This is a genomic window from Alkalitalea saponilacus, from assembly GCF_900168165.1.
In the GTDB taxonomy this organism is placed as follows: Bacteria; Bacteroidota; Bacteroidia; order Bacteroidales; family Marinilabiliaceae; genus Natronoflexus; species Natronoflexus saponilacus.
Map to the genome: position 1 here is coordinate 57,158 of NZ_FUYV01000016.1, position 57,671 is coordinate 114,828.

General features: G+C 40.9%; 45 protein-coding genes and 1 tRNA gene (2 of these 46 running past the window's edge). 28 read left to right on the top strand and 18 right to left on the bottom strand.

Annotation, left to right across the window (positions count from 1 at the left end):
* Positions 1-173 carry the final stretch of a redox-regulated ATPase YchF gene (gene ychF / locus B5X70_RS12930; protein ID WP_079558327.1) on the top strand. It extends 928 nt beyond the left edge of the window, so the window shows 173 of its 1,101 coding nt (coding positions 929-1,101); its start codon lies beyond the left edge, outside the window; its stop codon occupies positions 171-173.
* A gap of 367 nt (positions 174-540) precedes the next feature.
* On the opposite strand, the gene B5X70_RS12935 is transcribed toward ychF, so the two are convergent.
* The 8 genes from B5X70_RS12935 to amrB form a co-directional block, all read right to left on the bottom strand.
* Positions 541-939 (bottom strand): DUF3859 domain-containing protein, encoded by a 399-nt coding sequence (locus B5X70_RS12935; protein WP_079558328.1) that lies wholly within the window; start codon positions 937-939, stop codon positions 541-543.
* A 93-nt stretch (positions 940-1,032) separates the two neighbouring features.
* Positions 1,033-3,243, bottom strand: coding sequence for a tetratricopeptide repeat protein (locus tag B5X70_RS12940; RefSeq protein ID WP_079558329.1), 2,211 nt, complete (start codon positions 3,241-3,243; stop codon positions 1,033-1,035).
* 4 nt (positions 3,244-3,247) lie between these two features.
* Positions 3,248-7,108 (bottom strand): translocation/assembly module TamB domain-containing protein, encoded by a 3,861-nt coding sequence (locus B5X70_RS12945; protein WP_079558330.1) that lies wholly within the window; start codon positions 7,106-7,108, stop codon positions 3,248-3,250.
* 4 nt (positions 7,109-7,112) lie between these two features.
* Positions 7,113-8,939, bottom strand: coding sequence for an outer membrane protein assembly factor BamA (bamA, locus tag B5X70_RS12950; protein WP_157666467.1), 1,827 nt, complete (start codon positions 8,937-8,939; stop codon positions 7,113-7,115).
* Between the two features lie 108 nt (positions 8,940-9,047).
* Complete coding sequence (locus B5X70_RS12955; RefSeq protein WP_079558332.1) at positions 9,048-9,932, bottom strand: hypothetical protein; 885 nt, start codon at positions 9,930-9,932, stop codon at positions 9,048-9,050.
* Between the two features lie 55 nt (positions 9,933-9,987).
* The gene (locus B5X70_RS12960; RefSeq protein WP_079558333.1) at positions 9,988-10,824 is read right to left on the bottom strand and encodes a hypothetical protein; all 837 of its coding nucleotides are present in this window, start codon (positions 10,822-10,824) and stop codon (positions 9,988-9,990) included.
* A 193-nt stretch (positions 10,825-11,017) separates the two neighbouring features.
* A complete protein-coding gene (gene amrS / locus B5X70_RS12965; RefSeq protein ID WP_079558334.1) occupies positions 11,018-12,052 on the bottom strand; it encodes an AmmeMemoRadiSam system radical SAM enzyme in 1,035 nt (344 codons plus the stop codon).
* Between the two features lie 23 nt (positions 12,053-12,075).
* The gene (gene amrB, locus B5X70_RS12970; RefSeq protein WP_079558335.1) at positions 12,076-13,488 is read right to left on the bottom strand and encodes an AmmeMemoRadiSam system protein B; all 1,413 of its coding nucleotides are present in this window, start codon (positions 13,486-13,488) and stop codon (positions 12,076-12,078) included.
* A gap of 218 nt (positions 13,489-13,706) precedes the next feature.
* On the opposite strand from amrB, the gene B5X70_RS12975 reads away from it, so the two are divergent.
* From B5X70_RS12975 to B5X70_RS13000, 6 genes are all read left to right on the top strand, one after another.
* Positions 13,707-13,782: transfer RNA gene (locus B5X70_RS12975), tRNA-Lys, on the top strand.
* A 560-nt stretch (positions 13,783-14,342) separates the two neighbouring features.
* On the top strand, positions 14,343-16,262 hold the full coding sequence (locus B5X70_RS12980; RefSeq protein ID WP_079558336.1) for an AMP-dependent synthetase/ligase: 1,920 nt from the start codon (positions 14,343-14,345) through the stop codon (positions 16,260-16,262).
* Between the two features lie 12 nt (positions 16,263-16,274).
* Complete coding sequence (locus B5X70_RS12985; RefSeq protein ID WP_079558337.1) at positions 16,275-17,336, top strand: bile acid:sodium symporter family protein; 1,062 nt, start codon at positions 16,275-16,277, stop codon at positions 17,334-17,336.
* A gap of 312 nt (positions 17,337-17,648) precedes the next feature.
* Positions 17,649-17,885 (top strand): putative signal transducing protein, encoded by a 237-nt coding sequence (locus B5X70_RS12990; protein ID WP_157666466.1) that lies wholly within the window; start codon positions 17,649-17,651, stop codon positions 17,883-17,885.
* 13 nt (positions 17,886-17,898) lie between these two features.
* A complete protein-coding gene (locus B5X70_RS12995) occupies positions 17,899-19,164 on the top strand; it encodes an APC family permease (RefSeq protein ID WP_198314228.1) in 1,266 nt (421 codons plus the stop codon).
* A gap of 134 nt (positions 19,165-19,298) precedes the next feature.
* Positions 19,299-20,708, top strand: a complete 1,410-nt coding sequence (locus B5X70_RS13000) for a 4Fe-4S binding protein (protein WP_079558340.1) — start codon at positions 19,299-19,301, stop codon at positions 20,706-20,708.
* Position 20,709: 1 nt separating this feature from the next.
* On the opposite strand, the gene B5X70_RS18535 is transcribed toward B5X70_RS13000, so the two are convergent.
* Both B5X70_RS18535 and B5X70_RS13010 read right to left on the bottom strand, forming a co-directional pair.
* The gene (locus tag B5X70_RS18535; RefSeq protein WP_079558341.1) at positions 20,710-23,172 is read right to left on the bottom strand and encodes an HRDC domain-containing protein; all 2,463 of its coding nucleotides are present in this window, start codon (positions 23,170-23,172) and stop codon (positions 20,710-20,712) included.
* 62 nt (positions 23,173-23,234) lie between these two features.
* Positions 23,235-23,681, bottom strand: a complete 447-nt coding sequence (locus B5X70_RS13010; protein ID WP_079558342.1) for a nucleoside deaminase — start codon at positions 23,679-23,681, stop codon at positions 23,235-23,237.
* 216 nt (positions 23,682-23,897) lie between these two features.
* Here B5X70_RS13010 and aspS point away from each other — a divergent pair, with 216 nt between their 5' ends.
* The 4 genes from aspS (at position 23,898) to B5X70_RS13030 (ending at position 27,787) form a co-directional block, all read left to right on the top strand.
* Entirely contained in the window at positions 23,898-25,652 is a 1,755-nt protein-coding gene (aspS, locus tag B5X70_RS13015) for an aspartate--tRNA ligase (RefSeq protein WP_079558381.1), read from the top strand.
* Between the two features lie 48 nt (positions 25,653-25,700).
* On the top strand, positions 25,701-26,009 hold the full coding sequence (locus B5X70_RS13020) for a nucleotidyltransferase family protein (protein WP_079558343.1): 309 nt from the start codon (positions 25,701-25,703) through the stop codon (positions 26,007-26,009).
* Positions 25,999-26,352, top strand: coding sequence for a HepT-like ribonuclease domain-containing protein (locus tag B5X70_RS13025; protein ID WP_079558344.1), 354 nt, complete (start codon positions 25,999-26,001; stop codon positions 26,350-26,352). The genes B5X70_RS13020 and B5X70_RS13025 overlap by 11 nt, the downstream gene beginning before the upstream one ends.
* A 151-nt stretch (positions 26,353-26,503) precedes the next feature.
* Positions 26,504-27,787: a BaiN/RdsA family NAD(P)/FAD-dependent oxidoreductase gene (locus B5X70_RS13030; protein WP_079558345.1), complete on the top strand. Its 1,284-nt coding sequence runs from the start codon at positions 26,504-26,506 to the stop codon at positions 27,785-27,787.
* Here the strand turns inward: B5X70_RS13030 and B5X70_RS13035 are convergent.
* Together B5X70_RS13035 and B5X70_RS13040 are read right to left on the bottom strand one after the other, a co-directional pair.
* Positions 27,763-28,926 carry a 1-acyl-sn-glycerol-3-phosphate acyltransferase gene (locus tag B5X70_RS13035; RefSeq protein ID WP_079558346.1) on the bottom strand — a complete coding sequence of 388 codons (1,164 nt, stop codon included), beginning with the start codon at positions 28,924-28,926 and terminating at the stop codon, positions 27,763-27,765. The genes B5X70_RS13030 and B5X70_RS13035 overlap by 25 nt on opposite strands.
* A 102-nt stretch (positions 28,927-29,028) precedes the next feature.
* Complete coding sequence (locus B5X70_RS13040; protein WP_079558347.1) at positions 29,029-29,388, bottom strand: carboxymuconolactone decarboxylase family protein; 360 nt, start codon at positions 29,386-29,388, stop codon at positions 29,029-29,031.
* Positions 29,389-29,726: 338 nt separating this feature from the next.
* On the opposite strand from B5X70_RS13040, the gene B5X70_RS13045 reads away from it, so the two are divergent.
* From B5X70_RS13045 to B5X70_RS13055, 3 genes are all read left to right on the top strand, one after another.
* Positions 29,727-30,566 (top strand): universal stress protein, encoded by an 840-nt coding sequence (locus B5X70_RS13045; protein ID WP_079558348.1) that lies wholly within the window; start codon positions 29,727-29,729, stop codon positions 30,564-30,566.
* Positions 30,567-30,656: 90 nt separating this feature from the next.
* The gene (locus B5X70_RS13050) at positions 30,657-31,127 is read left to right on the top strand and encodes an SPOR domain-containing protein (protein WP_079558349.1); all 471 of its coding nucleotides are present in this window, start codon (positions 30,657-30,659) and stop codon (positions 31,125-31,127) included.
* A gap of 136 nt (positions 31,128-31,263) precedes the next feature.
* Entirely contained in the window at positions 31,264-33,177 is a 1,914-nt protein-coding gene (locus B5X70_RS13055) for an amidophosphoribosyltransferase (protein ID WP_079558350.1), read from the top strand.
* A 21-nt stretch (positions 33,178-33,198) separates the two neighbouring features.
* On the opposite strand, the gene B5X70_RS13060 is transcribed toward B5X70_RS13055, so the two are convergent.
* The 4 genes from B5X70_RS13060 to B5X70_RS13075 all read right to left on the bottom strand — a co-directional run bounded on the left by B5X70_RS13060 (position 33,199) and on the right by B5X70_RS13075 (position 38,037).
* Positions 33,199-34,368: a serine hydrolase domain-containing protein gene (locus tag B5X70_RS13060; protein ID WP_198314227.1), complete on the bottom strand. Its 1,170-nt coding sequence runs from the start codon at positions 34,366-34,368 to the stop codon at positions 33,199-33,201.
* A 56-nt stretch (positions 34,369-34,424) separates the two neighbouring features.
* Positions 34,425-35,924, bottom strand: coding sequence for a dihydrolipoyl dehydrogenase family protein (locus tag B5X70_RS13065; protein ID WP_079558351.1), 1,500 nt, complete (start codon positions 35,922-35,924; stop codon positions 34,425-34,427).
* Between the two features lie 282 nt (positions 35,925-36,206).
* Entirely contained in the window at positions 36,207-37,157 is a 951-nt protein-coding gene (locus B5X70_RS13070; protein WP_079558352.1) for a glycine N(alpha)-acyltransferase GlsB, read from the bottom strand.
* 31 nt (positions 37,158-37,188) lie between these two features.
* Positions 37,189-38,037 (bottom strand): lyso-glycine lipid O-acyltransferase GlsA, encoded by an 849-nt coding sequence (locus B5X70_RS13075; protein ID WP_079558353.1) that lies wholly within the window; start codon positions 38,035-38,037, stop codon positions 37,189-37,191.
* 180 nt (positions 38,038-38,217) lie between these two features.
* Between B5X70_RS13075 and B5X70_RS13080 the strand changes: the two genes are divergently transcribed.
* From B5X70_RS13080 to B5X70_RS13150, 14 genes are all read left to right on the top strand, one after another.
* Positions 38,218-38,769, top strand: a complete 552-nt coding sequence (locus B5X70_RS13080) for a division/cell wall cluster transcriptional repressor MraZ (protein WP_232468393.1) — start codon at positions 38,218-38,220, stop codon at positions 38,767-38,769.
* Positions 38,770-38,773: 4 nt separating this feature from the next.
* Positions 38,774-39,688 (top strand): 16S rRNA (cytosine(1402)-N(4))-methyltransferase RsmH, encoded by a 915-nt coding sequence (gene rsmH, locus B5X70_RS13085; RefSeq protein WP_079558354.1) that lies wholly within the window; start codon positions 38,774-38,776, stop codon positions 39,686-39,688.
* A gap of 20 nt (positions 39,689-39,708) precedes the next feature.
* Positions 39,709-40,092 carry an FtsL-like putative cell division protein gene (locus tag B5X70_RS13090; RefSeq protein WP_079558355.1) on the top strand — a complete coding sequence of 128 codons (384 nt, stop codon included), beginning with the start codon at positions 39,709-39,711 and terminating at the stop codon, positions 40,090-40,092.
* A 15-nt stretch (positions 40,093-40,107) separates the two neighbouring features.
* Complete coding sequence (locus B5X70_RS13095; protein ID WP_079558356.1) at positions 40,108-42,219, top strand: penicillin-binding protein; 2,112 nt, start codon at positions 40,108-40,110, stop codon at positions 42,217-42,219.
* A gap of 18 nt (positions 42,220-42,237) precedes the next feature.
* Entirely contained in the window at positions 42,238-43,704 is a 1,467-nt protein-coding gene (locus B5X70_RS13100) for a UDP-N-acetylmuramoyl-L-alanyl-D-glutamate--2,6-diaminopimelate ligase (protein ID WP_079558357.1), read from the top strand.
* Between the two features lie 124 nt (positions 43,705-43,828).
* Positions 43,829-45,061 (top strand): phospho-N-acetylmuramoyl-pentapeptide-transferase, encoded by a 1,233-nt coding sequence (gene mraY, locus B5X70_RS13105; RefSeq protein ID WP_079558358.1) that lies wholly within the window; start codon positions 43,829-43,831, stop codon positions 45,059-45,061.
* A gap of 1 nt (position 45,062) precedes the next feature.
* The gene (gene murD / locus B5X70_RS13110) at positions 45,063-46,397 is read left to right on the top strand and encodes a UDP-N-acetylmuramoyl-L-alanine--D-glutamate ligase (RefSeq protein ID WP_079558359.1); all 1,335 of its coding nucleotides are present in this window, start codon (positions 45,063-45,065) and stop codon (positions 46,395-46,397) included.
* 3 nt (positions 46,398-46,400) lie between these two features.
* Positions 46,401-47,588, top strand: a complete 1,188-nt coding sequence (locus tag B5X70_RS13115) for an FtsW/RodA/SpoVE family cell cycle protein (protein WP_079558360.1) — start codon at positions 46,401-46,403, stop codon at positions 47,586-47,588.
* A 17-nt stretch (positions 47,589-47,605) separates the two neighbouring features.
* On the top strand, positions 47,606-48,709 hold the full coding sequence (murG, locus tag B5X70_RS13120) for an undecaprenyldiphospho-muramoylpentapeptide beta-N-acetylglucosaminyltransferase (protein ID WP_079558361.1): 1,104 nt from the start codon (positions 47,606-47,608) through the stop codon (positions 48,707-48,709).
* Positions 48,710-48,729: 20 nt separating this feature from the next.
* Positions 48,730-50,121: a UDP-N-acetylmuramate--L-alanine ligase gene (gene murC / locus B5X70_RS13125; RefSeq protein ID WP_079558362.1), complete on the top strand. Its 1,392-nt coding sequence runs from the start codon at positions 48,730-48,732 to the stop codon at positions 50,119-50,121.
* 113 nt (positions 50,122-50,234) lie between these two features.
* A complete protein-coding gene (locus tag B5X70_RS13135; protein ID WP_088328552.1) occupies positions 50,235-50,966 on the top strand; it encodes a cell division protein FtsQ/DivIB in 732 nt (243 codons plus the stop codon).
* Between the two features lie 57 nt (positions 50,967-51,023).
* Positions 51,024-52,382: a cell division protein FtsA gene (gene ftsA, locus B5X70_RS13140; RefSeq protein WP_232468392.1), complete on the top strand. Its 1,359-nt coding sequence runs from the start codon at positions 51,024-51,026 to the stop codon at positions 52,380-52,382.
* Between the two features lie 38 nt (positions 52,383-52,420).
* Entirely contained in the window at positions 52,421-53,923 is a 1,503-nt protein-coding gene (gene ftsZ / locus B5X70_RS13145; RefSeq protein WP_079558365.1) for a cell division protein FtsZ, read from the top strand.
* 12 nt (positions 53,924-53,935) lie between these two features.
* A complete protein-coding gene (locus B5X70_RS13150; RefSeq protein ID WP_079558366.1) occupies positions 53,936-54,385 on the top strand; it encodes a GatB/YqeY domain-containing protein in 450 nt (149 codons plus the stop codon).
* Positions 54,386-54,485: 100 nt separating this feature from the next.
* Here B5X70_RS13150 and B5X70_RS13155 read toward each other — a convergent pair whose 3' ends face one another.
* Together B5X70_RS13155 and B5X70_RS13160 are read right to left on the bottom strand one after the other, a co-directional pair.
* A complete protein-coding gene (locus tag B5X70_RS13155) occupies positions 54,486-56,579 on the bottom strand; it encodes a peptidylprolyl isomerase (RefSeq protein ID WP_079558367.1) in 2,094 nt (697 codons plus the stop codon).
* A gap of 142 nt (positions 56,580-56,721) precedes the next feature.
* A protein-coding gene (locus tag B5X70_RS13160; protein WP_079558368.1) for a hemolysin family protein crosses the window boundary here: on the bottom strand, positions 56,722-57,671 show its 3' portion. Its footprint extends 313 nt past the window's final position; 950 of the gene's 1,263 nt are visible here — the last part of the coding sequence; its start codon lies off the right edge, out of view — the gene reads right to left on this strand; it ends in the stop codon at positions 56,722-56,724.

Here is a 57,671-nt window from a genome sequence, read left to right on the forward strand (position 1 = left end):
TAATCCACACTGACTTTGAGAAAGGATTTATTCGCGCAGAAGTTATTAAATACAATGACTATGTAAAATATGGTTCGGAGCATGCCTGTAAAGAAGCAGGCAAAATGAATGTTGAAGGGAAGGAGTATAAAGTTTGTGACGGAGACATCATGCATTTCCGATTTAACGTGTAAAAACAATCTTGCATCGTGTGTTTTGGGGTAAAATGTAAAAAGAACACTTTGTCTGAAAACAATTTTTAATTTTTCATCCCGGAAAAGCCTTATTTTATCAGGAAAAAGAGTTAAATTATCATAAACCTATGATGCAGTGGTTGGAAGAGTAAATTTTAATCTTTTTATTTGTAGTTAGAGAGTGTCAAATAAGAATGTTGTTTTGAAAAAAAAGAAAAGTGAAGTTTAATATTTTAAGAACAGAGGAGAAGGAGACAGAAACCATTGCTAAACTTAAACGCAAGATTTTTATTTATTCTGTTATTGAGGTGATTATAGTACTAGTACTAATCGCTTTCGGTACTTTCTTGTTTAGCATAACCCTCTCTTAATCGTTATCGCTGCTATATAAATTGAATGTTTTCCTGGCAATCTCTTCCCCGTCAAGAAAAGTAATCAATTCCCATATACCTGCTTTATCCTCGTATGGAGGCCAAACAGTATCTCCCAGGAAAAAAGACCAATCATTACTGTTCACAAATTCGCTTCCTTCAAAAGGAGGTGATACATTGCCCTCACTATCTCTGAAAGGTGGGTGATTCATTATAAAGGTAATTTTAGAACCTTTGGCTTTCCTGATTTTTAATACGTAACCAAATTCAATTTCCGGTTCAACGGGTATATAAGTTGTAATCTTCAGTAATTTTGGAATTTGCTTGGACTCTCTGTCCCAGGGTGCATAAATTCCATAACTGTATAGTTCTATAACAGCTTTCTTTTTGGGCATATTTCCTGAAATATTTATCTAGTAATATTGGAATCTTCAAAGACAAACAGTAAGCGAGTCTTTTCCACCTCTTTAATGAAATAAACAATAATATTAAGATTGCAGATAATACCTTAATTGATCTATCATAATGGGTATATCAGTTTCATCTACCCCGTGTTTAGTTAATATCTCTTTGTCGTTTTGGAGCGTATCCAGAAACTCTTTCATTGAAAACCCGGGCTGCTTTATTCCCTTTTGGTACCATTGCAGAGCTTCTTCACGGTTCTTTTCACACCACTTAACGTGTCCCATATTGATGTAATCATGGTACGAAGGCTGGTTCTGCAACAACTTATCACAGTACTTCCCGGCCTGATCAAATTTGCCGAGGGCCAAAGCACACCAAACAATAGGTCGCCATACTTTTTTATTATCAGGAGCCAGATATTCTACTTTAAAATAGTATTTCAGAGCTTGTTCAAAATCCTTCAACTCCAATAAACAGTGACCTATACTCAATTGGTTGTGGAGATCGTCAGGTTTTACTTTTTCTGCTTTCTGATAGTATTCCAGTGCTTTTTCCGGATTGTTGAGATGACGGTAACAGAGTGCAATTTTTTTTAGATTCCAAACCTGTTTATCATTAAACAGGTCGGCTTTTAAATAAAGATCTAAAGCCTGCTTATATTGTGCATTTTGCTGATGGCAAAATGCCTGCTTTTGTAAAATCTGCATGGTAGGCTTTGCCATATCTGAGGCCGCATTATAACATTCTAATGCCTCGGGGTATCGATCCTTATTAAAGAGGTATTCTCCAAGTTTCAGATAAAAATCACCATCTTTAAAAATGGTTTGTACAAACCATTTGTTATAAAAATCGAGGCTCCATGAAAATGGATCTTCAAAACCATCCTTTTTAGGATAAACCCTGAAAAACCGATACAGATCCTGTATGTATTGATTTGAGATGGAAAGAGCCTGTTTCTCGGGGCCTATTAATTGGTCGCTCTTCTCAATTTCTCGAATTGCTCCAATTTCAGCCATAAACATCTGTCCCATCATTCCCTTCTGGGCTGATGGCATTTGCGGAATGCTCAAAATCAGCGAAAACTTATCTGAATTACATAAAATTCCGGATTCTGCCATACCTTTCAACAGATCGGGATTTTGAAATGGAGCCGATTCATTTTTCAAAATATCAGCCACAATTGGGTTGGGGTATGAAAACGGGAGAAACCAATTGTCCATGCGGCTAAAAAACGGGAAATGTTTCAGCATTCTGAATGTTGAAAGAAACAGATCAGATCCCTCCATTTGAAGTTTTGAAAACTCTTCAAGTTTATTCATCAGTTCCGGAGAATCTGAAAAGATATCTTCCCAATCGGGATTTTTCCCCTCCTTAAATTTATCGCCAATGATGTTATCCAAATCAAGTCGATTTCTTAGGTTTGGATGAATGCGAGCAACTTCGGGAAGAATTTCATCTGTAAGTTTCCTCGCCAGTTTTTCGGTTTCGCGGGTGCGCATGATCTGAATAACCGCAGTCTGCAATATGGTTTCTGTAACATCAGATTCCTTCATTTGAGCAAGTCTTTCAGTTATTTCTCCATAGAGTGACAAGCGGCTGTCGTATTTGTATAAAACCAGTAATAGCCCTGCAAGCGCTCGTTGTTTTATCTCCTGATGTGGATGTTTAAGCAGATCAAACAAGAGCTGAAGTGCAGAATAATTAAAGTGCATCAGCAGGTGAATGGTGATGGCACTTACAAAAATGCACTGGCGAGGCCAGGGCATTTTTTCTCCTTTAAACAGATTTGCTACAGCGCTCTCATCTTTTAGTGCATATAACTCTTCCCGGCTGAGAAGCAACTCAAATAATTTCAGGAATTCCTGGTTGAGTTCATCACCATAAGGTTGGTCATCACCCTCCATTAGGCTGTACTTATCCAACTCGTCAATAGCATTATTAAATGTATTAATGTATATTGACTCCGGGTTATCCTTATATTTCCTTCGCAAATCGTAAAACACCCCCTGACCAAACCTTGTGTTTAAAGATAGGAAAGTGTCATCGGCCAGTTTATAGATGTCGGTAACCAGATGGTTGTATATTTTCTGGCGTTCAGGATCGGTAAATCCTTCAACAGTATATTTTAACAGGCTTTTATAAGTCATTTCAAGATTGTAGTGACTGTCAATGATCTCACTGTTATGTGTTTCACGTACCAGATCTGAAAGTAAATCAAGGGCTTCCTTAAGCCTTTTTTCGTTAATCAGGCCATTTACTTTTTGCTGGTTTTTTCGAATAACCAAATAGTCCATTCTGTTACCTTTCAAATTTTAAAATCAAGTCCACTCCAGAGTCCTTTACATCTCCCTGCATCAGCCTCAACGAAAGACGACGGCTGATTTCATATTCCAAAGTAATGGTTTCTGGCGTTATAGCATCACTTCCTGCTTCGCCAAAACTTCTTTGATAGGTTACAAAGAGGTTGTTGGTGATATATTTCCCCACCATAAAGGTCGTGTTTTGCCAATTATCGCCGGCATCAATCTCAATCATATCAAGATTAAATGTTGAACCGATGGTTCTTGTCAGCTGTGCTGAAACCAAACCGGTAAGCAATCTTGAGGGAACGGCGTTTGAAACGCCTTCCTGGTTGCCAAAACTAAGTTCATCAAAGGGTTGTCCAAACAATAAATATGCCATGGCATCCTGCTCGGTAATATCATTGCTATCTAACTCAAACCTAATTTCAGGATCGGTAGCTCTTCCCGACACAATCAAAGTCAGCACGTGCCGGACTCTGTCACGGGATCTGAATACATATTCGGCGCGAAGATTCACAATGGGATCAAAAGTATCGCCACCGGTAAAATTTAATTCACCCTGACGAATCGTCAGTCTTTTTCCATAAAGCGTATAAAACCCACGATGAATTCCCAGATTGCCAAATAGTTCAAAAATCTCACTGTTTTTAACAATGTCTAAATCTCCAAATAGCTCCATCTGCATATCAGGTGAACGAATCCAGGTGTTCCGCGGGATGTTCAATTTAATGGAACCGGTGAGCTGATCCATCAACCCAGTTCTTCTTTCGCGTACCTCCCTGATACGAATGGTGTCGGCGCCTTCTGTTTCGGCCATCTGTTCGCGCCTTACAGCTTGCACCAACAAAGGTTCATTTACTTCGGCCTCGTCATGAGCCAGTTGCATAATGGCCGGTAAATTCCAATTGGAACGCAACACCCTTATGTTTCCACCAAAGCGGGGATTGTCATCAACATCCCTGAAAAAAGCATCTGCATTAATCTGTGCTTCAAAATCACGATGGCGGGTAACGTAAAACTGACGGGCTCTCATTGACACATCAGTTGATTTAACTTTGCCCGAAAACAAGGTGGAGTCCATCACAATCTTTCCCTGGGCAAGCATCGATCCATTAAAATGCCTTACAAAAAGGGAGTCGAGGTCAATGTTGGTTCCGTCAACCAAAAGTTTTAAACGGATGTCATTGTAATTTATTCCAAATCGCGGCAAAGGCACTTCTCCATTTATAATATCAATGGATCCTTTTATGTGAGGATCATTGATGTGTCCATCGGCTTTTAAGTCGATGGTCATTAATGCTTTTGGCTGATCTATACCTGGTAAATTCTGGAAGAAACCACTTAACCTGGTTTGATTGGCCCACAAATGAGCTCTGACTGTTTGCGGCCAGGAAATCACAAGACTGTCAGTCAGATTCATGACGAGTGGGGTTTCGGCTTTTATGTTGATGGATTCATCAGATCGGTTATATATGGCAGTTTCAATCTTCACGGTGTCGCCGGGGTAATAAATATTTGTTGCGATTCTTGATACAGCAAGTGGCTCCAACTCCACATCATCCAGTAAAGAGTGCCCATCAATTCGGAAACCATTACGATTTCCTTCAACAGATATATCCAAATTGGCTAAACCTTTCATATAGGTTTGAGAAATCCCGAACCATGAGAGTAATTCCAAGTTGAAATTCTGAATTGAAGTGCTCAACCTCAATGAGTCTCCATGTTGAAACATGGCTTCGACTTTGAGATGAAAATCTTCGTTATTTTTATCAAACAATCCAAAATTTTGCAAATGAATGATTGAATCACTGTAAGTGATTCGAACCGGAGGATCCATTAGGGCAATATCCGTATAAGGCGAATCGAAATCCAACTGGTGCAGTTCAATTTCCATTACATCTCCAATGTTTCCGGAAGCATCCAGAATCAACTTCATTTTTTCAGGCAGAATGGATGTCACAAGTGCATTCCAACGGTCATCCCTGTAACTGCCGGCAAGAGTGAGTGTGTCAACCTCATTTCCGGAAGCATTGATTCCAGCTGCTAAAAGCGAAAGTTCAACGTCTGGCTTCATTTTTATTAGCTGACCTGATGCGAGAAGCTCCAGATATTTTACAGCAAGTGTTGTGTCTAGTTTCAGATGTGAAGACTCTCCTGACAAAGAGACTGTCAGACTGTCGGTATGACCATGCGCCTGTAGGTTCAACGAGAGCTTTTCCCAATCCGCAGGTTGGGAAAACCAGGCCGAAAAAGCCTCGGTATTGTAAATCTCTGCAATCAAATCAGCATGAACATATCCACTCAATGAGTAATCTGCTTTAAGTTTAACATCCACAGACTGATTTTTAATCATCAGCGTATCAAGCGTCAGCAAATCATCTGCAAACAGACCTGAAAGAAACATGGAGTCAACAGGCACTTTTTCGATTATTGAATTTTGTAGTGATACTTCAAAACGAGCTCTCAGATCCCCGGTCCCAACACCTTCGCCTTTTGCGTCCAATTGCAAGCTTACCCAAGTGCTGTCAACTACTTCAGGCAAAATCTGGTGAATTGCCAGGTTGTCTGTTTTTATATTCGCAACGAATGGCCCATTTGGATCATTGATGTTAAGCGAAGCGATGGTTGACAGACTCCCGAAATCTCCGAGAATATTAATATTGGCTCTGGTATCTCCGGCAAGATAGGTGATGTCGATATCTCCGGTTTCCAGAAAATAGTTTGCCCATCTTGTTCCGGAAATACTGCCTCTCACTCGCAAAGGCATACTGTTGGTTGTAAGTCCGTTTCCACTGATGTTTAACCGGGTGTTCAGCAACAGCGGCAAATCAGCTGTTTCAATCCAGTTCCCCGGAATGAAATTATCAACTCTCAAGTCCAGGTTGATAATAGTCTTTTCTCGTCGGCTACTGTCCGACAAAGCACTAAAGCCATCAGCATACCCTGAAACCTGAATCTCCTCTTCATGGTATTTCAATCCCAATCTGAATGTTAGCCTGTCATCCTTGAGACTGGCATTAAACAAAAAGTCAGGATTTGCCGGAATTACAATGTCCGGCAATGCAAATGCAAACTCTTCCGTTTTAACCGAAGGCCAGTTTAAGTCCGCATCAAAAGCCTCCATCCCTTCATACAAAGCATTTGCATTTATGGAGTTATGTGCAGTTTCCAGATAGAAATTACGAATATTGTATTTCTGAAAGTCAGTCTCAAATAAAAGCGTCAATGTTCTTAACTCAAGATCGGGGTTTTGGGTTTTAAATGAAATGTTGTTCAAAGAGGCTTTAAGTGTTTCCCCGCTATATGAACCATTTAAGTTGATGTCGAGATTTTCAATTCGATCGGGGATTATGGTGTCTTTCATGGCCAGATGAATATTTCCATCTGAAAGATGAAAGGAGCCAATCTTAATTGAAAAAGGAAATGGTTTAATCTGAGTTGAATCAGGAACATCCTTTGGATGTTCCTGTTGTGGCAGAAAGTGATGAAAATTCCATACTGAATCATTTTCCTGTTGGAGAAAAGCCTCAGGTCGCTCCATTAAAATGTCATCAATTTTGATGACGTTTTTAAGCAAATGCCATGGTGAATATTTTAAGCTTACTTTATCGAGAGAGAGCAATGGTTCTCCATCAGGCAATGAAGCATGTATTTCGTGAATCTCAATTTGAGTAAAGAAGTTTCCATGAATTGATCCGATGCTAACCGTGCCATTCACATTTTTATTGATGATGTTTTCAGCTTGATTTTTCACCAGGTTTCGGAACAGCGCAGTTTGGGTAAAAACAAGCAACCCCATCACCAAAAAGAAAAGTGACAGAATAGCCCAAATCAATATGTTGATTAATTTCTTCATATCATCAGAACGCGTGTCCTATATTTATGTGAAATTGCCAGCTGGAGGATGCATCCCAAATTGGACGAGCTATGTCTGCACCCACTGGCCCGATAGGGGTTGCAAAGCGGATGCCACCCCCGGCAGAAAAACGAATATCACCTATCTCCACGTCATCAAAAGTTTGCCACACATTACCTACATCCATAAAGGCAACCAGGCTAAGTGGGCCAACTATTTTTATCCTTGGTTCAACAGACATTTCAAACAAATATTTCCCACCAACGGGTACTCCATTGCTATCTGTAGGTCCGAGTTGTTGCCGTGCCCACCCGCGAACAGAGCGACTACCACCTGAAAAGAAACGTTCCTCAACCGGGATAGCTGTATTGTTTCCTACTGAGTGAACAGTACCTGCCTTTATTTTTGTGGCCAAAGTAGCAATTTCAAAAAATGGTTGATATTTTTTAACTTCTATCTGATATTTTAAAAACGGATAGTCGCCGGTAAAAACAAGGCTATTGGCTCTGGCATTGAAGGCAATCATCCATCCCCGTGTGGGATCAAATCGGGGAGAACTGCTGTCATAAAATAGACCAGTAGCCACACCACTTTTTGAATATGTTTTTGCCAAAAAATCAGTATCTTCAAATAATGCTACTGAAGTTGTGTCAAGGTTTACATTGTCGTAATAAATATTGAATGAACCGCTCACTCTTTCACTGATTCTTTGAAGAAGAGAGATGTTTGCCCCGTAGGTAAACAATTCAAAACCGGGTTCTTTCATCCTCCTGACAGATGGAGAGAGTGCCAAAGTTGAGTTGGGACTAAAAGCAGCAGGCTGAGTCAGGGTTGCTTCAAAGCGGTATGGTTCCAGTGCTGAATGTTTGGCAAATAGATTTAGGCGTCGGGCTCCTCCTGTAAAATTCAACACCTGAAAATCTATAAAAGTTCTGAACTGATCTTCTCGTCCATAACCCACCCCAACCCTTGTTGAGGTTTGGGGCGCTTCTGTAATGGAGATATGCACCGGAATGGTATCATGTAAATCCCTGGATAGTCTGGCTCTGACAGACGCCACTCGAAAAGTTCCAAGCTGAAATACTTGCTGTTGAGATCTGTTGAGTTTTTGCCTGCTGTATAATTCTCCCTGATTAAAAGCCAATTGGCGTTCAACAATATTTGTTGGAGTGCGCTGGTTTCCTTCAATGGTAACTTCTCCGAAATAACTTACCGGCCCGGGTGACAGTTGCCAGATTACAGTTGCATTATTTCGCGTTGTATCGGCTCTTATTTCCGGCTCTGTTTCAGCATATGCATAACCCTTTTCAACCATGAATCGGGTAATGCGATCCCGATCGTTCCATATTTTATTATCCTGAAAGCGTTCTCCTTTTCGGGCTTCCAGTATGCTTCTTCTTGTTTCGGCCTGATCGTTTAGTTCTTTGTTTATTTCAGGATTCTCTCCTGTGAATTTAACTGATTCAATAATTACGGGGTCTCCTTCTGAAATAACGAAAGTAACTTTTGCTCTTTGCCGGTTACGACTGAACTTCACTTTCGGTTCATGCACTTTTATGTGCATGAAGCCCTGAGATTGGTAAAAGTGTTTTAACTCCCTTACGTTCATGTCCCATGCATCTTCACTGTAATATGAAGTTTCTCTCCCCAGTAATTTCCGGGTAACCCACCTGCCATGCGTAAAGGATATCTCATTCATCAGGTCTTTATTAGAAAAGCTATCATTTCCTTTAAACTTTACTTTTCTAACCACAGGATCCTGCTGTCCGGATACCACCACCGGAAAAATGAGGATAAAAATGAATATTAAGTATGTGTATTTGACTCTCAAATGCATATATTTTATACAAATATATACTTTAGATATTGCATAAAAAAGGGACTGCCTTTAAAGGCAGTCCCCCAAACTAAAAATTATAAACTATTTCAACTGTAATCACTAAAAGTGTATCATTAGGAACATATTCCCAAAAGTGTACGGGAAGGTGGTAAATGCGTCACGATTCCTACTTTTGGGAGAATCCTCAAAATCTTCCTTAATAAGATTGTTTCCCACCATAACCTCTCTTTGATGGTGTCCCTGTCCATAAAAAGTCTGTCCATAAACAAGACCAGTTTCAACACCAATACAAACTCTTGGAAGTAAGTAGTACTCTGCTCCGATAACTGCACCCAATCCAATATTGAAAACTGATCCGGGTGTAGACTCAATAATCCTGGATGCCTGGCTTGCAGTATTACCATTGTTCCAGTTTGTAACTGATAATGGAGTGGTATTTGCGACTGTCATCTGATTTCCATACTCAAACTCTCTACGCATTTTTTCGTAACCTAAAAACAGGTCGCCACCAAAAAAGCCCCTTAGCCGATTTTCTCCTCTAAACATCAGGTAACCAAGCTTTAGTTCATAATTATTGCTGAAGGTTAACCTGCGATCTTCAACCTGGCTGCGGCTCAATGGATCAAGAGCCTGATCTGCCTGATCATCCAGATAAAACGCATTCATGTCCCTGTGGCTGTTTATTCTTAAAGCCACTCGAGCAGCCGAAAAATCAGTCAAAAAATACCTAAAATGCAATGTATTATCGCCTAGGTTTAGAGAGTTGCTGGTAGCTCCGTTAAACATGTTCCCAACGTAGTTGAGGAACGGAGTGGCATCAAATCCAATCGCAATATCCCCTGCTTTAGGGAAATATTCGCTCGCATGCCTGGTTCGTGTTGTATTCTCCTGATTATCGCCATATGCAATACCATCATTGTTTATTTGCGCAAATGAAGGGGCAATGATAAAACCAAGGAGTGCTATAGAAATTATTATTCTCATCAGATCTGTTTTTCGATGTTCTTTAAATACATTATTATTTTAACATTGAAACTACTTACTCCCAAAGCTGAGAACTAAAAGTAACAGGTGCCGCAACAGGGTTAAAAGTGTTGAATGTTCTTGAAGCAGAAAATTTGTACCTCTTTGTGCTGTAACCAGTAGTGCTTTCCGCATCTGTAACTCGTTTATCTGCGATGAATTCAAAGCTTACCTGCTCTCCTTTTGGAACAGTAATTTCCAAAACGCCCTGACTTCCAACCGTGGCAGTCGAAGCCCATCCTTTTCCATCAGCACCAGTAGTGAATGCAGTAACTGAAGTTGTGTTTGGAGCATCTACAAGTTCAGAGGTCTCATCATTAAAAATTGCCTGAACTCTGATTCTGGCAACTACGGTTTCGTTGAAATTTCTAAAAGTCTCCTGAGTATTATATATTACCTGATGGTATCTGTTTTGACCAGAACGCACATTGCTAATGGTGTTTCCTGAAGTCACTTTAAAAATCTTCGGGATCCTATCATTGGCAGCACCCTGCTCCTGAGCCTGCTCATACTCAAATTCGGCTGGAAGCAAAGTCACAGTTACACCTGTGGTGGATGCAGGAACAGTTACTTCAATTTTCCCATTCTGAATGGCTGCTGTCTTTGTCCAGTTACCTGAACCTGCACCTGGGTTTAAATCACCGTAGCTTATTGAAACAAGCACCTCAGTGCCATCGGGTGCAAATTCAAGACCTAAATGCTTCTTGTTTAATTCTGCGTAGAAATAAGCGGTTATGGTAGCTTCTTCATGCATATCAATGGTTAGAGCAGAGGTTCTGATATCATCATCGCAACTGCTAAATACAAAACTAAGTGCCAACATCAGCACTAATAGGAATCTGGTGTTTTTCATCTTTTTAATTGATTAAGATTAATACGTTATGTAAAATTTTAACTCGACAAAAGTAAAATTTGAAATCGAACATCATAAAAAGAATAGACGAAAAGCAGCTTTCTTTTGATCAATGATGATAAATTTATGACAAACATCAGTAATCATTTATTTTCTAAAGAATGATCAGTAAGTAGGTTGTGTATGTTTTATGTCATTGAATTACTGGTATGTAGTGATTGCAGTTTTGGCACAAGCCTGAAATCAAGGAGTTGCTTAATAAAGTATTCCCACTTCTCTCCATAACCATATTGCCGCAATTGTGGCAATATGTGTTTTCGAACTTATTTCCTGGCAAGTTTCCTATATAAACATATTCTAATCCACAGGTGTCCGAAATATTTGTTATATTAAGCATTGAGCGATTAGGAGTGGGCGGAAGATGACTTAGTTCATGAGCAGGAAAAAACTTCGAGAAATGAATGGGTGTTTTGTCGAAGCCATTTGATTTTAGCCATCTGCACATTTTTTCAATATGCTCCGGATTATCTGAAAAGCCCGGAATAACCAGACAGGTTATTTCAAGCCATGTATTGGATTTCAGAATGATCTCAAGACTCTTTAATACGGATTTAAGGGAAACCCCTGATAATTTTTGATAAACATCTTCATCAAATGCTTTCAAGTCAACATTAATGGCATCAATAAGAGGTAAAAGATCCTTAAGTGGTTTTGGATTGATATATACTGAAGATACCATCACGTTTCTCAGGCCATTATCAGCTGCTTTTTCGGCCACATCCCGCATATATTCGTAATATACCACGGGCTCTGTGTAGGTGTATGAAATTGATTTCAATGAATGTCTTAGCGCGAAATCCACAACATCTGAAGATGTAACAGTTTTGACTGTATTTGTATCGGGTGCGCATTGACTGATGTGATGATTCTGGCAATTAAGACACCGCAAATTGCAGCCATTGGTTGCAATGGAGAGAGTTCGATGTCCCGGAAGGAAATGAAACAACGGTTTTTTCTCAATGGGGTCAATGTTTATAGCGCATGGATTATTCCATGCTAAAGTAACCAGTCTGTTTTTATAATTTAGGCGGGTGCGACACAAACCGGTTTCACCCTCTTTTAATTGACAATAATGAGGGCATAAGTAACAATTAACGCCTTCTGAACCCGGTTTCCAATATAACGCCGTATGAAATTGAGTCATTAGACCAATGTATTTCTCATTCATTCAATAGTTTAGAATGATTTACTTCATGCTTGATTGCTTTTAAAAACAATCGCTTCGTAAATATAGATTTCAGATTTTTCCCATCCATCTTTCCCGATTTTCGCCTTATCGTGAGAACAATGCTCAAGCATCTCCAATGTATTCCAATTCATTTTTTTTGCTACCTGTGGCAAAAAAGTCCCCTGCTGTGAGCCTTTCTTTATCAGGATACCATGTTTGCCAGGAATTATCAATTCAATGTTATCAATCATTTTGGGTGGCGTTAGCACAGAAATCTCTACTGAGATTTTATCAAAATCTTCTGGCACAATCGCTGAGAAGCGATTATCCTCTGTTGCTGCAGCCCTTGCGCATCTTATAACATTCTTCCAAAGCGGTTCATCGCTACCTATATGACCTATGCAACCATTGAGTTCGTTATTTAAATATACCGACACAAAAGCACCTGCATATATTTTCACCCCATCGGGTATTTCATCTTCAGGTAAGTTAGTTGATCGTGAATTAATGGCATCCTTAATGGTATTAAGAGCACACCGAATCAACCACTCCTGTTCGTTTTTCAATAATTCGAACTCATTTTGGCTTTCGGTTATAACAATGGAATGATAACCAACTACCCCAGCCTTGTCCCCTATCGGTGAATCCCCGGAGTTTTTGTATTGTACATGGGTATACTTAAGGTTGGTGTTGTTTTCTGTCATATACATTAAAGTTAAAACAGAAGACCATCCACATAGAGAAGTTGATAAGCCAGGTGTATTCTCTTTATCATGTTTTTCCAAAGTCTTTAAAAGCAGTTCAGGATTGTTTTCTATGATGGCTTTAGCTGTTTCTGTATCTAATTCAACAGCATCGTTATAATTGGGGTAATGGGAGAAATCAGTACTAATAATGAATAGATTATTTTGATTAAAATATGGCTCTAAAACCGCAGCAATTTCCCCGCAAGTTTCGAGGCTCCTTGTCCCAATCAGGATTGGGACAATATTAAAATTATATTGAAGATGGTATTGAAGCAAAGGCAACTGAACTTCAAGCGAGTGTTCTTTTATATGGGCATCAGAATTATAGTTAAAACAAAGTGATTCTGAGGAAATAGTTCGAACCAACTCATGATTCACAGGGATTGCTCCAAGTGGGGTGATAAAATAATCTCCTTGATATAAAGAGGCTCCATTAAAACTTATTCTGTGACTGGTTCCAATCAGGAAAATATTTTCATATCTAGAATTGGGGTCTATCCGATTAATCCCGGTTGCAGCCACTTCTCCTGAGAATATGTAACCTGCATGAGGTAAAATCAGTGCTTTGACATGATCTTTTCCAACTGGCACTTCTGTACCTGTAAATAAAGATTTGATTTGCTCAAGCAATAGAGCGGGGTTATCTTCATAGAACAACCCCGCAACAGCAGGTTCTCGTTTAACTTCCATTGTTCTTATTTAGGTACGCAATATTTCTAAATTTAAGAAATTCTGAATTGAAAGCAAAGTTTTTTTGAGCTACAAAGGCTTATATTTATGAGTTTTATGATTGTGTTGAGGTTTTAGTAACGAAAAATAGCATTTTTTTTAGGTGGTTTTGTTGCGAGATTAAAATTAACACCCTATTTTTGCAACGCGTTTGAGAAAAATACATAGCGCACAAGGATGACTCAGTAGCTCAGTTGGTAGAGCACATCCCTTTTAAGGATGGGGTCCTGAGTTCGAGCCTCAGCTGAGTCACCAAATAGAAAAGAGAGATTATCGTTAGATAGTCTCTCTTTTTTTGTTCCAATTTTGGCTGCGGAGAAAGAGGCTTAAGGATCAATCCAAAAAGTTGAGAATTAACTCAAAGGTTTGTTGTTTTGTATTCATGAAAGAAAACGAGTTAATGTTCTTATTGCTGCCATCGGACATGATGGAATATTTTAAGATTACTAGAGTTGAAAAAGCACCCGACTTACACACTGTTTATTTATCAGAGCGCACTCCACAAAAGACCAATACCATCAAAATATTCGAGAGAGAAAACTGTCGCCAAAGGGCTTGATTATACATTGAGGTAAAATTATATTTTGTTCATCAAACCTCCCTTTGTGATGAAGGATTTTGATTTTCACAGTAAAAACAGCGTTTTGATACTTGTCGAACACATGATTTTGAACTTTTCTTCAGTGTTAAATGTTGTTTTTGAATGCAAATGATTATTTTTGTTGCCTTGGTTGAATAAGGGATTATTGTTCAGTGATTTGCGAAAAATGAATATATAGAACAAACCGTTCGAAAAGGAAAAATTCGTCTCTTGTATGAGTAAAAGAATTGTAGCAGAGAATCTTGCATTATTTTATCGGGAAGCAGCCAGATGTTATGGTGACCTGCCAGCTTTTGCCACCCGAAAACGGGCTTTGGAATGGCACCCTGTTTCATACAGAAAATTGTATGAACAAGGGTTAGATCTGGCAACAGGACTGATTGAACTGGGGGTAAATGCAAGAGAACATATCGGGTTATTTGGAGATAACCGGTATGAATGGATGTTGGCCGATTATGCCGTTCAATTTTGTGGAGCAGCTGATGTGCCAAGAGGTACGGATGTTACAGACTCTGAACTGGTATATATCATCAATCACGCTGGTATTCGCTTTGCATTTGTTGAAACTGTTGAACTTCAGAAGCGGGTATTGGAGTTGCGCGATCAATTGCCATTGCTAAAGGAGATTATCCTAATGGATCCGAATGGACACACAGAAAATGGCGTTAAGAAATTGGTTGATGTGCTTAATCTGGGATCAGGGTTAAGAATTGAAGGAGACAGGCGGACGGAAGATCGAATGACGGACATCAAACCTGAAGACCTGTTTACATTGATTTATACCTCTGGAACAACAGGCACGCCTAAAGGCGTGATGTTGACTCATTCTAATATAATTTCCCAAATAAAGACGTTACCCGGGATTCATAATTGCAACGACCGTGTTCTTTCCATTTTGCCTATCTGGCATGTTTTTGAGCGAGTAATTGAAATGTACACCATCAGTTTTGGTGGATGTACTTACTATTCAAGCGTTAAGACCCTTGGAGAGGATTTGCGCAATGTGGAGCCTACATTTATGGCTTCTGCACCACGGGTATGGGAGAAGTTGCATGAACGGATAATTAAAGGAGTGAAATCCTCACATCCTGTTCGGCAAATTCTATTTCATATAGCATACTATTTATCAAAGCAGTTTAAGGCTTCCGAATATTATATTACCAACAGATATTTAAAGTTGCAGCATCAATCTCGCTGGAAACACTGGCTTATGCTGCCTCTCCACATTCTGCGTTGGGTAATGGTTTTACCCTGGTACGGATTTTTTAATGTGGCAGTGCTTGAACGAATCAGACTTGGAGCGGGTGGGGCACTTAAAACAACCATCTCAGGTGGTGGTGCTTTGCCTGCAGAAATAGATCAATTCTTTAATAATGTAGGGATTCCTGTTCTTGAGGGATACGGTATGACAGAAACCTCTCCGGTAATTTCCGTAAGGCCTTCGAATAATTTGATTGTAGGAACTGTTGGTCCTCCTTTGCCGGAAACGCAGATCAAAATAGTTGATCCGGTTTCAGGAAATGTTATGTATCCCAGTGACCAGTTTCCTTATGGTGGAAGGGGAATAAAAGGTGAAATTTGGATAAAAGGGCCACAGGTTATGAAAGGTTATTACAAAGAGCCTGAACTGACAAAGCAAACCATTAAAAAAGGATGGCTGAAGACTGGTGATTTGGGGATGATAACCCATAACAATTGTCTGAAAATTTTGGGACGATGCAAGGCTACCATTGTCCTTTCAAATGGTGAAAATGTGGAGCCGGAGCCAATCGAGATGAGGTTGCAACAGAGCCAGTACATTGATCATTGTATGCTGGTTGGTCAGGATAAGAAATTTATCAGTGCTTTAATTGTCCCTGTTTTATCGGAGTTTCACCAAATTGGCATTCCTGTGAACTCTGGGAAAGAGCTGATTGTTAATCATCCAGAGGTTCAAAAAATTATCAGGGAGGAGATCAGGCGTATGACGTCGAATGGATCTGTAAGATATCAGCAGATTAAAGATTTCCGATTATTGCCGGATGGCTTCCAGGTTGGAGAGGAATTAACCAACCTGCACAAACTTAAACGCCATGTTATACAAGAGAAGTATAACCATGTTATAGAGGAGTTATTTGCATCAGAATCGATTTAAAGCGTTTGATTTATGGAATTTAGCACACAATTATTATATGCACACGATCAGATACTGCTGGCATTGATGATTTTTGTCATCATGCTTGGGATGGGAGCTAGTCTTACCATCGATGATTTTAAAGCAGTAGCCAGAAGTCCGAGAGGAGTGTTTATCGGGTTCTTATCGCAATTTGGTTTAATGCCTTTGATCGCATTTTCAATAGCTACAGTATTTAATTTTCATCCAGCGTTTGCCATATCACTGATTTTAATTGGATGTTTACCCGGGGGAACTACCTCAAATATGTTCACCTATTTTGCCAGAGGTTCAGTGGCTTTGAGCATTTCCATGACCATCGCTTCTACACTGCTGGCTTTAATCATGATGCCAATTCTGCTGGGTTTCTATACATCAGGATTTACTGCACAAATCAATGCGGAAATGCAGGCAAGCGGAACCGGTACATTTGTTATCCCAACCGGGAATATTGTAAGTTCACTGATTTTGGTTCTGATTCCGGTTCTTTTAGGGATGGTAATTCGTCGAAAGTGGCCGGATTGGGCTAAAACGGCTGAAGATACCGCAGGCTTTGTTGGTATAATTGTTATTTTATATCTGGTTTTTACTGCTTTTACCCGACATGGCAGCCTTTTCCTGAAAACCCCAGTTGAGGTTTACATTGGGGCATTAGGATTGGGCCTGATTGGTTTCTTTTTTGGTTATTGGTTTTCCCGTGCTGTTGGCATGTATCCATTGTTTCAAAGAGCCATCTCTTTAGAAACAGGAATCCAAAACGGCCCTGTGGCTTTTGCAGTTATATTACTGAGCTTTCATGAACCTGTTCAAAGTCAGATGCTTTGGCTTGCCATTCTATATTCAACTTTTATTGTTATAACCTCTTCCTTTATCACTTTGGTGTTTAGATCCAGAGGGCAGTTCGACTGGGATGTTTATAAAAACGTTACCATACATAACCGGTTGTTTGGAAAAAACTATGTTACATCTTACCCCCAGGGCTTTCTTACTAAACGGTTAATTAATGATCCAAGTCAGGGTACATCGCCGGCTCAAAAAAGAAGCGTAGCCCAATAGAACCTTTGGATTTTGATATGGGTTGATTTCAGGCCATAAGATAAAAAAGAACGCAAAGTGTAATCTTTGCGTTCTTTTTTATCATGATTTCTGGCTTTAGCTATTCTTTTTTGATATATCAAATAAACAGTTGAATGAAGCACTAAGGGTTCCGGCTCTGAGTTTTGGGGTGCTGATACCAAAATATTAGATCTAAATTTTAATTATTAATTAACCTGAATCGTTGTAGCAGTAACCCAGAATTTGTATCTTAACTTCACAATTATAAATGGTCAATATATCGTTTTATGACTTCCAAAAAACCTTATGATTATGTCTGACGATAACATTGTAAAAATATTTACCGCAAGCGAGGTCTCAGTACTGATACTGAAAGGCCGGCTTGAAGAGATTGGAATAACCTCATTGAAAAAGGACAATTTTAAATCCGGTGTTGCTGCGGGTTTTTATGGAGGCCCTCCGGATGTAGTTGATTTATACATAAAGGAGAAGGACATGGATGCGGCGGCATCCATTATTAAAGAATTTGAGGATAATCAACTTAAGTGAAAAGCTTCTAATTGTGATAAAGGGGGAATTGGTAAGGGCGCTTACGGTAAAAGATGCTGTAGGTGTAGGTTTAGGCGCGATTATTGGAGCCGGAATTTTTGTTGTAACCGGTGTGGCAGCAGGGGTATCCGGACCTGCATTTCTGATTGGACTATTTGTAGCTGGAGTTGTTGCTACATTTAATGCCTTGAGTTCTGCACAGCTTGCAGCAGTGTATCCTCAATCCGGGGGAACTTATGAGTATGGTTATCGTTTGCTGTCGCCTGCCATGGGGTTTTCAGCCGGGTGGATGTTTTTATTGAGTAAGTTGTCGGCAGCAGGGGTTGTTGCCATAGGGTTTGGGAGTTATTTTTACCAGTTCCTGCCGTTGATTTCACCTGTGTTTTATTCGGTGGGAGCTGTAATTCTTCTCACTTTTGCCAACTATTTTGGCATTCAAAAAGCGGGGAAATTAAACCTGATTATTGTTTCAGTAACGCTTTTGGCTCTGTTATATCTATTCGTAGGGGGAATTTCTTCTGTACAAAAAGAGAACTTTGTTCCATTTGCGCCTTTTGGTTTTTCGGGAGTGGCAGAGTCGGCTGCGCTACTGTTTTTCGCATTTACCGGATATGCAAGAATTGCAACTCTGGCCGAAGAAGTTAGGGAACCTGAAAAAACTATTCCACGTGCTGTCATCATTACCATCCTATCGGCCGTTTTATTGTATGCCGGTGTTTCGGTTGTGGCTGTTGGTGTAATTGGAGCAGAAAAGATGGCCGCAAGTTCTTCTCCCTTACAGGTTGTTGCTGAAAGTTTAACTGCTCCGGGAATTCATCTTGTTGTTACTATTGGTGCTTCTACTGCCATGCTGGGAGTATTGTTAAGTCAGATTTTGGGCATCAGCCGGATGTTTTTGGCGATGGGGCGCCGAAATGATCTTCCCGGTTTTTTTGAGCAGATACACTCACGGTATAAAGTGCCTTTTGTAGGAATCATCTTTACCGGTTTTGTTATTTTGTTGTTAACACTGCTTGGCACTTTTGAGTTCATTGTTCGTTCTGCTACTTTTACGATATTGCTATACTATAGTATAACAAATTTGTCGGCCATCAGGCAACCCAAAAATCAGCAATTATACGGAAAAGCGATTCCTGTTCTTGGATTAATTGGATGCCTTATGATGTCAATAGCTTTGCCATGGGAGGTTATAACATCAGGCATGGTTCTACTGCTGATAGGTTTTGGTATCAGATGGATTATCAAACGAAGTAATAACAAGAGATCGTTAGAGTTTTAGATGTTAGACACAAGCAAGCTTCTTATTGCCAGTTAATTGAATAGTAGAGCTGTAGGCTCGCATGTGTATGATAATGTGGGGAGTAAAAAAATAACGAGCTATTAAATAATATACAGTGAATTTTGAATTTGCGTATGGTAGAGTACATTAATCGGATTTTGGTAAGGTCATCATGGCCTCTTATTTTTAAATATCTTTCATTAATTGCCTTGATTCTGTTTTTGGTGTCCGGTTTTCAGGCACACTCCACCGACTCTTCTGTTTTGCGGCATTTGAGAAATACCAATTTCGGAAATCTGATGGTGTGGTCTTATTGGTGGCCTGCCATTATTTTATTGGCCATAGTTTTCGGCCGTATTTGGTGCATGGTATGCCCGGTAGAAATAATCACTACATTCGCAGCAAAAATAGGGTTTAAAAAGAAGCGGCCTTTATGGCTCAAGTCGGGTTGGGCAATCACACTTTTTTATACCATTATTTTATTGGTGGGGATGCAGGTATTGGCCATTCACAGGAATCCATTTTACATGTCGGTATATTTATTATCCATCATCCTTGTATCTGTTATTATTGGTATCATTTACGAAAAAAACACCTTCTGCAGATATGTTTGTCCGGTTGGATATCTATTGGGGCTATATTCCAGATTGGCTTTTTGGGGATGGCGGGTAAAGGAGCCATCAGTTTGCAATAGTTGTACCGATAAATCATGTATCCATAAAAAATATACATATCATCTTAATTCAAAAAGTTGTGGAGTTGATCTGTATCCTGCAAAAATTGTTAATAATGATCATTGTATATTATGTGCCGGATGTTTAAAAGCCTGTGACCGGTTTCAGTCTGAAGTAAACCCCCAACGCCCAAACCCCGGTTTAAAGTATGTGGGATTTGCCAATGGCCTCTTTCGACTTAAGCCGCTGAATATGGCTGAGATGACTTTCTTGTTGCTTGTTTCAGGTTTTGTAATATCACAGGTTTATGTGGAGTGGAGTGTTACCAGTGGGATTTTAAATAGCATTTCCTCTTTTTTGATTTCTCCTTTTTCCGTTGAATCGCATGCCTGGGGTGTGTTTTGGCATGGAGTTATTATTTTTGCCATGTTACCTGTCCTGATTTGGTTCATTCCATGGTTGGGTTTACGCATTGGTGGAGGTAGAATGGGATTAAAATCGTACTTATTAAATTACGGAATTGCTTTTCTACCCATCATGGCAGCTGCTCATTTAAGCAAGTCGATTGTTAAAGCAGTCAGCAGATTGCCTTATTTCCAGCATTTGAGCAAAGACTGGAGTGGTGTGGAAACAGCAAATCAGATTCTTGATGGCTCCATTGTATTGTGGAAAGTTTCTCCTTTGGCCGAACTGGCCATATCTGTTATTATTACCATCTTTATTTCAGCAGGAATATATTTAAGTGGTCGCATCGTTTACCTTCTGAATCGCAAAAACAGCATTCAAAAAATGGCGGTATCCTTTTATCTGATACCTGTTCTTTATGGTGGCATTTTCTGGGTTATGATAATGATCTGGAGATGGTTCTGATTCAATAACCAGCCCTTGCTGTTGCCATTGCTATTTTTATCTCGTCCATGGTATATTTTCTGTTTAAACCTGTAAATACACTGGTAACTGAGTACGTTTTATGCTTTTCAATCCATTGTGAAATAACATCAATTTTATCTTTGCTCAGAACCAATTCCGGGTCTAACTCGTTCATGCCAATGGCTTTTGCCAGATGACTGTAGATGGTTGATACGACAAGCCCTTGTTTTCGTGCTATTTCAGTAGGTTTTGCACCTGCTTTAAACATCTCCAGAGATGTTTTCCAGGTGGGTTTTTTCTTCTTTTTACCCGGTATTGGGCTAAAGTCCAATTCTGCCTCACCAAGATCATTCTCTTTCCGATAAGATTGAATCAACTCTAATATCTGTTTTCCAAATTGGTCAGCTTTACGTTTTCCAACCCCTTTGATCTGATGTAACTCTTTAATTGATGAGGGAAGTTTGTTTGCCAAATCCACCATGGTTTTTGTTTGCAAAACCATGTAGTGCGGCAGGTTCAACTCTTCGGCCTGCTGATCTCTCCATGCTCTTACCAGGTTGTAAAGTTCAGGCCGTTCAGAGGCTGATGAACTGGATGTCTTTGAAGGCTGCTTCGGTTTTTTTAGTTTCTTTTCAATGTTGCTAACAGACTTGGCTGCAAGGTAAGATGCTATTGTGAAACCTTCCCGGCATGCATCCAGACAGTGATGATGGGTGGTATAACTCTTCTGAATATTATCAATCTGATCGTTGATGGTTTTTCTGATCTCTTTGTTGTCGGTTTCAAAATCCGGATCTTCCAAAACCGGTATAAAGAGTTTTTCAAACTCAGGTAGAAAGTAATCAGCTGCTTTTTTGATGCGTTCCTGCAATTGTTGATTCTCGCTTGCCGAAACTTGAAGAGCTAGCAATTGATTGAGCTGCTGATTAAATTTCTCGGATATTGATTGAATTTTTTCTCTGAATTGCAGTAAAAGCTCATTCACTGCATCCGGAAAGTTCCCAAAAATCACACTGTGATTTTGGGAAATCTCTTTATGGAGACGGCTTAACCGACGGTTAAGTTGTGAAAAATCAAATAGCTCAAATATCAGTTCTCGTTCATACTCCAACTGAAAGCTTTTTATTCTTTCAGATGTGGGCGGATTGGATGTGGATTTATGAATAAAGTGGTTCACCGAACTGCTGGAGATAATTGCTCTTTGGTCTATTGGGGAGGAGAGAACCAATCCTTCCAGGGTTCGGCAGCGACTTAGTGCCACGTAGGTTTGGCCATGTGCAAATGCCGCGTTGGCATCAATAACTGCATGGTCGAAGGTAAGTCCCTGACTCTTATGAATTGTTATGGCCCATGCCAACCGAAGTGGATATTGAATGAACTTACCAACTACCTCCTCTTCAATTTCATTGGTGGTTTGGTTAAGCGTGTACTTATAATTCTGCCACTCTACAGGCTCTACCTCCAGAATCATGTCGGGGTCAGAGCACCTAACGTAAACGGTTTCCTTTATTATTCGATCAATAGTTCCAATTTTACCATTAAAATATAACTTTTCGCGGGAAGTATCATTTTTTGTAAACATGACTTGCGCACCGGGTTTCAGCTTTAGTTCAAAGTCATTGGGATAGCTGGTTTCAGGGAATTCTCCTTCAACCCGCGCTTTAAAAACCAACGGAGATCCTTTTATGGCATCAAGATTTTTCCGGTTAATGTCATCGGCTTGCTTGTTGTGGGAAGTAAGTGTGATGTAACCTTTTGGGACTTTGAAATCGGGGATATACCTTTTTTGGAGTATCGATAATCCTTCGGTAGTGAGCTTGTTTTCCCGGATTTCGTTAAGAACGTTGATGAATGTCTCATCATTTTGGCGAAAAATATGGGTCAGTTCGATGGTTTCTACAGGATGGTGCTGCAAAACTTTGCTCTGAAAAAAGAATGGCCCGGAGTAATGCTGTTCCAGTAATGCCCAATCTTCGCGTCTGACTACCGGAGCCAGCTGTTGTAAATCACCAATCATTAATATCTGTACGCCACCAAAAGGCTTGCTTCTGTTGCGGAATCGTCTAAAAACCCCATCTATGGCATCAAGCAAATCGGCACGAACCATACTTATTTCATCAATCACCAATAAGTCAATGCTTCTTAAAATATTGAGTTTTTCCCTGCTAAAACGAAATTTTGATTCAGGAGTTTGTTGATTTTGAGGGAGGTAATGATTGGGGATTTGTGGGCCAAACGGGAGTTGAAAAAGGGAGTGGATGGTTACTCCTCCGGCATTAATAGCAGCGACACCTGTGGGAGCCACAACGGCCATCCGTTTTGGAGAATTGGTCTTGAGCTGTCGCAGAAACGTTGTTTTTCCCGTGCCGGCCTTGCCCGTTAAAAAGAGGTTTTTCCCTGTGTTTTCAATGAATTGACGAGCCAGTTCAATAGTGGGGGTGGAGGTTATGATGGTTGATGTCATTTTCTGTCATTTTTCTACATAAAGATAGATAATTTGGCAAGGCTTTCAAAGATATACGCAAACTACCTCTTTTTGCCAAAAAACTCTTTTACCAACATACTGCACTCTTCTGCCATAATTCCTGACACAACTTCAGTTTTAGGATGTATGGGGGACGGGGTTAATCTTGAAAAGCCCCTTTTTTCATCCGGTGCAGCATACACAATTCGGCTTATTTGGGCCCAGCTTAAAGCTCCGGCACACATGGCACAAGGCTCAAGGGTTACATAAAGTGTGCAATTGTTAAGATATTTACCACCTAATGTTTCAGCAGCAGAGGTTATGGCCAGCATTTCGGCGTGAGCGGTTACATCGTTCAGGGTTTCGGTGAGATTATGCGCTCTTGCCACAATTTGACCCTTACTCACAATAACAGCTCCAACCGGTACTTCATCTTTGTTAAAAGCTTCCCGGGCTTCTTTATATGCCTGTTGCATGAAATACTTATCGGTAAAATCAATTTTATCCATAGTAAGTTTGTAAAAATGTGTAGAATATTCGTTTATGAGATAAATCTCATAAACGATTGTGTGCGTTTCTTTTTTTTTCTTTCTATTTTCGCAAAGATATTTGAAAATGTAAAAAACGAAAGCTTTTTGCAAGGTACATCAAAAGAAAATTTAGTTGCCAGCCATCATCAATATCAGGAATTTTATCTTTCAACAGAATTCAAAATAACAAAAATCATGTATAGAACTCATACTTGTGGTGAACTCAGAATAGCAGATGTAAATAAGAATGTGACCCTGAGTGGTTGGGTACAGCGTGTTCGTAACCTTGGAGGAATGACCTTTATTGATTTACGCGACCGGTACGGTATCACCCAATTGGTTATTAACTCTGAATCAAGTGAGGATCTGGCTTCTAAAGCCGATAAACTTGGGCGTGAATTTGTGATTCAGGTAATGGGGGCAGTGGCTGAAAGAAGCAGCAAAAACAGTAAGATTCCCACTGGTGATGTTGAGATAATTCTGGAAAAAATAGAGATATTAAATGTTTCGGCAGTACCGCCATTTACCATTGAGGATGATACCGATGGTGGTGATGAACTCAGAATGAAGTATCGTTATCTGGATTTGCGTCGCACTCCCGTGCGCCGCAACCTGGAGTTGCGCCATCAAATGGGTATTGAAATCCGTAATTACCTCAGCGAAAAAGGATTTTTGGATATCGAAACGCCTTTCCTTATTAAATCCACACCCGAAGGAGCCCGCGATTTTGTTGTTCCATCAAGGGTTCATCCCGGACAATTTTACGCGCTTCCACAATCGCCACAGGTGTTTAAGCAGTTGTTGATGGTGGCGGGATACGACCGCTATTTTCAGATTGTAAAATGTTTCAGGGACGAGGATTTGCGAGCCGACCGTCAGCCGGAATTTACACAGATTGACTGTGAAATGGCTTTTGTAGGTCGGGAAGAGGTTCTTTCAGCTTTTGAAGGGCTTACGAAACACCTGTTTCGTAAGGTGAAAAATATCGAAATTAAAGATGATTTCCCAAGAATGAGTTATGCCGATGCCATGGAATTCTATGGCTCTGATAAGCCTGACATCCGTTTTGGGATGACTTTCAAAAATCTTACAACTCAGGTCCAAGGCAAAGGATTCAAGGTGTTTGACGACGCCGAGTACATTGGAGGTATTTGTGCCGAAGGATGCGGGGAATACAGCAGAAAGGAACTCGATAAACTGACCGATTTTGTGAAGAAACCGCAAATAGGAGCTCAGGGATTGGTTTACGTGAAATATAATGAGGACGGCACTTTTAAGTCTTCTGTCGATAAGTTTTTTGATGCCGAGCAGCTAAAGTTATGGGCTGATACTTTTGAGGCAAAGCCGGGTGATTTGCTGTTGATTCTTGCCGGTCAAAAAAACAAAACTCTCAATGCATTGAGTGAACTTCGTCTGGAAATGGGCAGCAGATTAGGGTTACGCGATAAAAATGTGTTTGCACCGCTTTGGGTGGTTGATTTTCCATTACTCGAGTGGGACGAAGATTCGCAGCGTTTTTATGCCATGCATCACCCCTTCACCTCGCCGGTAAAAGACGATCTTGAATTACTCAATAGTGATCCCGGTAAAGTTCGTGCCGATGCATATGACCTTGTTATCAATGGTGTTGAGCTTGGCGGGGGTTCTATTCGTATTCACAACGATCAGCTACAGAAAAAAATGTTCGAGGTTCTTGGATTTACCGATGAGGAAGCGCGCAATCAGTTCGGATTCTTAATGAACGCCTTTAAATATGGTGCGCCACCACACGGTGGAATAGCTTTTGGTTTCGACCGTTGGGTATCTCTTTTTGCCGGACTTGATTCCATTCGTGATGTCATTGCATTTCCCAAAAACAATGCTGCCCGTGATGTAATGATTGACTCGCCTTCACCTATTCACCTCAGTCAGTTGGAAGAGCTTTATATTCAGTTGAGAGCTACAGAATAACATGAGATAATCTCAGGCAATTTGATTACTTTTGATAAAAAAAGAGTCATGAATGCAATCCTGGATAATAAAAAAGCTGACATAATACGCTTATGTCGGCAACTTAAAATTAAACGACTTTACGCATTTGGTTCGGTCGTATCAGGTGATTTTCGTGAAGATAGTGACATCGACTTCCTCATATCTTTTCTGGATAATATTACTTTTGAAGAATATGCTGACAACTATTTCACCCTTCATTATAAGCTTAGAGAGATTTTTAATCGGGAAATTGACATTGTTACAGAGCGCTCACTTTCAAATCCATATTTCATAGAGAGTGTAAATGAAACAAAATCGTTAATTTATGAAGCGTGAAGTTAGAAAATACTTATATGATATAAGAACCTCAATCGATTCTATTAACGAATATCTTGGGGGACGTAGGGATTTCTTCGAGTATCAGAATAATAAACTATTGCGTAGGGGCATTGAAAGAGAATTAGAAATAATTGGTGAAGCAATGAACCGGGCATTGAAGTTATGCCCGGAATTGGATATAAAGAATGCCAGACAGATTGTAGATACCCGAAACTGGGTAATTCACGGATACGATAAAGTTGATGATGTTGTTATTTGGGCAATTGTTTCAAAGCATCTGCCTGTGCTGAGGAAAGAAATTGAAAAACACCTTGATGATAAGAGCTTTAATAGTTTTTAGAACAATAACGACATGGCTTTATCCATAGTTGCGCATAACCTACCTTGTTTTACCCGTTATTATTTCCAATGAGTTTCTTCGGGAAATAGGGGCGGACATTATTATGGCCAGATAACATAAAATAGTAAATGGTTCCTAAACTTTTCTTTAAATGAGCAACACTCAACAGTACGATGTCATAATAATTGGTGCCGGAGCGGCTGGCTTAATGGCCGCCGGACGAGCGGCGCATTTGGGAGCCAGGGTGTTGTTGGTGGAAAAAATGCGTCAGGCGGGACGTAAATTGCTCATTACCGGTAAGGGACGATGCAATATTACTCACGATGGAACGGAGGTGGAATATTTCAAAAATATATTTCCCAATGGTCGCTTTTTAAAACACGCTTTTAAAACCTTTTTCAAAGATGATATTCTGAAAATATTACATGATTTTGGCGTTGAAACTACAACTGAGCGGGGAAACAGAGTTTTTCCGGTAAGCAATAAAGCCATTGATGTTTTAAAGGCCATTAAAGCATGGATGGGAGAGGAGAACATCGATATTGTGTATCGTTCCCGCGTTGAATCATTATTAATTAAAGAAGGCCAATTAAAAGGGATTCGTACTGTTTCAGAAAGTGGGAGTGTGGATTATTTTGCCAAAAATGTGATTATTTGCACCGGCGGAAAATCTTATCCGGCTACGGGTTCAACCGGCGATGGCTATGAGTTAGCCCGGCAGGCAGGACACACGATAACCAACGTTAGACCGGCTTTGGTTCCGCTTGTTACTGAGGGAGATTTGGCCGGGAAACTTCAAGGACTGGGACTTAAAAATGTAAAGGCCGTGGTATGGGTTAACGGGAAAAAAAGCTCCGAAGAGTTCGGTGAGTTAATGTTTGCTCACTATGGTTTAACAGGTCCCATCATTCTTACCTTGAGTAGGCATGTGGTAGATTTAGTTTCCGATGGTAACAATGTTGAAATTGGAATAGATCTAAAACCTGCGTTGGATGAGAAGAAGCTGGACGCGCGTTTGTTGCGGGATCTGAATGAGCACGGAAAGAAGCAGTTGGATAATATTTTTAAGCTATGGCTTCCTTCCAAATTAATACCGGTGTTTTTGGAGCAACTGGGCATAGATGGTGAGAAGTTGTGTCACCAGGTTAATGCCAAAGAGCGAAAGCGGATATTGATGTTAATGAAGGATTTCAGGTTTACTGTAACCGGTCATCCCGGTTACAAAGAAGCCATTATTACTGCTGGTGGAGTACCGGTTTTGGAGATAAACTCCAAAACCATGGAATCTAAACTTTTGAAAAACCTCTGGTTTGCCGGTGAAGTGATCGATTTGGATGCCAACACGGGCGGATTTAATCTGCAAATTGCATTTTCAACCGGATTTCTGGCAGGCGAAATGGCTGCTTCAAACTATAAGTCGGCTTCCACGTTGTAGGAGCGTTGGTTAACTACAGGATTGGCGTACATCTCCAATAACGAGTTGTAAATAAAACCGCGATCGGCACCTTTAGTCCTGCTGATGTGGTCTTCCAGATACTCTAAAAATACCAGTTTCTCCTTGCCTGTGTAGTTTTTGGCGTTTTCGTCACTTTTGTTTAGCATATCAAGTGCAACATAGTTCCCCGGCCATAGCTTGTAATTCAAATGAACATGTCGGTCAATCAAATCAGCCAGTGCCGAAAACTGGTCGTTTTTTACCGTCAAAGCATCAATTGCATCCAACTCTTTATCCAAAGGTTGGCCAAAAGCAAAATGAACCCTTCCTTTTCGGCCTCTCAGGCCTGTTGCCATGTGCATCAAATCATCTTGCTTTGTTTTCTGATAACTTGCATTGTCTCTTTTATTAAGAAACTCCATGGCTTTAAGGTAATCGCACGGGTCAAACTCATAGGAGATTGAAACAGGGACGATTTTTAGTTCTTTAAAGTTTTCCACCAGCGAGTTTTTGCCGGCAATATTAAGCATCTTTAAAAGACTGATTTGTGTTCTGTCGTTGCCGTCTTTTGAACGACCCTCCCTTTGAGCAATCCAGATGCTGTGCTTTTTTTCAGAAAGTGTATAACGAATGTAGGATGATAGCACTCTTGAACTTTCCATCATTTGCTTGATGGGTAGGTTTCTTTTAACTATAAAAGTACGGTTGAGTTTTACCAGATCAGTAATCCAGGGATAAATCAATAAATTATCACCGATGGCAATTTCTGTTGTATTAAAACCATGTTCAAAAAGCAGGACATTTAAAATGGCGGGATCAAGAACGATATCCCTGTGATTTGAAATGAACAGATAGGAATCTTTTTTATTGAGTTTCTTCAGACCGTCAACTGTAACACCTTTGGTGGTTTTTTTTATAACGTCCTTTACATAAGCTGAAATAACCTGCTCCTGAAATTGCCGAATGGATTTCAGATGCATCAGTTTATCCATAAATTGCTCTGGGGGCAATTGCGGATAAAGAAAACCCAGCAACCTGAGAAATGATTTTTCACTTTTGAGACGATTGAAAACTGATTGAATCTCCTGATCCTCGTATGGTCTTATCGATTCAAAGTCCAACAGATGTTCGTGCACCATTATTCTTTTTAGATGGTTTTGTACAAAATTACACTAAACATTCAATATATGAAATTTATTGCAATAATAAAAGCCTGTATAAGGATGATCCCGGATAGCTGTTTAAATCTTCTGGTTCTCTGAGTTGTTGAGTAGATCCCAGTACTCTAAGGCTCTTCTGGTGTGAGGAATAACAATGGTTCCACCCACAATATTTGCCACAGAAAAAATCTCCATAATCTCTTCTGTTGTCACTTTTTGTTCATAGCATTTCTCCAAGTGGTATTTAATGCAGTCGTCACATCTTAGAACCATCGAACTTACCAATCCAAGCATCTCTTTAACTCTTGTGCTTAAAGCTCCCTCAGCGTAAGTGTTTGTGTCAAGGTTAAACAACCTCTTTAGTACCAGATTATCGGAGGTTATGATCCGTTCATTCATTTTAGAACGGTAGTCTCTGAATTCTTTTATCTGCTTATTCATGGCATCTTTAATTTTTTAGGAAATAAAAATATATAAAAGGTCTGCAAAAAATTATATTATTTGTCATTGTCCGAATATATTTTCCACATTGTGGAAAATACAATTGTTGAATAAATTTCAATATAAGGTATAACCTTTCACTCTGAGTGTCGTAAAAACTGAAAAATGCTTAGAAATTGTTAAATTGAGTTTTCGTTTATATATTCGTTTTTAAGTATTCCATGATAATTTAGACTTAACCATTAATTTTTAACCATAATTCGGGTATACGCCAGTTAAGTACCGATTGAGTAATCGGTTTTGGTGGTTGTTATTCTAGAATTACTAATTTTTTATTCATGAAGCGCATTTTAGTTCCGGTTGATTTCTCTGAAGACTCCATTTTTGCTGTGGATATGGGTTTGGATATCGCAAACCTGATAAAGGCAAAACTTCGAATGATGCACGTACGAACCGGTTTAAAGTATCATCCGCAATTTGCCAAAAATAATCCGGATTTGGCTCTGAAAGATATGGACGTGGATTTTATGAATTATCTGATGAAACGTGTGCGCGATAATTATGTGGTTGAGAATGGTCAGATTGATTTTAAAATTCGAGAGGGGAATGTTGTTCGTGAAATCACAAATCAGGCTCATTATGATGATTCTGACCTTATCGTAATTGGAACCCATGGCGTATCGGGGTTTGAAGATCGTTGGCTTGGCAGCAATGCATACAGGTTGGTAGCTAATGCTCCGTGTCCGGTTTTGGCAGTTCGAAAAGAGATGGTTTTTAAAGAGAACCAGAAGATTCTACTTCCAATTGATACAGAGAAAGTGAGTCGCAGAATAGTTCCTCAGGTTGCTCAGTTTGCAAGACTTTCCAATGCTTCTGTATTGGTCGCAGGAGTCAATAAAAAATCCAAATGGTTTATGTCTGGGCGGGTTAACACTTACATGCATCAGGTTGAAAAATATCTCAAAAAAGATCCTTTCCTGAACGTAGAAGCCATTCAGGTAGATGGTTCCGAAGGGCCAAAGGAAATGCTCGAATATGCACATGCCAAGGATGTTACCATTATAGCGCTTCCAGTTAGAAAAACAATGAACCCTTTTGATAGTATTTTTCATCCTTTTGCCAACGAATTACTCAATCTTTCAGATTTGCCCCTTTTGGTCGTTCCCGAAAGAGAATAAATCAGTATCTTTGTCATGAAAAAAAGTGGGATGGTACAATTCTTGATTAAGAGCTTTTGTTTTTAATCACCACTGTTGAACTATAACGTAATGATGAAGGTACTTCTTATCGCAATAATTAGTTTGTTATGTCATTTGGCATTTGGTCAGGAAGGGAGATCGACAGTAGGGGATTCTCCTTTTGCACGAGTTGAAAGTCGGAGAATGGGCGAGGGGCGTATTGTTATCCGCCAATCACCAGCCGTTGAACAGATGATGGGACACTATATACGGAATAATCGAAACATGCCTGGTGTTGAAGGGTATCGCATTCAATTATATTCAGGTACAGGTGCGCAAGCAAGACAGGAGGCACAGGAAGTCAGGACGAAGCTGCTCAGTCAGTTCCCCGATGAGCGTGTGTTGGTTGAATACAACGCCCCATTTTGGAGGGTCAGAGTAGGCAGTTTCAGACACAAACATGAAGCATTACCTTTGCTGAAGAAAGTCCGGGATATTTTTCCAAATAGCTATGTGGTCAGAGAACCGGCCATCAGATTGGACGATTTTAACAGGAATTGATATAAGAAAAACCGCCGTATTACGGCGGTTTTTTGTTTAAAGGTATTTGGTTGGTGATTAAGTTTCCTGGTTTTAAAATTGGAATTATAATTTAAAACAGGATAAATTTGCTTTAATATTTTTGTGATAATTCAACATGAGCGATCAAGTAAAACATGAGTGTGGGGTGGTTCTGATCAGGTTGCTAAAACCTTTGGATTACTACCGTGAAAAGTATGGAACATGGCGTTACGGGCTGAATAAACTCTACCTGCTAATGCAGAAGCAGCACAACAGGGGACAGGACGGAGCCGGAGTTGTAAATCTGAAAATAGATCAGCCTGCAGGTAAAAAATATCTCTTCAGGGAGCGGTCTAATCTTAGCAATCCTATTCAGGATGTGTTCTCAAGAATATTTAAACATTTTCAATACGATGATGATCATAACCATGAGCAGTTTTGTGATTCTGTTTGGGCTAAGGAGAATCTTCCTTTTGCAGGCGAGCTGTATCTTGGACATTTAAGGTACGGAACTTTTGGAAACGACTCGCTGGATTATGTTCACCCTGTTATGCGTGAAAACAACTGGAGATCGCGAAACCTTGTTTTGGCGGGTAATTTTAACCTCACCAATGTGGATGAAATCTACAATGCTTTGGTCGAATTAGGCCAGCATCCAAAGGATTACACCGATACAGTTTCTATTCTCGAAAATGTAGGACATTTTCTTGACGAGGAGAATCAGTTGCTGTTCCGACAATTTAAGAATGAAGGTTATAGCAATCGTGAAATATCCAGTTTCATTGAAAGGGATCTTGATGTGCGCAAAATTCTCGAACGATCAAGTAAAAAGTGGGATGGAGGATATGTGCTTGCAGGATTGCTGGGGCATGGAGATGCTTTTGTAGCGCGCGATCCATGGGGTATTCGTCCTGCCTCGTATTATTATAACGACGAAATTGTGGTAGTTGCTTCTGAGCGTCCGGTAATTCAGACTGCTTTAGACGTTAGAGCCAATGAGGTGCAGGAATTAAAGCCGGGATACGCTCTTATTATAAAAAAAGATGGACAAATCAAGGAGGAGATGGTCAGCGTTCCTCAAGCCCGCAAATCGTGCTCTTTTGAAAGGATTTATTTTTCGAGGGGAAGCGATAAGTCGATCTATCTTGAACGAAAAGAACTTGGAAGGTTACTTGCTCCGCTTATTCTAAATAAGGTAAATCATAATCTGGAAGATACTGTTTTCTCATACATACCAAATACTGCCGAGACTGCATTTTACGGCATGATGGAAGGCATCAGGGAATATCTGGTGAAGTGGAGACTTGATGAGGTTCGGAAATTGGGCGTCAATCCTGATACAGCAAAGATGGAAGAAATTCTTTCCCGTGAACCCCGGGTAGAAAAGATTGCCGTTAAGGACGTTAAGCTAAGAACTTTTATTACAGCTGATTCTTCGAGAGATGATATGGTGGCTCACGTTTATGACGTGACCTATGGAATTGTTAGAAATAAAGTTGATACACTTGTGGTTATCGACGACTCTATAGTAAGAGGAACCACTCTCAAACAGAGTATTCTAAAGATTCTTGATCGTCTTCATCCCAAGAAAATAATTATTGTCTCTTCGGCTCCACAAATCAGGTATCCCGATTGTTATGGTATTGATATGGCACGTCTGGCTGACTTTTGTGCATTTAGAGCAGCCATTGAGTTGTTAAAAGATAACGGTTTAGAGAGTACCATAACAGAAGTTTATGAGAAGTGTAAATCGCAGATGAACCTTCCCAAAGAGGAGATGGTTAATTATGTAAAGGATATTTACAGACCCTTTACCGATGAACAGATTTCTGATAAAGTAGCCGAAATGCTACGTCCTATTGATATTGATGCCGATGTTGAGGTATTGTTTCAGTCCGTTGAGAATTTAAATAAGGCTTGTCCCAATGACTTGGGCGACTGGTATTTTACGGGGAATTATCCAACTCCGGGTGGAAATAAGGTGGTGAATTCGGCTTTCATAAATTACGTTGAAGGAAATAGTGCAAGGGCTTATCAGTCTTGTTGTTAAAACGAAGCTTTTTATTGGAGACTACCGTGAATAGATTTGCTTATGCAAATCTATTCCAGTTTTTAACCAGGTAAAAGCATCAATTGGGTGCTCTCCTATTCTTATATCACTTCTTTCATGTCCCAACCTGACAATGATGGTGTTGATGGACGGTACAATAAATATATACTGGCCTAATATGCCTCTTGCATATGGAATTTTCTCCCCATTATATTGCATGATCCACCATTGGTAGCCATAAAAATCCACGGGATTTCCATCCCGGTCTGTTAGGTGAGACGCAGGAGTTATTGATTTCTGAATGTATTTTTCGGGAATAATTTGTTTTCCATTCCAATTACCGTTATTCAGGATTAGTTGCCCGATTCTTGCAAAATCTCTGGCATTGCTGTTAAAACAGCAGTATGCCTTTTCCATCCCGTACTCTCTGTCAAGCGACCATAGTCCAGGTGTTTCAGCTCCCACGGGTTGCCAAAGCTTTTTTGAAGCATATTGTGATACGGTCATCCCGGTTTTTCGAGTCAGAATAGTGGCAAGAAGTTGGGTGTCGCCACTCCTGTAATTGAAAGAGCTTCCCGGCGAATCAGTTACACTTATTCTGTGCATGAGCGCGTTTAAATCATTGCCATAATAGGCTTTAGTTGTAATGGAGAAAGCTGAGCTATATGCTTCATCCCAATCTGTTCCCGAACTCATGGTCAGCAAATGTTCGAGTGTTAGTCCATGTCCGTGTAAATTGGTGTAGTCAGGTAAAAGCTCTTCAATGGGCAGATGAAGATTTTTTATATAGCCATCGTCTATAGCTGCCCCAATTAACAGGCCAACGATGCTTTTAGCGACAGAGAATGAGTTGGATATGTTGGTTTTGTCCTCGTCTTCTGCGTAATATTCAAATACTAACGAGTCATTGCTTATCACTAAAAATGCTGTGGTTTTCATCAGTTCTACGGAATCTTTCTGTTCATCTGAAAAGATCGGTATTCCATATAATGATGATACAGGCCATGGTTGGGGGGAGTTTATTTCAATTGTTCTGTTAGGAAATATTTCGTAATCATATATTCCCGGGTGTTGATGAATAATCGCTCTTTTTAAATAATATGGCAGAATGAACCATGTTGAAATAATCAACATGGATGTAAAAACAATGATCATTGTTTTTCTTGCGTTTCTGTTAAAGAAATTATTCATCACACGATCTGTTTTCAACTTAAAGATTACGGATATTACGAAAATAAAAGCGGGATTTAGCTCTTATCCTTTTGATCTCCGGGTTTCCATTCTCTGATATAAATATCATCAGGAAATGCCATGGGTTTATATATTGATCGTTCGCCAATTGTCCTGAGGCACTCTTGTATCCCTTCGGCCACGCTGGGGTGCGGGTAAAATATTTTCAGAACTTCTCCAAGGCTGTCCCCCTGGTTTATAAGGTGCGCCACAGAAACAATGTATGATGATGCTTGTGGGCCTGAAGCGCGCATGCCTAGAATTCGTTGTTCATGGTCATCACTTACAAGTATTTTTATGAAACCTGTGGTGCTTCGCATGGCAATGGCACGATTTATCAGTTTGTTTGAGTAATAGGCTGCTTTATAGGCAACTCCTGCTTTTTGGAGCATTTTTTCATTGGCTCCTACTGCAGCCACTTCAGGTTTAAAAAACATCAGCGTACTCATGTGTGAGTAGTCCAGCGGATAGCCAACTTTCCCGGCCATCTTTTCCACCGCTTTGCGTCCCTGAAGTTCAGCCACACTGTATAATTGAGAATGTCCTGTTACATCACCTGCGGCATAAATGTTGGAGGGTTTCCCGTTTATAATAACCTGACAATTGTCGTTTATTTCAAGAGTTCCCTTCTCTGTTGGTGTTAATCCTGCATTTTCGGGTTTCAGAGATTTCAGGTTTGAAATCCTACCTATTGATATGAGAGCAACATCAACTTCAAGAACCTTACTGTGCCCATCATCATAATCCAGAATTACCTCCAGATATCCGGGATGCTTAACGATTGTTCTCAGTTGGGCCGTGTGATGGATGGTTACACCATTGCCATTTAAATTTTCGGCTACGTAATCACTTATGTCATCATCTTCATATGGAAGTACCCGGTTTGCTCTGTCCAAAAGGTGTACTTCTGTTTGCTTGAAATTTGAAAAGATGGTGGCAAACTCACAACCGATGATTCCTGAGCCAATAATAAGTATTCTTTCTGGGAAGTGCTTTAAAGATAGAATGCCTTCTGAATTGATAATTCTTTCGCCATCTACTTCAAGGTCGGGATATTTTCTTGGTCTTGAGCCCGTTGCAATCAGAATATTTTCACCTTTAACCTGCTCTTCACCTGATTCTGATTTTATCGAGAGGGTATTTCTGTCAGAAAAAGAGGCCATCCCCTGAATCAATGTGATGGAGCCTTGCATTTGTTTTTTTCGTGCAAAAGTCTCAATCTGACTCCTCATCTGGTATTGCTTCTCCTTGGCGGCTTGAATTACTGTGTTTCTTACCTGTTTGTAATCAACAGTTAAACCACTAGCTCTGTAGCCTCTATCTACACGTGCCGCAATGGAATAATCTAAGGATAATTCATACATGGTTTTGGAGGTGAGTGCTCCGTTCATTATGCCTGCCCCGCCAAGATGCCCTCCCTCAATCAGACAAACTTTCATTCCAAAATCAACACCTCTTACTGCAGCTGAAAAACCGGCAGGCCCACTTCCAATAATGACGAGATCGTATTGTTTCATCTGTTTATATTTTGTTTTTTATTGTTCCCGAAGCCTCGGGAGAACTCGTCCCGAGGATACGGGACTCGTTTCATGTGTCTATAATTTGTTTTCCAGTTGCTCCAGCTGCTTCGGGAGAACTCGCCACTGAGTCATTCTCCTGTGCGCTGAAGCGCACGATATGGCTCATTTGATGAATAGCTTAAATTTATTGGTAATTTAAAGAAAAAAAAGAAAAAGGCCATCCGGAAGTTAAACTTTTCCACATGGCCTTTGGTTCATTTGTTTTTTTGATAATCCTCGTTATTCGTGGGTATCATTTGGATTATAGGATTCAACATGCCTGTTTACTTTGGCCTGGTAAAGTTCCTTTATGGTTATTATAATTCCGGTCTCTTCCACGTATCCAAAACTTTCGTTTACAGCTGTGCCGAATGTCCTCATTGATGGTGAAAGGTTCATGTAGGCATTGATCAATGGAGGAATGTTCTCTCCCAATTCGCGTACCTTTTTACTGAGCACTTTATAATCGTCGGCGTAAGAGTCGCAGGAGAAAATCTCTTTCACCATATCGTCGGTAATTGACGTTTTGACAGGTACTTTCGGGTAAACAAGATTATTTTTATCTCTGAAATATACCCCCATAAATGCGCGGATAAGATCTTTAGCTTCCTGGTTATAATGGGTGTACATGGTTACTTTTCCAAAAAAGTATTGCATGTGTGGGTTGTTCACGATTAGCGTGCCTAAGCCATCCCATAAATTATCCAGAGCAAAAAGACTTTTTGCACCCATTTTGCTGGATTGATATTGCGGCTGCACAAATGACCGACCCAATTCAATGGTATGTGGCAGGTAATCCTTTATAAACTCATCAGAAAAATTAAACATTTTGGATGTCGCAATTTCAACCTCTCCTTTCTCATTGGTTTTTACCTGGTCGCCCATGATGTAGCGATATCCACCGAGTATCTCTTTTTCGTCGGGATCCCAAACTATTAATTGCCTATATGGTACTTCAGATGTATCATAATCATCCAGATCAATTTCTTTACCTGTTCCGCCTCCTGCTGTTCTAAATGCCAACTCCCTGAGTCTTCCAATCTCTTTCAACAGGTTTGGTGCCTGTTCCGCAGAGAAGTCATAAATTCTGTTATCCCCCTTGTTGGTCTTCCTGACGAAAATCTCTTTGGTCATCTCTTCTTCCAACAAGTGCCGTGGCACCGGAGGTATTACTGGTTTAATGGAATCCATTTATTTGATTGTATTTTAATTTGATGCAAAATTAGTTGATTTTTGGTAACTCATAGACCATTTTCTTTATTTTTTCAGCGCTTTGTGTGGGATTCGCTTCATTTTTAAGGTTTTTCCATGATATGGGTGTGCCAAATCTAATGGTCAGATTTTCTCCTCTTTGCTTATAAAATTCATCAGCAAGGTAAAGCATCTCAATATTGGCTTTTATGCCCAGCCTTTTTCGAATATTAGCAAGTTTATAAAAGAAATTGGTGTTTCTGCCTGTTATGTGTACAGGCACAACATCCCTTTGATGTTGAATGGCTTTTCTTACAAAGTTCTTTTTCCACTCCAGATCCCGGATGATCCCTTTTTGTTTGCGACTTACAAGTCCGGCGGGGAACATCAGTATCTGTGCTTCTGAAGCATACGCCTCTTCCAGTGCAATGGCTGCTTCTCTGGAGTGTGCTCCGTGTTTATTAAGGGGTAGAAAAATATTATCCAGTCCCTTAATATTCATAAGGATGTCGTTAACCGGAAATTTTAAATTGGGAAATCTTTCTCCAACAGCAGACAGAAAAGCAATGCCATCCATTCCTCCAAGGGGATGATTGGAGGCAAAGAGATATCTTCCACTGGATGGAATTTGATCTAATCCTTGTGTGTTATAATCCACCCCAAATCCATCTAAAATGGCACGAGAGAATTCAAGTCCTTTTTTATTCCGGTTTGAGTGGATGAATTGATTGATTTCATCCTGATGTGTGATCCGTTTTAGATATCGGACGATGAAACCGGGAATAATTTTCAATAATGCAGGGTTTTTGCTTGCAAAAACCCTCTCAATGTCAATAAGCAGTTCCTTTTCTGAATCAGGATCCTGATTGTTTCTTTCCACAACTCGTTATTTTTGGTTGATCACTTATTGTTTTGCAAACGAACATTTTCAAAATGCCCCCAAGTATACGAAAAAAATGCGAAATGGTTAGGATTTCAGCTCTCCGTTGGCTTGTTTTTATTATGATAGACTGTACGAATATTACGGTGTATCTGGGTTTTGTATGCTTTTTGATAAAAAATGGAAATAAAGTGGGTTAAAGTGGTTGATTGTGGTATAAAAAAGTTTTACCTTTACCATCTAAAGGATAAAAGTGTAATGGTCACATTTATAGGTGATTTTGAATGCAGAGCCGATGCAAAAGGGCGTATCGTGCTGCCTGCCGCTTTTAAAAAAGCGATGGGGCAGGACGAAATGCGTTTTGTTGTGCGAAAAGATCTGTTTGAAAATTGTCTCGTGTTGTACCCTTATGATTATTGGGAGGAGGAGTTGGACCGTTTGCGTGAAAAACTGAATCCATACAACAGAAATCATAAGCAGTTTTTACGTGATTTCTTTCGTGGATCTGCTGAAGTTACACTAGATGGTAATGGGCGATTTTTGATTCCACGCCGCTTAATGGAGCAGGTTGGTGCAGAGCGGGATATTGTTATGGTTGGTGTGGATCGCCATATTGAACTTTGGGCATCGGATCTATATCACTCAATTGCCGAAGATCCTGAAAAACTGGGACAACTGGCGGAATCTATTTTGGGGAATATAGACAAGAGTAAACAAAACGATAATAAGTAACGGGATGAATACCACCTATCACATACCGGTTTTGTTGCAAAGTAGCATTGATGGTATCAACATAAGACCCGATGGGACTTATGTTGATCTTACTTTTGGAGGAGGTGGGCATAGCCGTGCAATTCTCGAAAAACTTAACAACGGCAGATTGATTGTGTTCGATCAGGACGAGGATGCCTGGGAAAATAGGATTGATGATAGTCGGGTTGAATTTGTCAGGCATAACTTCCGCTACCTCTATCAGTTTCTGAAATATCTTGAAGCAATGCCTGTGGATGGAATTCTTGCTGATTTAGGAGTCTCCTCTCATCATTTTGATGCAGCCGACCGTGGATTCTCGTTTCGCTTTGATGCCGATCTGGACATGCGAATGAACAAGAATCAATCATTTACAGCTGCTGATATTTTAAATACCTACAGCGAAAAACAGTTGATAACTGTTTTTAAACTTTATGGAGAGATCTCATCTTCCCGTCGGTTGGTTTCAGAAATAATAAATTACCGCAATATAAAGCCTTTAAAAACCACATGGGAGTTAAAGGAATTGGCCTCAAAATTAGCACCACGAAAGGACGCCGCAAGGTTTTACGGTCAGGTGTTTCAGGCATTGCGCATAGAGGTAAATGGTGAAATGGAGGCACTGAAGGAGATGCTGGAAAGTTCATACAGCGTTCTAAAGCCCGGTGGTCGATTGGTCATTATCTCATATCATTCGCTGGAAGACCGGATGGTTAAAAACTTTATGCGAACTGGGAATGTTGAAAAATCTCAACCTGAAACCGACATTTTTGGACACGCCAATACCCCTTTTAAGGTGGTTACCCGAAAGGTAATTGTTCCGGAGGAAGAGGAGGTAAGTTTGAATCCAAGAGCCAGAAGCGCCAAATTGAGAATAGCTGAAAGAGCAGAAAATGTTTGATATTAAATTAATCAAAAGCTATGGCAGAAGAGAAACGTTCGATGAATGAATTTGATTCTGGTCGTGAAGCGATGCAGGACATAAAGGGGTACACATTAAAGGATTTTCTTAATGGACAGGTTTTTAATAGTGCTTCGGTTGCTAAACAAGGACCCTTTCTGATTTTTCTGGTTTTTTTGGCCTTTATTTATATCAATAATCATTATAGTGTAGAGAAATTGCTGAAGGAGCAGGTGGCACTTACAAGAGAGGTTCAGCACTTAAAATATGAGGCGATCACAACATCATCCGAACTCATGCAGATGAGTCGGCAGTCGGAGGTGGTTCGAAGGGTGCAGCAAGCAGGGTTGGGGCTAGAAGTACTTAAAACACCCCCGAGGGTATTAAAAGTTGATAAAAAATAAGGAGGAGGGAGACACATGGCCATAAAAAGAAGCATCATCTTCAGGGTGGGGATTATATATCTCTTCTTCTTGGGACTCTCTTTTTGGCTTATTTTTGAACTGATTTCGTTGAAGCTTTTTGAGGCCGATCAATGGAAAGCCATTTCTCACAGCGGTAGCGACAGAAATATTGTAGATGCAAACCGTGGTGAAATTCTGGATGTAAACGGTCGGAAACTGGCTTGTTCTGTTCCCAGCTACCGGTTGTATATGGATTTGCTTGCAGAAGGTTTAACCGACGAACTGTTCAATGCACACATTGACTCACTGGCCTGGCATCTTTCTAATTTCTTCAGGGATAAAAGTGCCGCAGCTTACAAAAGGGATTTGACGCTGGCACGTCAAAACGGGCGCCGCTATCATATGGTTCATCCTCGCAGGATTTCTTACACTGATTTGCAAAAAGTAAATAATTTCCCATTATTCCGGCTTGGACGAAACAGGGGAGGATTTATTCCCGAACAATTTGACCGTCGTGAACTGCCTTTTGGTTCATTGGCTGCAAGAACCATTGGAAAACTTTATGGCGAAAGTTCCAAAGGCGGTATGGTTGGATTGGAGCATGCGTATAATGATGTTTTGAGCGGAACAGCTGGAAGCAGTGCAATGAAGCGCGTTTCGGGACGATGGGTGCCGGAAGTGGTTGTTCCACCTGTGGATGGATTGGATGTTGTTACCACCATCGATATTGCAATCCAGGATGTGGCCGAACATGCACTGAGAAACCAACTTGTGAGACACAATGCCAGCCACGGTGTTGCTATTTTAATGGAGGTTCAGACAGGAGCCATCAAAGCGATCGCCAACCTTCACAGGATCAGGCAAGGAGTTTATATTGAGGACTATTTTAATTATGCCATTGGTGCATCAACGGAACCGGGCTCAACTTTTAAATTGCCAGTTATTATGGCTGCCTTAGAAGATCGGACTATACGCGTAACAGACACCATAGACACGGGAAATGGAGCCTTTCGGTTTTTTGACCGGGTAATGCGTGATAGTAATCCGGCAGGTTTTGGAAAACTGAGCGTAAGTGAGGTGTTTGAAAAATCATCAAACGTTGGTATTTCCAAGGTTATTTTTGAGAATTATAAAGACAATCCTAGACGATTTGTAGATCGTTTGTACAATATGGGCCTCAACCGGCCTTTAGATGTTGAAATTCGTGGAGAGGGACGCCCTGTTATCAAGTACCCCGGAGACAATTCTTGGTCAGGAGTAACTTTACCTTGGATGTCTATTGGCTACGAGGTACAGTTAACGCCGCTGCAAACGCTTACTTTCTATAATGCGGTAGCCAACAAGGGACGAATGGTTAAGCCTAAGTTTGTAAAAGGATACAGCAGGCACGGTCGTATGGTTAAAAGATTCGCTCCAGAAGTGATAAATCCTTCTATTGCTTCACGGGAGACCATTGAAACTGCTCACCAGCTTTTATTGGGTGTTGTTGAGAGAGGTACGGCCACCAACATCAGAAACCGTCAGTACACAATTGCAGGAAAAACAGGCACAGCACAGGTGGCACGTGGTGCTGAAGGTTACAGGGGAGGGGGAAATGTTGAATACCAGGCTTCCTTTGTGGGATATTTTCCGGCTGACAATCCTCGATACTCCTGCATAGTAGTAGTTAGTGCCCCTTCAAACAATGTTTATTACGGGAATGTGGTGGCAGGCACTGTTTTCAGAGAGATTTCCGACAGAGTATATGCGACAACCATTCATGAGGCTTCTACACCGGTAATTGTCGCACAGAACCCCAATGCTGTCTTGCCTTTTTCAAAAGGGGGAACTCGTGATGAGTTAAATAAGATTTATGGCAAATTAGGATTGCCAGTGTATGATAAAAGTACAGAAACGGAATGGATCTCCACAATGGCAACTGATTCGGCTATTGTAATGCGACCCAGAGCCATCCCTTCGGGATTGGTTCCATCCGTCATTGGCATGGGAGCAAAAGATGCCATCGCAGTGTTAGAGAATGCAGGACTAAATGTACACATGCAGGGAGTTGGACGTGTTGTGAGTCAGTCATTGGCAGCGGGAACTTCCTTTAGACGTGGAAATACCATTTATATTCGATTGAATTAAAGAGTAAAAGTTAAATATATGAAGCAATTCATTGATTATATCGCATTTCTTGAGGAGAAGAAAGTTGTGGGGAATGGCAATCCCAAACTGGATGCCATCGTGTTTGATTCAAGAAAGGCAAATGCTACATCCCTGTTTGTTGCCATGAAGGGTACTGTAACCGATGGGCACAAGTTTATTCCTGCAGTTTTTGAGGCAGGATGTCGTGCGGTGGTATGTCAGGAATTGCCTGAAGCAATTCCTGATGATGCGGTGGTTGTTCAGGTTCGGGATTCTCACGAAGCCTTGGCAAAATTGGCCGCCTTTCATTTTGATTTTCCTTCTGATAAAATGAAGGTGGTGGGAGTGACCGGAACCAATGGAAAAACAACCGTTGCTACGCTACTTTACAGACTGGCTCTTAAACTTGGGTATAAAGTTGGATTATGTTCTACGGTTGCCAATTTTATCAACGATGTTAAGTTAGATGCATCCCATACAACTCCCGATGCTGTGACGCTTCAGGGACTGATGCGTCAAATGGTGGATGAGGGTTGCGACTATTGTTTTATGGAGGTGAGTTCTCATGCTCTGGATCAGAAAAGGGTGGTTGGCATCAACTACAGAGGAGGAATATACACCAACCTAACACACGACCATCTTGACTATCATAAAACTTTTGACGCATACCTGAAGGCTAAAAAAACTTTCTTCGACAATATGGCCAAAGAGGCCTTTGCTTTGGTCAATTGTGATGACAAAAACGGGATGGTCATGCTCCAGAATTGCAAAGCAAGCCATAGCACTTTCTCTTTACGGGAGATGGCCGATTTTCGCGGACGAATCATCGAGAGTCTGTTTGAAGGGATGCAATTAGAGTTTAACGGAAAAGAGATGTGGACTCCTTTTATCGGCCGTTTTAATGCATCGAATCTTCTGGCTGTTTATGGTGCCGCCATTTTGTTGGGATGGGATGAGCAGGAGGTGTTGAGATCTTTAAGTAGCCTTAGGTCGGTAGATGGACGGTTTGAAACAATCCGATCGAAAACCGGCGTTACCGGTGTGGTTGATTACGCCCACACCCCCGATGCACTGATTAATGTGCTGGAAGCTTTAAATCAAATTCGTAAACCCGAAAATGAGCTGATAACCGTGGTGGGAGCCGGAGGCGACCGCGATGCCACCAAACGGCCAATTATGGCTGCCGAAGCTGTTAAAAGCAGCTCACGGGTCATCCTGACTTCTGATAATCCGCGAAGCGAAAACCCGGAAACCATCATTGAGCAAATGATGGAAGGCGTACCTTTTAGTGATCGCATAAAAGTGATTTGTATTACAAACCGAAAAGAAGCCATTAAAACGGCCTGCACACTTGCTAAGAAAGGAGATGTTATTCTGGTGGCAGGCAAGGGACACGAGACATATCAGGAAGTTAAAGGTGTTCGTACCCATTTTGACGATCGCGAAATTATGCGTGACTATTTTGAACAGCTTACTGACAGATGATAAGAATTACAGATATGAGATATAAAGGCATTACAAATTTTGAAGAGTCCTGTAAATCTATTGCTTATCTGATTGTACAACATCTGGATATCTAATTGTCTAACATCTATACATCTAAATAAAAATGCTTTTTTATCTATTTGAATATTTGCAATCCATCGATTTCCCCGGAGCCGGGATGTTCCAATACATCTCTTTCCGATCGGGAATGGCTGTTATTTTTTCCTTACTCATTGGTCTTTTTATTGGTAAATGGGTAATTCGGAAATTGCAGAAACAACAAATCGGTGAAGTGGTTCGCGATCTTGGACTGGAAGGACAATACCAAAAGATTGGAACTCCTACCATGGGTGGCGTTATTATTATTGTCTCCATCCTGATTCCAGTGCTTATGTTTGCGCGGCTCGACAATGTTTATGTACTGCTGATGGTAGTCACAACTGTTTGGCTGGGGATCATTGGATTTCTTGATGATTACATCAAAGTTTTTAAGAAAAACAAGGAAGGACTGGCCGGCAGATTTAAAATCATCGGACAGGTTGGTTTGGGGTTAATCGTAGGACTTACGCTCTATTTTAATCAGGATGTGGTAGCACGAATCAAAACACCGGTACCCGATATGTACGTTGAATCTGTTGAGGGTGAAAAAGTGCAGAAAATAAAAGTGGAAACCATTAAAGCTCCCGTAACAAACGTCCCATTCTTTAAAAACAACCGGATAAACTATACCTCTTTGGTTGAGTTTTTAGGTGATAAAGCCAAAGCATGGGGGTGGGTGGTATTTGTTCTGGTGGTGACATTTATTATAACCGCCGTCTCCAACGGCGCAAACATGACGGACGGGTTGGATGGCTTGGCAACGGGGGTCTCCTCCATAATAGGAGTCACTCTCGGAATTTTTGCCTACGTCTCAGGCCATGCCATTTATGCCGATTATTTAAACATCATGTTCATTCCGCACTCGCAGGAGTTGGTGGTGTTTATGAGTGCATTTATAGGTGCGTGTATCGGATTTCTTTGGTATAACTCATTCCCGGCGCAGGTTTTTATGGGTGATACAGGCAGCTTGACCATTGGAGGCATCATTGCTGTTTTTGCAATATTGGTCAGGATAGAGTTGTTGATACCAATTCTTTGCGGAGTTTTTTTGGTTGAGAATTTATCTGTGATGATTCAGGTTGGATATTTTAAATATACCAAACGAAAATATGGAGAGGGGCGTCGTGTGTTTAAAATGGCACCTTTGCACCACCATTATCAAATGAAAGGATATACTGAATCCAAAATCGTTACGCGATTTTGGATTGTGAGCATCATATTGGCAGTACTGACCATTGTCACATTAAAAATCAGGTAAAATGCAAAAGAAAATTGTTATTCTGGGTGCAGGCGAAAGCGGAACAGGTGCCGCTCTTTTAGCTAAAAGCAAAGGATTCAAGGTGTTTGTTTCCGATATGGGACAAATTGCTCCCGGCTTTCGTCGTGAACTGGAGGATAACAATATCCTTTTTGAAGAGGGACAGCATTCATTTGAGAAGTTTGCCGAAGTAAAAGAAGTGATTAAAAGTCCCGGAATTCCCGATTCGGCTCCAATTGTGGTTAAGTTAAAATCTAATGGGGTTTCTATTATTTCTGATATTGAATTTGCCGGACGATACAGTAAGGCTCACATCATAGGAATTACAGGAAGCAATGGAAAAACCACAACTACGTTGTGGTTACATCACATCATGAAAATGGCAGGACTTGATGCTGTTTTGTCGGGAAATATTGGTGTAAGCCCATGCAGAACGCTGGTTGAACGCGATCCTGACTATTTTGTAATGGAACTGAGCAGTTTCCAGCTGGATGGAATCTTCTCTTTTCGGGTAAATACTGCAGTTATTACCAACATCACGCCCGACCATCTGGATAGATATGAATACCGTATGGATAATTATGTGGCATCCAAATTCCGCATCATTCAAAACCAACTCAGCGACGACTGCTTTATCTGGTGCCTGAATGATGATGTGATAAACCGAAATCTGAGAAATGGAATAACACCTGCTCATTTAATGCCTTTTTCACTTGATAAAGAGTGTGCCGCAAGGGTTGAGGATATGGAGTTGAGAACAGAAATTAACGAGCGAAAACTTATTTTGCCAATTAATGAAATTTCTCTCACGGGGAAACATAATTTGTACAATGCCATGGCTGCATCGTTGGCTGCTATGCACGCTGGGGTTGAAATTGAAGCCATTAAAGAAGGTTTGAGAACGTTTGGTGGGGTTGAGCACCGCCTGGAAAAGGTTGGCGAGAAAAATGGAGTACTGTTTATTAATGACTCAAAAGCCACCAATGTAAATTCCACATGGTATGCGCTGGATAGTATGAAAAGTCCAGTTGTTTGGATAGCAGGTGGAACGGATAAGGGAAATGATTATTCGGAGTTGAACGGATTGGTTAAAGAGAAAGTTAAAGCCCTTGTTTGCATGGGGTTGGAGAACACTCCTCTTAAAAATGCTTTTGGCACCATTGTGCCAAAATTGGTGGAGACAAAAAGTATGGAAGAGGCCGTTAAAATTGCTAAGGAATTAGCCGTAGAAGGAGATGTGGTTCTATTATCGCCGGCGTGTGCCAGTTTCGATTTGTTTAAAAACTATGAGCACCGAGGCAATTTGTTTAAGGAAATGGTTGGAAAAACTCAATAGAACATGGGAAATCTGGTAAAAAAATATTTAAAAGGAGACTCTATAATCTGGGTGATCATTGTTACTTTGTCCATCGTCTCCCTGCTGTCGGTGTATAGTGCAACCGGATTTTTGGCATATAAATATCAAGGGGGTAACACATCGCATTATATGTTTCGTCAGCTCTTTTCTTTGGGTATCGGGTTTGGGGTCATCGTTTTGGTGCATAATATATCCTATAAGTGGTTTGCCCGCTTTAGTCTGGTTGGGTTGTATTTCTCTATTGCATTATTGGCCATCACACTAATTGCCGGGGTAAATCTCAATATGGCCAGTCGCTGGTTAACCATTCCGGTTATTGGAATCACCTTTCAGCCATCCGAGATGGCAAAATTGGCGCTGATTGTTTTTGTGGCCAGAGTTCTGGCTCAGCATCAGAAAGATGATGCACCAACCCGGGAGGCCTTTAAACCCATCATGTTTTATGTGATGATAGTGGCAGGACTGATTTTTAGTGAAAACCTTTCCACCTCACTACTGGTGCTTTCTGTGGCAATGGCGATGATGTTTGTTGGCCGTGTACCACTGAAATATCTGCTGGGAACAGGACTGGCCGGGATTTTACTCGTTGTTGTGGTTTTGATATTGGCTCCAAAGGTTACTTTTTTGCCGCGAGCCCAAACCTGGTCTTCAAGGGTTGAGCAGTTTTTTAGTCCTGAAAAGGCCGACCGTTCATCCATGTATCAGCTGGAGCAAAGTAAAATAGCTGTTGCCTCCGGCGGATTCTTCGGAAAAGGTCCCGGTAACAGCGTGCAGCGCAATTTTATTCCTCACCCATACAGTGATTTTATTTTTGCCATCATTGCCGAAGAGTATGGTTTTCTTGGCCCCTTTGTGGTTTTGATGTGTTATCTCTTCCTGTTGGCGCGGATTGGGGTTATTGTGCATGCCAGTACCCGGACTTTCCCGGCATTTTTATCTCTTGGTTTGGGATTGATGCTTGTTTCTCAGGCATTTGTCAATATGGGAGTCGCCGTGGGTATTTTCCCGGTTACGGGTCAGCCATTGCCGCTTGTGAGCCTTGGAACCACGTCTGTTCTATTTACTTGTGTGGCATTCGGAATGATTCTGAGCGTTAGCCGACATAACATGGAAGAGAAGGAGAAAGCCAAAAAACAATCTGCCGTTATAGTAAATGATGAAATGGCATAAACATTTAAACAAATCTGATGATACTAAAGCAACCAAATATCATAATCAGCGGAGGAGGAACGGGAGGCCACATATTTCCGGCCATTTCTATTGCCGATGCCATTACAAAGCAAATGCCGGATTGTAAAATCCTTTTCGTCGGAGCCAAAGGACGTATGGAGATGGAGCGGGTTCCTGCTGCAGGTTACGAGATTGTTGGATTGCCAGTTGCCGGTTTTCAGCGCAGGATGACTTGGAAAAATATCACTTTTTTCTACAAGTTGGCAGCAAGTATGTATCAGGCACGGAAAATTGTGAGGCAGTTTAAGCCTCAGGTGGTTGTAGGAGTGGGGGGGTATGCAAGCGGCCCGGTTTTGCGCGCAGCATCATCGGTGGGGATTCCTACTCTTATTCAGGAGCAAAACAGTTTTCCCGGTGTTACCAACAGGATTCTTGCCAAAAAGGCCTCTGCCATTTGCGTTGCTTACCCCGGAATGGAGCGGTTTTTCTCGGCGCATAAAATCATATTCACCGGTAATCCCATCAGAAAGCAACTTTTGGAACATGTGGATACCAATGCAGCTTATGAATATTTTGGTCTCGAAAAGGGAGTTAAAACCATTCTAGTTGTTGGTGGCAGTTTGGGAGCAGGAAGCATAAATAAAGGTGTATTGAATAGAATAGAAGAGTTGCGAGAGCAACCTCTTCAACTGATATGGCAAACAGGAAAATTCTATTTTGAAGAGGTTGATGCGAAAATGAGCATTATAAATCTGCCAAATGTTAAAGCCATGGCTTTTGTTCAGCGAATGGACTATGCTTATAGCATAGCCGATTTGGTTATTTCAAGAGCCGGTGCTGGAACCATCAGTGAGCTGGCTTTACTTGGTAAGCCTTCGTTGCTGGTGCCTTCGCCCAATGTTTCAGAAGATCATCAAACCAAAAATGCCATGGCGCTGGTGGAGAAAGATGGTGCTGTTCTGGTTAAAGATTCTGACACTGAAGCGATGCTTCTGCCAACAGCCATAGAGTTACTGAATAACCCATCGAAGTTGAAAGTTTTAAGCAACAACATTAAAAACTTTGCCAAACCAGATGCCGGCGAGGTTATAGCCGGTGAAGTATTGAAATTGATAAAGTAAGAAAAGGATCTTTAAGATATATGAATTTAGCAGACAACATAAAGCAGGTTTGGTTCATCGGAATCGGCGGCATCGGAATGAGTGCTGTTGCCCGGTATTTTCATCTCAAGGGAATGCGAGTAGCTGGTTACGACCGAACGCCATCAGTGATTACTGATGCCATTGAATCTGAAGGCATGGAAGTCTGTTTTTCTGATGGTGTTGAACTAATAGGTGACGATTTTCGTGATGGTTCAACCACTTTAGTGGTTTTCACCCCTGCGGTTGAGGCATCGCACAGGCAGTTGATCTGGTTTCGTGAACACGGCTTTACCGTGTTAAAACGTTCTGAAGTGTTGGGTTTGATTACACAAAACAGCACCGCTGTTTGTGTGGCCGGTACGCATGGCAAAACCACTATTTCGACCATGGCTACCCATCTTTTCCGGCAGAGTGGTGTCGGTTGCACTGCTTTTTTGGGAGGCATTTCCAGAAATTACAGAACCAACTTTCTGTGGGATGAAAAATCCCCATTTACCATTCTGGAGGCAGATGAGTTTGACCGTTCGTTTTTGAGGCTTACACCTCAAACGGCAATTGTTTCCGCAATTGATGCCGACCATCTGGACATTTACGGCAATAAGGATGAGGTTGAAAAAGCTTTCGTGGAATTTGGAAACAGAATAGCTGAAAACGGAAATCTTTTGATAAAAAAAGGTATTGACGTCAATTGGAAACTGAACAATGGTGTGCGGATGTTCACCTATTCGCTGAACCAAACGGCCGATTTTTACGCAAAGGATGTGCAGCTTCAAAATGGTCGTTACTGTTTTAACATGGTCACACCTTTTGGCGAAATTGAAGGGTTGACATGCGGAATTCCTGGTTTGGTTAATGTTGAAAACGCCATTGGCGCAATGGCGCTGGCATTGCTCAATGGAGTAGATGAAGAGGAAATCAGGAAGGCATTGCCAACATTTACTGGAATAGCCAGACGTTTTGATGTTCTAATTAACCAGCCACAATTGGTTTATATCGATGATTACGCCCATCATCCTGAAGAGATACGAGCCACGTTGTCGAGTGTGAAGAATCTTTACCCGGGAGTGCCCGTAACCGGCATTTTTCAGCCCCATCTTTTTACTCGCACAAGGGATTTTGCAGAGGAATTTGCCGCTTCGTTATCTGTGTTGGATGAGGTTTTATTGATGGATATATATCCTGCTCGGGAAAATCCCATTGAAGGGGTGGATTCACAAATGATTGGTGAAAAAATTAAGAATATCTCTGTGATATACTGCAACAGAACCGATGTTGTAGAAAAACTCAATATTACCACTCCACGAGTGGTTATATCCATGGGAGCCGGAGACATCGACCGGGAAGTGAATCGTTTAAAAGACAAAATTGAACAACTTATCAAGCAAAAATAACTGTTTATAAAACTCTTTGATTTGTTGATAAATAAACTGTTCGTGAGTAAGGTTGGGAGTGTGAAAAAGTTTATATTTAAGCGAATTATAATGGTTTGGAAGTTCGGGAATTAATGAAAAGAGCGTTAAACATACTAAAATGGGTGTTTTTGGGGATTTATTTTCCCCTGATGCTTTCATTTGTTTCAGTCAGCTCGCGTTCCACAATCTGTATTGACGTTAATGTGGTGATTCGGGATAGCATAGAGGCAGGTTTTGTTTCCGCTGCTGACATTCGTTCGAGTATACTCGATAAATATCCTGATTTGCTTGGTTCGCCCATCAATAAGATTGATTTTTATAAGATGGAGAGTTTTGTAAATGAGCATACTGCCATCAAAACAACTCAGGTTTATAATACAGCCCGTGGGGTTTTACAGGTGATGGTGAATCAGCATCAGCCAATTGTTCGGGTATTTGCCCCCGAAGGAACATATTATCTGGATTTGAATGGTCAGCGCATTCCCGTTTCCAATCGCTTTACAGCGAGGGTTTTGGTAGCAAATGGTCATATCCCAGCCGATAAATCCGATTTGGTAAATGTGTCACGGTTAATTGCCACCGATCCGTTTTGGAATGCTCAAATGGAGCAAATCTACATTCGACGAAATAATGAGTACATATTGGTGCCGCGTGTTGGCGAACACTGGATTTTACTTGGTCAACCCGAAAGGGTTGAGCAAAAACTTGCGAAACTGAAGGCTCTTTATAAACAAGGTCTCGATCCGCTGGAATGGAATGAATATCAGTTGATTAATCTGAAGTATGAAAACCAGGTCATCTGTTCAAGAAACAGAGATTTGTAAAAGAAAATATTGTTGTGTTGTTCAGGAAGCAGCAGCTTCCTAATGAAAAATAGAAATATGATGAACCCCGAATCTAAATTAATCGCAGCTGTTGACATCGGAACCACGAAGGTGGTTGCGGTGGTTGGTCGTAAATTGTCCAATGGTGGCATTGAGGTACTCGGCATTGAAAAAACTCCATCAACGGGAGTCAAGCGCGGAGTTATTTCAAACATCAGTGAAACGGTAAATGCCATACGAATGGCTGTGTCAAGTCTGGAGTCGCGACTGGACATACACATCACTGATGTGTATGTTGGAATGACCGGATATGCCATGAAGAGCTTTTCGAACAGAACGTATAAGTTCATTGAACCCAATAGCGAAATTTCTTCATTTGATGTTGACCAGTTGCGTAACGACAGCTACAGAATATCTCTGGATCCGGGAGAGAAAGTGGTGCATGTCATTCCACAGGATTACACCGTTGACAATGAGTCAGGTGAGAAGAATCCCGTAGGTATGTCCGGTCATCGCCTGGAAGGGTTCTTTCACGTGGTAATTGGCCGAATGCCCATTATAAAGGACATAGAAAAGTGCATTCATCGTGCAGGATTAAACCTGGCCGGTATTGTGCTTGAATCATTGGCTTCATCGCACGGGGTATTAACTGAAGAGGAGATGGAGGCGGGTGTTGTTATGATTGATATTGGTGGCGGAACCACTGATTTTGCCCTGTTTTACGATGGAATAATACGGCATACTGCCGTTATTCCTTTTGGAGGAAATACGGTTACAAATGATATCAAGGAGGGATGTTCCGTTTTACATAAGCAGGCAGAATCGCTTAAAAAACAATTTGGTTCAGCCATCGGAAGCATGACTCGTGAGGATATGGTGGTTGCAATTCCGGGAATGCCGGGTTGGGAAGCCAAAGAGATTTCCTTCCAAAATCTGGCCTATATCATCCAGGCTCGTATGGAAGAGATTATCGAGTACATCGCCTACCATATTGAGAAATCGGGGTGCTACGATAAGCTTGGTGCAGGCATTGTTATTACCGGAGGAGGTGCTTTACTCAAAAATATTGCACATCTGGTAAAACTTAAAACGGGTCTTGATGTTCGCATTGGGCAGCCCGACAGATATTTAAGTAAGGTTGTATTACCCGATGAAGACAACGCTACCTATTCAACAGCCATCGGGTTATTACTAAGCAGCAGTTTGTATACCACGCCTAAATTTGTGGAACAGAAACTGTTTGATGCTTCTGTTGATGAAGATAGAGCGGAAAGCCCTAAACAGAAGAGAAATACACGAACCAAATCTGTGAAATCCAAAATAAGCAAGGAAGCCGGTTATATAACCGGCGACCTGTTTGGGAACCTGAAAAAGAGCATAGCCGGGATCTTTGATGAAAAAGATGTGGAGATGTAATTTTTGTTTTAATTGAGAAGCTTGCAAATCAGTAGCATATGACAGATGATTTGATGAATTTTGAAATACCCAGTCACCGTTCTTCCATCATTAAAGTGATTGGAGTTGGGGGAGGAGGAAGTAATGCAGTAAACTACATGTACAATCTTGGCATTAAGGATGTCAATTTTGTTGTGTGTAATACCGATGCCCAGGCTTTGGTTAACAGCCCGGTTCCAATTAAGGTTCAATTGGGTGAATCATTAACCGAAGGCCGGGGAGCTGGGAACAAACCTGACAGAGGCCGGCAGGCAGCTATTGAGAGTATTGGAGACTTAACCCGCGTTTTGGGAGACAATACAAAAATGGTCTTCATTACAGCCGGTATGGGTGGAGGAACCGGAACCGGAGCAGCTCCCGTGGTCGCACAAACGGCTAAGGATTTAGGCATTTTGACTGTTGGAATTGTGACCATTCCTTTTAAGTTTGAAGGAAAGGTCAGGATTTCTCAGGCCATTGATGGCATTGCTGAAATGGAAAAACATGTGGACTCTCTCCTGATTATTAATAATGAAAAATTGAGAGAGATGTACGGGGATTTGAAATTAAGCAATGCATTTTCCCGTGCTGATAATGTTTTGGCAACTGCTGCCAAAGGAATTGCTGAAATCATCACTGTACACGGATACATCAACGTGGATTTTGCCGATGTTGAAACCGTGATGAAAGATAGTGGTGTAGCCATCATGGGATCGGGAACCGGAATTGGTGAATTCCGTGCCATTGATGCCATTCAGGCTGCACTTGAATCGCCACTGTTGAATAACAACAAAATTGAAGGAGCAGGTAATATCCTCCTGAACATTACATCCGGTAAGGATGAAATAACCATGGACGAGGTTGGTCAAATTACCGATTATGTGCAGGATGTAGTTGGGCATTCAGCATCCATCATCTGGGGAACCGGAAATGAAGAGAGTCTGGATGATGAAGTAACTGTTACCATTATAGCAACCGGTTTTGCCTACAGCAATATGGTTGAACCTACACCGGCCGTTCCTGAGAAAAAAGTAACTCGCCTCGAAATGGATTCTGAAGGCAATCTCACTCCTGTGGGTGACGAATCTCCATCTTTTGTGGACAGTGATGATGAAATTGAGATGGATGATTTACCTCCAAGGGTTGTCCAGTTTTCGGATGTGGATAAGGAAAGAGAGAGGAGGATAGAGCTTCTATATGGAAAACCGGAAAAAGAGAAGAAAAAGACCAGCGATGAGGATGATATTTTTGCCGTGGATGATGAAATCGAGCCGCGTTTATTTGATAAGAGGTCTGATGATTCGGTTGTTTCTGTAGATCCAGAGGATTTACTTGATGAAAAACGAATTGATGAAATTGAAAATGTTCCTGCGTATAAACGCAGGAATGTGCGTCCGGAGAACCAATCCTCATCAGTTTCAGTTAAAGATGAGCCACGTGTTTCCAGATTTTCCATAACCGATAATGGTGGTAAGCCAAAAATCAGTCCGAACAACCGGTATTTGCACGATAATGTCGATTAAAAGTAGAAGATTATGAGTTTGTTTGAAAAAGTAAATGAAGATATTAAGTCAGCGATGAAAGCGCGCGAAAGGGTGCGTCTGGACGCACTCAGATCCATCAAAAAAGAGTTGCTTGAGGCACGTACGGCCAAAAATGCGGGTGGTGAAGTGTCTGAGTCCGATGAGATTCGGATTTTACAGAAAATGGTAAAGCAAAGACGCGATTCTGCGGAGATTTATGCTACCCAAAATCGTCAGGAGATGGCCGATCAGGAGAATCACGAGGCTGAAGTAATATCAGCCTATCTTCCGGCTCAGTTAACCACTGAAGAGCTTGAATCTGCCGTGAAAGAGATCATCGTAACTACAGGAGCTTCATCCATGAAAGAGATGGGTAAGGTGATGGGAGTAGCTTCTTCTATGCTTGCCGGTAAAGCTGATGGAAAAGATATTTCAGCCATGGTAAAGAAGTTGTTGAGCTAATAAATTATTGAGAGTATGATATAAAAACGGCTGCTTCACAGAAGCAGCCGTTTTTAGTTATATCCTTCTAAGCAGTTTATCTGCTCTGGGTTTTAAACTTCTAATAAAATCTTAATCTTCTGTCAACTATTGAAGCCTCATCTATCATGTTTTCAATTAGCTGATGGTCGACTTTCATGGTCAGATTCTGGTTGATTTCACGCATGATGTTCTCTACTGAAGGCTCTCGTTCTTCAATATTGGTTACTCGTACCACATAAACGCCATTGTTTCCTCTTACAGGTACAGAAATCTGGTTTAGTGGTGCATGAGCGGCCAGAGAAACCAACGCAGGTTCAACGCCGGCACCTGGAACCTGAAATGATCCAAAAGTAACACCATTTGCTACCATTACTGTTTCACCAAGTGCTTCTGCAATGGCTACCATATCTAATCCGGTAGCTGTTTTTTCCTGGAATCTCGCTTTCAAAATCTCCGCTTTTTTATCATTGCGTAATTGGCGTTCAATTTCGCTTCTTACGTCAGCCAAAGGTCTTACTCCTTCTCTGTTAACAGTTGTGAGATGAGCCACTACAAACTGGTCGCCAAGTTCAAATGCGGGCGACATGGCTCCTTCTGATGCATCATATGCCCATCTTACCACTTCTCTTGAATTTTGAAGAGCGCCAACCGATCTGTCATTCTCTCTGATGTTACGACCAAAACGTTTGGTTAATCCTTCCTCTTCAATTGCCTGATTAAATTTCTCAGGTGTATTATTTACAGCGGCAAAACGGGTTGCCCTAGTGTATACATCCTGATAAGTTCTGGAACTGTAGTTGATGTTTCTTGCCAGTGTTGCAATCTGGTATTTAGGTGTTGGTCTGCCTTGTTGTTGAATGTTGATGATATGCACACCAAACTGAGTTTCAACTTTTACAATGTCACCGGTGCTTCCCTGAAAAGCAGCATCATTGAATGGCTGAACCATCATTCCTTCTCGGAACCAACCCAGGTCACCTCCGTTAACGGCTGATCCGGGGTCTGTTGAATACTCACGGGCCAGTGTGGCAAAATTTGCACCGCCTCTTATTAAATTCATTAAACTGTCAGCTACGGTGTGACTCTCTGCCGGTGTCATTTCCTGAATTAATATATGACGTGCACGTACAGAATCAGGAATATTATTGACGGCAACCAGACGGGTTAATCTGTAGCTCTCATTTTCAAGATAGGGCCCATGTACATCACCAACTGAAGCATTGGTCACAAACTGCTCTAGTCTGGAACTTAATTCTGATGCACGATAGTTTCGACCTGTAAACGGCTCATCAGAGTTCAGATTAACAAATTGAGCAGCGTCAAGATCCTCCGCCGAGAAACGATCATACATATTGTTGATCCAATCCTCAGCAGCACGTCTGTCCTCCTCAGTTGGCTCAATAACAAAAGTCACATACTCTATGGTTCGTGATGCCTCTTGTTTAAATCTGTTACGGTTTCTGTTGTAAAAATCTCTGATTTCGTTGTCGGTAACAGTTACATCAGCATCGTCGATGGATGTAAACCTTGCAGTAACAAATTCAAAGTCAACAGCATGACTTCTGGAGCTTATTTCAGAATCTTTCCATAGTGATGGTACAAACATACCTCTTTTGATGGCGGTGGAGAATTTGTTGTAGGCTCTTTCATTCATGAGCTGCTCTTCCATCATCATCCAATAGAAATATGCAATGTGGTCACTGTTTTTCATCATCAAGAAGTTGATAACCTGTTGTTGGTCAAACGCTCCTGTTTGTGGGTTAGCAAATAAGGGATGCTGACGAATGGCTGGGTGAATGTTCCTTCCGGTTACCATGTCCATCAACTCGTCTGATGTAACGCTAATTCCAAGTTCTTCATATTGCTCTTCCAGCAGGATCTGATTGATCATTTGCATCCAGACCTCTTCTCTTAACCTGTGTACCTCTTCCTCTGAGAGGGAGGATACTCCACGGTTGAGTTTGTTGAACTCTTCCATCTCGGTTACTCTATTCTGGAATTCCTGGATGCTTACTGAGGTGCCGTTTATATTTGCGACTTCATCCTGAGATCCTGAAAATACAGAACCTCCAGACCCCATAAAATCCATCATGATAAATGCAAACAGGGCAAAGCCAATAAATATGGCTACAAGAAGACCTCCTTTTCTACGTAATGTTTCTAAAGTTGCCATTCGAAATACAGATTTAATATTTAGCTTTTTAAAACAGGCTACGAATATACAAAAAAATGCTTTACATGATTCTAAACCTGATTAAATCATATATTTATATGTGAAGCGCCATGTTGTGTTAAAGCAATAAGTGTTTTGTATGTCAGTCTTTTATAGAGATTTGAACGAGTTCGACCTTGGATTTTGTCGCTTCAATTATCTGTATGTTGAAATGTTTAAAATCTAACTCTTCATTTGGCGCCGGAATGGCTTCGTTTTTGAATAAAATAAGGCCTGCAAGCGTTTCGTAATTGTCCGATACCGGGAGTTGCAAGGTAGGGTATTTGTCGTTTAGGTAGTCTATCTCAAAGCGACCACTGAATTGATAGGTGTATTCGTCAATCTGTTTCTCAATCAAATCAGATGTGTCGTGTTCATCATCTATTTCTCCGAAAATTTCCTCTAGGATATCCTCCAGAGTCACAATTCCTGCTGTGCCACCAAATTCATCAACAACCAGTGCGATGCTTTTATGCTCTTTGGTAAAGGTTTCAAGTAGTTTGCTGGCTGCCATCGTTTCCGGTACAACCGATAATGGACTGATGATGTTCCTTAATCGTTGTGGATTTCTAAACAGGGATGAAACATGCACATACCCAATGATGTCGTCAATGTTTTCTTTGAAAATTAGGATCTTAGAGTGTCCTGTTTCAATAAATTTTTGTCTGATGTTATCCAGTGTTTCGTCAATATCACACGCCGCAATTTCTGTTCGGGGTATCAGACATTCTCTTACTTTTATGTTGGAAAAATCCAGTGCATTCTTGAAAAACTTCATCTCTTCCGGCATGGGTTCGTCTTCATCTGCTTTTTCCTGATGTTCGGTTATGAGATGACTCAAGTCAACCGCGCCAATAACTATGCTGCTGTCTATAGGAGTGCCAGGGGCTTTCAATATTTTCCTTATGAAAAAATTGGAAAAACCTAATACGAGTTTTGAAAATGGGAAAAATATTGAGTAAAAGATGAAAAGGGGAATGGAAAGAAGGTTTAAGGTAAACCCGGGGTTTAATCTGAATAGGATTTTGGGGAGAAATTCAGCAACAACAAGTA

Coding starts and splice junctions, on each gene's coding strand:
- B5X70_RS12935 (WP_079558328.1), bottom strand. CDS start 939: ATGCCCAAAAAGAAAGCTGTTATAGAACTATACAGTTATGGAATTTAT.
- B5X70_RS12940 (WP_079558329.1), bottom strand. CDS start 3,243: ATGGACTATTTGGTTATTCGAAAAAACCAGCAAAAAGTAAATGGCCTG.
- B5X70_RS12945 (WP_079558330.1), bottom strand. CDS start 7,108: ATGAAGAAATTAATCAACATATTGATTTGGGCTATTCTGTCACTTTTC.
- B5X70_RS12955 (WP_079558332.1), bottom strand. CDS start 9,932: ATGAGAATAATAATTTCTATAGCACTCCTTGGTTTTATCATTGCCCCT.
- B5X70_RS12960 (WP_079558333.1), bottom strand. CDS start 10,824: ATGAAAAACACCAGATTCCTATTAGTGCTGATGTTGGCACTTAGTTTT.
- amrS (WP_079558334.1), bottom strand. CDS start 12,052: ATGAATGAGAAATACATTGGTCTAATGACTCAATTTCATACGGCGTTA.
- amrB (WP_079558335.1), bottom strand. CDS start 13,488: ATGGAAGTTAAACGAGAACCTGCTGTTGCGGGGTTGTTCTATGAAGAT.
- B5X70_RS12980 (WP_079558336.1), top strand. CDS start 14,343: ATGAGTAAAAGAATTGTAGCAGAGAATCTTGCATTATTTTATCGGGAA.
- B5X70_RS12985 (WP_079558337.1), top strand. CDS start 16,275: ATGGAATTTAGCACACAATTATTATATGCACACGATCAGATACTGCTG.
- B5X70_RS12990 (WP_157666466.1), top strand. CDS start 17,649: ATGTCTGACGATAACATTGTAAAAATATTTACCGCAAGCGAGGTCTCA.
- B5X70_RS13000 (WP_079558340.1), top strand. CDS start 19,299: ATGGTAGAGTACATTAATCGGATTTTGGTAAGGTCATCATGGCCTCTT.
- B5X70_RS18535 (WP_079558341.1), bottom strand. CDS start 23,172: ATGACATCAACCATCATAACCTCCACCCCCACTATTGAACTGGCTCGT.
- B5X70_RS13010 (WP_079558342.1), bottom strand. CDS start 23,681: ATGGATAAAATTGATTTTACCGATAAGTATTTCATGCAACAGGCATAT.
- aspS (WP_079558381.1), top strand. CDS start 23,898: ATGTATAGAACTCATACTTGTGGTGAACTCAGAATAGCAGATGTAAAT.
- B5X70_RS13020 (WP_079558343.1), top strand. CDS start 25,701: ATGAATGCAATCCTGGATAATAAAAAAGCTGACATAATACGCTTATGT.
- B5X70_RS13025 (WP_079558344.1), top strand. CDS start 25,999: ATGAAGCGTGAAGTTAGAAAATACTTATATGATATAAGAACCTCAATC.
- B5X70_RS13030 (WP_079558345.1), top strand. CDS start 26,504: ATGAGCAACACTCAACAGTACGATGTCATAATAATTGGTGCCGGAGCG.
- B5X70_RS13035 (WP_079558346.1), bottom strand. CDS start 28,926: ATGGTGCACGAACATCTGTTGGACTTTGAATCGATAAGACCATACGAG.
- B5X70_RS13040 (WP_079558347.1), bottom strand. CDS start 29,388: ATGAATAAGCAGATAAAAGAATTCAGAGACTACCGTTCTAAAATGAAT.
- B5X70_RS13045 (WP_079558348.1), top strand. CDS start 29,727: ATGAAGCGCATTTTAGTTCCGGTTGATTTCTCTGAAGACTCCATTTTT.
- B5X70_RS13050 (WP_079558349.1), top strand. CDS start 30,657: ATGATGAAGGTACTTCTTATCGCAATAATTAGTTTGTTATGTCATTTG.
- B5X70_RS13055 (WP_079558350.1), top strand. CDS start 31,264: ATGAGCGATCAAGTAAAACATGAGTGTGGGGTGGTTCTGATCAGGTTG.
- B5X70_RS13060 (WP_198314227.1), bottom strand. CDS start 34,368: ATGAATAATTTCTTTAACAGAAACGCAAGAAAAACAATGATCATTGTT.
- B5X70_RS13065 (WP_079558351.1), bottom strand. CDS start 35,924: ATGAAACAATACGATCTCGTCATTATTGGAAGTGGGCCTGCCGGTTTT.
- B5X70_RS13070 (WP_079558352.1), bottom strand. CDS start 37,157: ATGGATTCCATTAAACCAGTAATACCTCCGGTGCCACGGCACTTGTTG.
- B5X70_RS13080 (WP_232468393.1), top strand. CDS start 38,218: ATGGAAATAAAGTGGGTTAAAGTGGTTGATTGTGGTATAAAAAAGTTT.
- rsmH (WP_079558354.1), top strand. CDS start 38,774: ATGAATACCACCTATCACATACCGGTTTTGTTGCAAAGTAGCATTGAT.
- B5X70_RS13090 (WP_079558355.1), top strand. CDS start 39,709: ATGGCAGAAGAGAAACGTTCGATGAATGAATTTGATTCTGGTCGTGAA.
- B5X70_RS13095 (WP_079558356.1), top strand. CDS start 40,108: ATGGCCATAAAAAGAAGCATCATCTTCAGGGTGGGGATTATATATCTC.
- B5X70_RS13100 (WP_079558357.1), top strand. CDS start 42,238: ATGAAGCAATTCATTGATTATATCGCATTTCTTGAGGAGAAGAAAGTT.
- mraY (WP_079558358.1), top strand. CDS start 43,829: ATGCTTTTTTATCTATTTGAATATTTGCAATCCATCGATTTCCCCGGA.
- murD (WP_079558359.1), top strand. CDS start 45,063: ATGCAAAAGAAAATTGTTATTCTGGGTGCAGGCGAAAGCGGAACAGGT.
- B5X70_RS13115 (WP_079558360.1), top strand. CDS start 46,401: ATGGGAAATCTGGTAAAAAAATATTTAAAAGGAGACTCTATAATCTGG.
- murG (WP_079558361.1), top strand. CDS start 47,606: ATGATACTAAAGCAACCAAATATCATAATCAGCGGAGGAGGAACGGGA.
- murC (WP_079558362.1), top strand. CDS start 48,730: ATGAATTTAGCAGACAACATAAAGCAGGTTTGGTTCATCGGAATCGGC.
- B5X70_RS13135 (WP_088328552.1), top strand. CDS start 50,235: ATGAAAAGAGCGTTAAACATACTAAAATGGGTGTTTTTGGGGATTTAT.
- ftsA (WP_232468392.1), top strand. CDS start 51,024: ATGATGAACCCCGAATCTAAATTAATCGCAGCTGTTGACATCGGAACC.
- ftsZ (WP_079558365.1), top strand. CDS start 52,421: ATGACAGATGATTTGATGAATTTTGAAATACCCAGTCACCGTTCTTCC.
- B5X70_RS13150 (WP_079558366.1), top strand. CDS start 53,936: ATGAGTTTGTTTGAAAAAGTAAATGAAGATATTAAGTCAGCGATGAAA.
- B5X70_RS13155 (WP_079558367.1), bottom strand. CDS start 56,579: ATGGCAACTTTAGAAACATTACGTAGAAAAGGAGGTCTTCTTGTAGCC.